Annotated in this window: 69 protein-coding genes, 2 pseudogenes and 2 riboswitches (1 of these 73 cut by a window edge); of the genes and pseudogenes, 62 read left to right on the plus strand and 9 right to left on the minus strand. The window is 42.5% G+C overall.

What is annotated here, in order from left to right; translation table 11 throughout:
* The 49 genes and pseudogenes from V6D41_RS13870 to V6D41_RS14110 form a co-directional block, all read left to right on the plus strand.
* Positions 1-123, plus strand: partial view of a hypothetical protein gene (locus V6D41_RS13870; protein WP_041339356.1) — the 3' portion only. 69 nt of this gene lie to the left of the window's left edge; only the last 123 of its 192 coding nucleotides appear in the window; its start codon lies beyond the left edge, outside the window; it ends in the stop codon at positions 121-123.
* Complete coding sequence (locus V6D41_RS13875; protein WP_333518577.1) at positions 120-1,037, plus strand: hypothetical protein; 918 nt, start codon at positions 120-122, stop codon at positions 1,035-1,037. Before V6D41_RS13870 ends, V6D41_RS13875 begins: the two co-directional genes overlap by 4 nt.
* Entirely contained in the window at positions 997-1,794 is a 798-nt protein-coding gene (locus V6D41_RS13880; protein ID WP_333518578.1) for a PD-(D/E)XK nuclease-like domain-containing protein, read from the plus strand. The genes V6D41_RS13875 and V6D41_RS13880 overlap by 41 nt, the downstream gene beginning before the upstream one ends.
* 197 nt (positions 1,795-1,991) lie before the next feature.
* Positions 1,992-2,696, plus strand: coding sequence for a DnaD domain protein (locus V6D41_RS13885; protein ID WP_333518579.1), 705 nt, complete (start codon positions 1,992-1,994; stop codon positions 2,694-2,696).
* The gene (locus V6D41_RS13890) at positions 2,581-3,408 is read left to right on the plus strand and encodes an ATP-binding protein (protein WP_333518580.1); all 828 of its coding nucleotides are present in this window, start codon (positions 2,581-2,583) and stop codon (positions 3,406-3,408) included. Before V6D41_RS13885 ends, V6D41_RS13890 begins: the two co-directional genes overlap by 116 nt.
* Entirely contained in the window at positions 3,401-3,544 is a 144-nt protein-coding gene (locus V6D41_RS13895; RefSeq protein ID WP_038428453.1) for a hypothetical protein, read from the plus strand. The genes V6D41_RS13890 and V6D41_RS13895 overlap by 8 nt, the downstream gene beginning before the upstream one ends.
* A gap of 93 nt (positions 3,545-3,637) precedes the next feature.
* Complete coding sequence (locus V6D41_RS13900; protein WP_333518581.1) at positions 3,638-4,054, plus strand: YopX family protein; 417 nt, start codon at positions 3,638-3,640, stop codon at positions 4,052-4,054.
* Positions 4,051-4,404: a hypothetical protein gene (locus V6D41_RS13905; protein ID WP_333518582.1), complete on the plus strand. Its 354-nt coding sequence runs from the start codon at positions 4,051-4,053 to the stop codon at positions 4,402-4,404. The genes V6D41_RS13900 and V6D41_RS13905 overlap by 4 nt, the downstream gene beginning before the upstream one ends.
* Positions 4,314-4,772, plus strand: coding sequence for a DUF1064 domain-containing protein (locus tag V6D41_RS13910; protein ID WP_333518583.1), 459 nt, complete (start codon positions 4,314-4,316; stop codon positions 4,770-4,772). The genes V6D41_RS13905 and V6D41_RS13910 overlap by 91 nt, the downstream gene beginning before the upstream one ends.
* A 119-nt stretch (positions 4,773-4,891) precedes the next feature.
* A complete protein-coding gene (locus tag V6D41_RS13915) occupies positions 4,892-5,059 on the plus strand; it encodes a hypothetical protein (RefSeq protein ID WP_333518584.1) in 168 nt (55 codons plus the stop codon).
* An 80-nt stretch (positions 5,060-5,139) separates the two neighbouring features.
* Positions 5,140-5,343: an XtrA/YqaO family protein gene (locus V6D41_RS13920; RefSeq protein ID WP_333518585.1), complete on the plus strand. Its 204-nt coding sequence runs from the start codon at positions 5,140-5,142 to the stop codon at positions 5,341-5,343.
* A 36-nt stretch (positions 5,344-5,379) separates the two neighbouring features.
* The gene (locus V6D41_RS13925; protein WP_333518586.1) at positions 5,380-5,664 is read left to right on the plus strand and encodes a hypothetical protein; all 285 of its coding nucleotides are present in this window, start codon (positions 5,380-5,382) and stop codon (positions 5,662-5,664) included.
* Positions 5,661-5,918, plus strand: a complete 258-nt coding sequence (locus V6D41_RS13930) for a hypothetical protein (RefSeq protein WP_333518587.1) — start codon at positions 5,661-5,663, stop codon at positions 5,916-5,918. Before V6D41_RS13925 ends, V6D41_RS13930 begins: the two co-directional genes overlap by 4 nt.
* 117 nt (positions 5,919-6,035) lie before the next feature.
* On the plus strand, positions 6,036-6,254 hold the full coding sequence (locus V6D41_RS13935; RefSeq protein WP_251233327.1) for a hypothetical protein: 219 nt from the start codon (positions 6,036-6,038) through the stop codon (positions 6,252-6,254).
* Positions 6,251-6,634: a YopX family protein gene (locus V6D41_RS13940; protein WP_333518588.1), complete on the plus strand. Its 384-nt coding sequence runs from the start codon at positions 6,251-6,253 to the stop codon at positions 6,632-6,634. The genes V6D41_RS13935 and V6D41_RS13940 overlap by 4 nt, the downstream gene beginning before the upstream one ends.
* A 207-nt stretch (positions 6,635-6,841) precedes the next feature.
* Positions 6,842-7,027 (plus strand): hypothetical protein, encoded by a 186-nt coding sequence (locus tag V6D41_RS13945; protein ID WP_333518589.1) that lies wholly within the window; start codon positions 6,842-6,844, stop codon positions 7,025-7,027.
* Entirely contained in the window at positions 7,027-7,335 is a 309-nt protein-coding gene (locus V6D41_RS13950; RefSeq protein WP_333518590.1) for a hypothetical protein, read from the plus strand. The genes V6D41_RS13945 and V6D41_RS13950 overlap by 1 nt, the downstream gene beginning before the upstream one ends.
* Before the next feature lie 13 nt (positions 7,336-7,348).
* Entirely contained in the window at positions 7,349-7,528 is a 180-nt protein-coding gene (locus tag V6D41_RS13955) for a hypothetical protein (RefSeq protein WP_333518591.1), read from the plus strand.
* A gap of 144 nt (positions 7,529-7,672) precedes the next feature.
* A complete protein-coding gene (locus V6D41_RS13960) occupies positions 7,673-7,828 on the plus strand; it encodes a hypothetical protein (protein WP_333518592.1) in 156 nt (51 codons plus the stop codon).
* Between the two features lie 99 nt (positions 7,829-7,927).
* Positions 7,928-8,056, plus strand: coding sequence for a hypothetical protein (locus V6D41_RS13965; RefSeq protein WP_333518593.1), 129 nt, complete (start codon positions 7,928-7,930; stop codon positions 8,054-8,056).
* A 16-nt stretch (positions 8,057-8,072) separates the two neighbouring features.
* The gene (locus tag V6D41_RS13970; RefSeq protein ID WP_328195120.1) at positions 8,073-8,534 is read left to right on the plus strand and encodes a hypothetical protein; all 462 of its coding nucleotides are present in this window, start codon (positions 8,073-8,075) and stop codon (positions 8,532-8,534) included.
* A 123-nt stretch (positions 8,535-8,657) separates the two neighbouring features.
* Positions 8,658-8,972 carry a hypothetical protein gene (locus tag V6D41_RS13975; protein WP_333518594.1) on the plus strand — a complete coding sequence of 105 codons (315 nt, stop codon included), beginning with the start codon at positions 8,658-8,660 and terminating at the stop codon, positions 8,970-8,972.
* Between the two features lie 138 nt (positions 8,973-9,110).
* Positions 9,111-9,341: a hypothetical protein gene (locus tag V6D41_RS13980; RefSeq protein ID WP_333518595.1), complete on the plus strand. Its 231-nt coding sequence runs from the start codon at positions 9,111-9,113 to the stop codon at positions 9,339-9,341.
* A 45-nt stretch (positions 9,342-9,386) separates the two neighbouring features.
* On the plus strand, positions 9,387-10,106 hold the full coding sequence (gene terS / locus V6D41_RS13985; RefSeq protein ID WP_333518596.1) for a phage terminase small subunit: 720 nt from the start codon (positions 9,387-9,389) through the stop codon (positions 10,104-10,106).
* The gene (locus tag V6D41_RS13990; protein WP_333518597.1) at positions 10,106-11,380 is read left to right on the plus strand and encodes a PBSX family phage terminase large subunit; all 1,275 of its coding nucleotides are present in this window, start codon (positions 10,106-10,108) and stop codon (positions 11,378-11,380) included. The genes terS and V6D41_RS13990 overlap by 1 nt, the downstream gene beginning before the upstream one ends.
* A complete protein-coding gene (locus V6D41_RS13995; protein WP_333518598.1) occupies positions 11,377-12,780 on the plus strand; it encodes a phage portal protein in 1,404 nt (467 codons plus the stop codon). Before V6D41_RS13990 ends, V6D41_RS13995 begins: the two co-directional genes overlap by 4 nt.
* On the plus strand, positions 12,767-13,690 hold the full coding sequence (locus tag V6D41_RS14000) for a phage minor head protein (protein WP_116315372.1): 924 nt from the start codon (positions 12,767-12,769) through the stop codon (positions 13,688-13,690). Before V6D41_RS13995 ends, V6D41_RS14000 begins: the two co-directional genes overlap by 14 nt.
* Before the next feature lie 96 nt (positions 13,691-13,786).
* A complete protein-coding gene (locus tag V6D41_RS14005) occupies positions 13,787-14,368 on the plus strand; it encodes a DUF4355 domain-containing protein (protein ID WP_333518599.1) in 582 nt (193 codons plus the stop codon).
* A 13-nt stretch (positions 14,369-14,381) separates the two neighbouring features.
* A complete protein-coding gene (locus V6D41_RS14010; protein ID WP_333518600.1) occupies positions 14,382-15,299 on the plus strand; it encodes a phage major capsid protein in 918 nt (305 codons plus the stop codon).
* Positions 15,300-15,303: 4 nt separating this feature from the next.
* Positions 15,304-15,639 (plus strand): hypothetical protein, encoded by a 336-nt coding sequence (locus tag V6D41_RS14015; RefSeq protein ID WP_333518601.1) that lies wholly within the window; start codon positions 15,304-15,306, stop codon positions 15,637-15,639.
* Position 15,640: 1 nt separating this feature from the next.
* Positions 15,641-15,892: a hypothetical protein gene (locus V6D41_RS14020; RefSeq protein WP_333518602.1), complete on the plus strand. Its 252-nt coding sequence runs from the start codon at positions 15,641-15,643 to the stop codon at positions 15,890-15,892.
* Between the two features lie 8 nt (positions 15,893-15,900).
* Positions 15,901-16,200, plus strand: a complete 300-nt coding sequence (locus V6D41_RS14025; protein WP_333518603.1) for a phage head-tail connector protein — start codon at positions 15,901-15,903, stop codon at positions 16,198-16,200.
* The gene (locus V6D41_RS14030; protein ID WP_333518604.1) at positions 16,197-16,541 is read left to right on the plus strand and encodes a phage head closure protein; all 345 of its coding nucleotides are present in this window, start codon (positions 16,197-16,199) and stop codon (positions 16,539-16,541) included. Before V6D41_RS14025 ends, V6D41_RS14030 begins: the two co-directional genes overlap by 4 nt.
* Positions 16,528-16,944, plus strand: a complete 417-nt coding sequence (locus tag V6D41_RS14035; RefSeq protein ID WP_100276281.1) for an HK97 gp10 family phage protein — start codon at positions 16,528-16,530, stop codon at positions 16,942-16,944. The genes V6D41_RS14030 and V6D41_RS14035 overlap by 14 nt, the downstream gene beginning before the upstream one ends.
* Before the next feature lie 18 nt (positions 16,945-16,962).
* Positions 16,963-17,361, plus strand: a complete 399-nt coding sequence (locus V6D41_RS14040) for a DUF3168 domain-containing protein (RefSeq protein ID WP_333518605.1) — start codon at positions 16,963-16,965, stop codon at positions 17,359-17,361.
* A gap of 13 nt (positions 17,362-17,374) precedes the next feature.
* Positions 17,375-17,887, plus strand: a complete 513-nt coding sequence (locus tag V6D41_RS14045) for a phage major tail protein, TP901-1 family (RefSeq protein WP_333518606.1) — start codon at positions 17,375-17,377, stop codon at positions 17,885-17,887.
* Positions 17,811-18,143, plus strand: coding sequence for a fibronectin type III domain-containing protein (locus V6D41_RS14050; protein WP_333518607.1), 333 nt, complete (start codon positions 17,811-17,813; stop codon positions 18,141-18,143). Before V6D41_RS14045 ends, V6D41_RS14050 begins: the two co-directional genes overlap by 77 nt.
* Complete coding sequence (locus V6D41_RS14055) at positions 18,133-18,402, plus strand: fibronectin type III domain-containing protein (RefSeq protein WP_442893066.1); 270 nt, start codon at positions 18,133-18,135, stop codon at positions 18,400-18,402. Before V6D41_RS14050 ends, V6D41_RS14055 begins: the two co-directional genes overlap by 11 nt.
* A gap of 54 nt (positions 18,403-18,456) precedes the next feature.
* Positions 18,457-18,969 carry a tail assembly chaperone gene (locus V6D41_RS14060; protein ID WP_333518608.1) on the plus strand — a complete coding sequence of 171 codons (513 nt, stop codon included), beginning with the start codon at positions 18,457-18,459 and terminating at the stop codon, positions 18,967-18,969.
* 20 nt (positions 18,970-18,989) lie between these two features.
* Complete coding sequence (locus V6D41_RS14065) at positions 18,990-19,325, plus strand: hypothetical protein (RefSeq protein WP_333518609.1); 336 nt, start codon at positions 18,990-18,992, stop codon at positions 19,323-19,325.
* A 4-nt stretch (positions 19,326-19,329) separates the two neighbouring features.
* A pseudogene (locus V6D41_RS14070) lies at positions 19,330-22,635 on the plus strand (tail tape measure protein); the annotation flags it as partial.
* A 338-nt stretch (positions 22,636-22,973) separates the two neighbouring features.
* Positions 22,974-23,738: a distal tail protein Dit gene (locus V6D41_RS14075; protein ID WP_333518611.1), complete on the plus strand. Its 765-nt coding sequence runs from the start codon at positions 22,974-22,976 to the stop codon at positions 23,736-23,738.
* 12 nt (positions 23,739-23,750) lie between these two features.
* Entirely contained in the window at positions 23,751-26,936 is a 3,186-nt protein-coding gene (locus tag V6D41_RS14080; protein WP_333518612.1) for a phage tail spike protein, read from the plus strand.
* 172 nt (positions 26,937-27,108) lie between these two features.
* Positions 27,109-27,513, plus strand: a complete 405-nt coding sequence (locus tag V6D41_RS14085; RefSeq protein ID WP_333518613.1) for a hypothetical protein — start codon at positions 27,109-27,111, stop codon at positions 27,511-27,513.
* Positions 27,514-27,531: 18 nt separating this feature from the next.
* Positions 27,532-27,657, plus strand: a complete 126-nt coding sequence (locus tag V6D41_RS14090; RefSeq protein ID WP_270581993.1) for a hypothetical protein — start codon at positions 27,532-27,534, stop codon at positions 27,655-27,657.
* Positions 27,658-27,673: 16 nt separating this feature from the next.
* Complete coding sequence (locus tag V6D41_RS14095; protein ID WP_333518614.1) at positions 27,674-27,844, plus strand: XkdX family protein; 171 nt, start codon at positions 27,674-27,676, stop codon at positions 27,842-27,844.
* An 11-nt stretch (positions 27,845-27,855) separates the two neighbouring features.
* Positions 27,856-28,113: a hypothetical protein gene (locus tag V6D41_RS14100; RefSeq protein WP_333518615.1), complete on the plus strand. Its 258-nt coding sequence runs from the start codon at positions 27,856-27,858 to the stop codon at positions 28,111-28,113.
* 52 nt (positions 28,114-28,165) lie between these two features.
* Positions 28,166-28,588 (plus strand): phage holin family protein, encoded by a 423-nt coding sequence (locus tag V6D41_RS14105; protein WP_103803604.1) that lies wholly within the window; start codon positions 28,166-28,168, stop codon positions 28,586-28,588.
* A 45-nt stretch (positions 28,589-28,633) separates the two neighbouring features.
* Positions 28,634-29,611: an N-acetylmuramoyl-L-alanine amidase gene (locus tag V6D41_RS14110; protein ID WP_333518616.1), complete on the plus strand. Its 978-nt coding sequence runs from the start codon at positions 28,634-28,636 to the stop codon at positions 29,609-29,611.
* A 52-nt stretch (positions 29,612-29,663) separates the two neighbouring features.
* Here V6D41_RS14110 and V6D41_RS14115 read toward each other — a convergent pair whose 3' ends face one another.
* Entirely contained in the window at positions 29,664-30,179 is a 516-nt protein-coding gene (locus V6D41_RS14115; protein ID WP_161621505.1) for a hypothetical protein, read from the minus strand.
* 128 nt (positions 30,180-30,307) lie between these two features.
* A complete protein-coding gene (locus tag V6D41_RS14120; RefSeq protein ID WP_333518617.1) occupies positions 30,308-30,508 on the minus strand; it encodes a hypothetical protein in 201 nt (66 codons plus the stop codon).
* A gap of 541 nt (positions 30,509-31,049) precedes the next feature.
* Between V6D41_RS14120 and V6D41_RS14125 the strand changes: the two genes are divergently transcribed.
* From V6D41_RS14125 to V6D41_RS14140, 4 genes are all read left to right on the plus strand, one after another.
* The gene (locus V6D41_RS14125; protein WP_333518618.1) at positions 31,050-31,295 is read left to right on the plus strand and encodes a helix-turn-helix domain-containing protein; all 246 of its coding nucleotides are present in this window, start codon (positions 31,050-31,052) and stop codon (positions 31,293-31,295) included.
* A 329-nt stretch (positions 31,296-31,624) separates the two neighbouring features.
* Positions 31,625-32,206 (plus strand): hypothetical protein, encoded by a 582-nt coding sequence (locus V6D41_RS14130; protein ID WP_333518619.1) that lies wholly within the window; start codon positions 31,625-31,627, stop codon positions 32,204-32,206.
* Positions 32,193-32,513 carry a hypothetical protein gene (locus V6D41_RS14135; protein WP_333518620.1) on the plus strand — a complete coding sequence of 107 codons (321 nt, stop codon included), beginning with the start codon at positions 32,193-32,195 and terminating at the stop codon, positions 32,511-32,513. The genes V6D41_RS14130 and V6D41_RS14135 overlap by 14 nt, the downstream gene beginning before the upstream one ends.
* A gap of 113 nt (positions 32,514-32,626) precedes the next feature.
* Complete coding sequence (locus V6D41_RS14140) at positions 32,627-33,322, plus strand: hypothetical protein (RefSeq protein WP_333518621.1); 696 nt, start codon at positions 32,627-32,629, stop codon at positions 33,320-33,322.
* 33 nt (positions 33,323-33,355) lie between these two features.
* Here V6D41_RS14140 and V6D41_RS14145 read toward each other — a convergent pair whose 3' ends face one another.
* Positions 33,356-33,547, minus strand: coding sequence for a hypothetical protein (locus V6D41_RS14145; protein ID WP_333518622.1), 192 nt, complete (start codon positions 33,545-33,547; stop codon positions 33,356-33,358).
* A 665-nt stretch (positions 33,548-34,212) separates the two neighbouring features.
* Between V6D41_RS14145 and V6D41_RS14150 the strand changes: the two are divergent.
* The 3 genes and pseudogenes from V6D41_RS14150 to V6D41_RS14160 all read left to right on the plus strand — a co-directional run.
* Positions 34,213-34,442 (plus strand): annotated as a pseudogene (locus V6D41_RS14150) (MFS transporter); the annotation flags it as partial.
* A gap of 284 nt (positions 34,443-34,726) precedes the next feature.
* Positions 34,727-35,575: a glucosaminidase domain-containing protein gene (locus tag V6D41_RS14155; RefSeq protein ID WP_333518623.1), complete on the plus strand. Its 849-nt coding sequence runs from the start codon at positions 34,727-34,729 to the stop codon at positions 35,573-35,575.
* 107 nt (positions 35,576-35,682) lie between these two features.
* The gene (locus V6D41_RS14160; protein WP_087993356.1) at positions 35,683-35,946 is read left to right on the plus strand and encodes a YiaA/YiaB family inner membrane protein; all 264 of its coding nucleotides are present in this window, start codon (positions 35,683-35,685) and stop codon (positions 35,944-35,946) included.
* A gap of 36 nt (positions 35,947-35,982) precedes the next feature.
* On the opposite strand, the gene ktrB is transcribed toward V6D41_RS14160, so the two are convergent.
* From ktrB to cudC, 4 genes are all read right to left on the minus strand, one after another.
* The gene (gene ktrB, locus V6D41_RS14165) at positions 35,983-37,320 is read right to left on the minus strand and encodes a Ktr system potassium transporter KtrB (RefSeq protein WP_333518624.1); all 1,338 of its coding nucleotides are present in this window, start codon (positions 37,318-37,320) and stop codon (positions 35,983-35,985) included.
* A 6-nt stretch (positions 37,321-37,326) separates the two neighbouring features.
* Entirely contained in the window at positions 37,327-37,995 is a 669-nt protein-coding gene (ktrA, locus tag V6D41_RS14170) for a potassium uptake protein KtrA (protein ID WP_087993354.1), read from the minus strand.
* A gap of 73 nt (positions 37,996-38,068) precedes the next feature.
* A riboswitch (cyclic di-AMP (ydaO/yuaA leader) is annotated at positions 38,069-38,217 on the minus strand.
* Between the two features lie 146 nt (positions 38,218-38,363).
* Complete coding sequence (gene bslA, locus V6D41_RS14175) at positions 38,364-38,909, minus strand: biofilm surface layer hydrophobin BslA (RefSeq protein WP_148963914.1); 546 nt, start codon at positions 38,907-38,909, stop codon at positions 38,364-38,366.
* 206 nt (positions 38,910-39,115) lie between these two features.
* Complete coding sequence (cudC, locus tag V6D41_RS14180; protein WP_087993352.1) at positions 39,116-39,658, minus strand: choline uptake/conversion transcriptional regulator CudC; 543 nt, start codon at positions 39,656-39,658, stop codon at positions 39,116-39,118.
* A 198-nt stretch (positions 39,659-39,856) separates the two neighbouring features.
* Between cudC and betB the strand changes: the two genes are divergently transcribed.
* The 3 genes from betB to V6D41_RS14195 all read left to right on the plus strand — a co-directional run bounded on the left by betB (position 39,857) and on the right by V6D41_RS14195 (position 43,220).
* Positions 39,857-41,329 (plus strand): betaine-aldehyde dehydrogenase, encoded by a 1,473-nt coding sequence (gene betB / locus V6D41_RS14185; protein ID WP_333518625.1) that lies wholly within the window; start codon positions 39,857-39,859, stop codon positions 41,327-41,329.
* A 15-nt stretch (positions 41,330-41,344) separates the two neighbouring features.
* Positions 41,345-42,553 carry a choline dehydrogenase gene (gbsB, locus tag V6D41_RS14190; RefSeq protein ID WP_148963911.1) on the plus strand — a complete coding sequence of 403 codons (1,209 nt, stop codon included), beginning with the start codon at positions 41,345-41,347 and terminating at the stop codon, positions 42,551-42,553.
* Between the two features lie 88 nt (positions 42,554-42,641).
* Positions 42,642-43,220, plus strand: a complete 579-nt coding sequence (locus tag V6D41_RS14195) for an MOSC domain-containing protein (protein ID WP_333518635.1) — start codon at positions 42,642-42,644, stop codon at positions 43,218-43,220.
* Positions 43,221-43,224: 4 nt separating this feature from the next.
* Here the strand turns inward: V6D41_RS14195 and V6D41_RS14200 are convergent, their stop codons facing one another.
* Positions 43,225-43,713 (minus strand): DinB family protein, encoded by a 489-nt coding sequence (locus tag V6D41_RS14200; RefSeq protein WP_148963910.1) that lies wholly within the window; start codon positions 43,711-43,713, stop codon positions 43,225-43,227.
* Positions 43,714-43,882: 169 nt separating this feature from the next.
* Here V6D41_RS14200 and V6D41_RS14205 point away from each other — a divergent pair, with 169 nt between their 5' ends.
* Genes V6D41_RS14205 through V6D41_RS14215 form a run of 3 tightly spaced genes read left to right on the plus strand, consistent with a single transcriptional unit; the run spans position 43,883 to position 46,501 of the window.
* Positions 43,883-44,407 carry an NfeD family protein gene (locus V6D41_RS14205; protein ID WP_333518626.1) on the plus strand — a complete coding sequence of 175 codons (525 nt, stop codon included), beginning with the start codon at positions 43,883-43,885 and terminating at the stop codon, positions 44,405-44,407.
* Between the two features lie 18 nt (positions 44,408-44,425).
* Complete coding sequence (gene floT / locus V6D41_RS14210) at positions 44,426-45,958, plus strand: flotillin lipid rafts scaffold protein FloT (protein ID WP_289347951.1); 1,533 nt, start codon at positions 44,426-44,428, stop codon at positions 45,956-45,958.
* A gap of 21 nt (positions 45,959-45,979) precedes the next feature.
* Positions 45,980-46,501: a GNAT family N-acetyltransferase gene (locus V6D41_RS14215; protein WP_333518627.1), complete on the plus strand. Its 522-nt coding sequence runs from the start codon at positions 45,980-45,982 to the stop codon at positions 46,499-46,501.
* A gap of 39 nt (positions 46,502-46,540) precedes the next feature.
* Here the strand turns inward: V6D41_RS14215 and thiT are convergent, their stop codons facing one another.
* A complete protein-coding gene (gene thiT / locus V6D41_RS14220) occupies positions 46,541-47,119 on the minus strand; it encodes an energy-coupled thiamine transporter ThiT (RefSeq protein WP_148963906.1) in 579 nt (192 codons plus the stop codon).
* 100 nt (positions 47,120-47,219) lie between these two features.
* Positions 47,220-47,321: riboswitch (TPP riboswitch) on the minus strand.
* Between the last annotated feature and the right edge of the window lie 497 nt (positions 47,322-47,818).

Genomic DNA, 47,818 nt, shown 5'->3' on the forward strand with positions numbered 1-47,818 from the left:
GGTTCAATTGTATTCGCCAAAAACGGTAAAGCGCAGTTTAGTTTCCCTTCAATGGATCACTACCGGGAATGGCAGCGTCTTGGAACCGAAGCATACAAAAGAAAGGTGGCAGAAGCACAATGAATGGATTATCACAGGTAGATTACTCAGATTACATGCCGGCCCCTCAGCAGGCATCCAGTGTGACTACAGAAGCAATGGTAAGCCGGCAGGCGCAAGAAGTACAGGCGGCTATGGTTATTGCAAAAAAATTTCCGCGTGACGTTTATGCGGCGTTCGAACGCATCAGAAAAGCTTGTGAAAGACGATTGTTAGCTGAAAATGCTGTCTATGAATACCCACGCGGCGGAAGTAAAGTGTCAGGACCTTCAATTAGGTTGGCCGAAGCGTTGGCGCAGAATTGGGGCAACATTGATTACGGAATCATGGAGCTTGAGCAGAAGGCCGGGGAATCCTCTGTCATGGCCTACGCTTGGGACCTTGAAACCAACACACGACAAACCAAAATTTTCACTGTGAAACACGAAAGAAAGGCAAAGGGAAAGATCACAAAACTAGATGATCCCCGCGATATTTACGAAATGGTTGCCAACCAAGGAGCTCGACGTGTCCGGGCTTGTATTCTCGGTGTCATACCCGGTGACATTGTCGATGCTGCGGTTGATATGTGTCAAAAAACTTTGATTAGTGGATATAAAGAGCCTTTGGAAGATCGTCTCAGAAGCGCGCTGTCTCTCTTTAAAAAAGAGTTTGGTGTTACTAAGGAAATGATTCAGGAGTACATCGGTAGCAATTTAGATGCATTCACAGAGCAAGACTTTCTCAAAATAGGCCGCATTTATACAGCGCTTCGTGACGGTATGGCAAAGAAGGAAGATTACTTCAATGCCAAGGCTACAGGTGCAACAAAATCAAAGGCTGAGGAAGAGTTCAAAAAGCAAAAAGAGCAAGCCGACAAGCCTGCTGATAGCAAAGAAAAGGCGGGTGATCCTGCTAATGCGGATACCGGCGCTAAACAAGGAGAACTATTATTCTAACGAGATTGATAGATACTACATGTCGAACTCTCAATATAAAAGCTTTCTTCTATGTGAGGCAGCAACGATGGCAAAGATTAACGGAGAATGGACGCCCCCAACATCGGAGGCCCTTCTCTTCGGTCAATACGTTCATGCCTGGCTTGAAGGTGAACAGGCTTTTGATGAATTTAAGAAGAACACACCTGCACTATTTACTCAGAAAGGCCAACTGTACAAGCAGTATCAGTTAGCTGATTTGATGATTGAGGCGATTCAACATGATGATCTCTGTATGTTTGTTCTTCAAGGAGAAAAGGAAGTCATCGTAACTGCTGAATTGTTCGGTGTTCCGTGGAAAGGAAAGCTGGACGTATATAACCCAGCTGGCGGTCGTTTCTCCGATCTGAAAACAGCAAGGTCATTGCGGGAGAAAGTCTGGGACCCGGAAATAGGATATTGCTCATTTGTTGAGGCGAATGGCTATATTGCTCAAATGGCACTGTATGCAGAGCTTGAAAAAAGAATGACTGGACGGAGCGAATGGCTTGAGCCCCTAATTGTAGGGGTTTCAAAAGAAGATCCACCCGATAAAGCTGTCATCAATATTGATGAAGGTCGGATGGAAGTAGAGCTTGAGGATATTGAAAAACGGATGGAACGCATTATCCAAGTTAAATATGGCGGAGAGAAGCCTGAACGGTGCGAAAAATGCAAGTATTGCCGTGCCACTAATCAACTGAACAGCATCATACATTTTTCGGAGTTGGTTAGCTGATGGAAAGGGAAGTGATCAAGGTTCCTATCCCCCATTGTTATGTCTGGCTTGTGAAGACTGTCCGACGAGATATGCGAAAAGACTTGTACACCAGGTATGTCACTGACTTTCTCAAGACAAACGAGCCGTCTCTCAGATTGGTAGAAATAGATTTTAAGGCACTGACAGCCCTGTGTGAAAGGAAGTAGGTGAGCGGCATGGATATGGAAGGTTGGGGTTATGTTATTGTCCCTTCTCGCCAATTTACAAACAGGCGCGAAAAAATGATTTATATGTGTTTACTCGAAGAGGCTGCTTTCGCACCATTTGGATCTCTAAAGATTGGAGAAGCGATGATCAACGTTGCTGAATTGGCGAGAGAAGCTTCCATTGACGTAAAGAAGGTGCGTTATTCGCTCAGTAAGTTAGAAGAATCAGGCTTTATTAAAACGAGGCGCTTGAAGCAGAACAAAGGGATTATTGTCACCATTGTTGATTATGTAAAGCTTCAAAACACCAAGAATTACGGGAAGAAATCGGAGCCGGCACAGGACGAAACGTCAGCACAAGAAGAGCAGCAGGAGGATGAGAAGAAAATGAAGAGTAACGCATTTGCATTTTTCGAGGATGAGGGATTCGGCCTTCTATCATCGTTCATGGCTGAGAAGCTTAATAGCTTAATAGACGATTATGGAGAAGATAAGGTGCTGGAGGCAATGAAAGAGGCAGTAACGCGGAACGCTCGCAATCTGGCCTATGTACAGCGCATTCTCCAGTCAAACAAGAACAAAAGTAAGGAGTGGCAACATGGAAACACAAAAAACGCAAAGTACGGACGCGGCAATGGCAGCAATACTGAAAAAGCTCCAAGAAAGGTCAGCCCAATTTTCGGCGGGGTCGGTCGGGTTAGAAGAAAAGGGTGAATATGAATGTCCGAAATGCAAAGATCAACTTGGCTACATCGAGACCAAGGACGGTTATGAGGTTTGGGTCCGGTGCAAATGCATAGAAAGCCGGCGCACCCGGAAACTGATGAACTCTAGTGACATAACTGCTGAATTTGAGAAGTTGAAGTTCAAGAATTTTATAACTGAAGGAAAGCCAGCTGTCGTGAAAGACACTTACGATACTGCAGTGGAATACTACAAGGACTTTGACAGCATTCGGGGCATCCGAAGCAACAGCATTGCTTTACTGGGGCAACCAGGTTCAGGGAAAACGCACCTGTTAACAGCTATTTCAAACAAGTTGATCAAATCAAAAAATGTCGCGGTTCAGTATTTCCCATACGTGGAAGGCTTCAACGATTTGAAAGACGACTTTGACAAACTGGAAGAAAAACTTAATCGCATGAAAGAGGTTGAAGTGCTGTTCATAGATGATCTGTTCAAGCCAGTTGACGGGAAGCCAAGGGCAACCGAATGGCAGGTGGAGCAGACATACTCTGTCATCAATTATCGATATCTGAATCATAAACCGGTTCTTATCTCAAGTGAATTGGACATCGAGAAGCTGGTCGATATAGACGAGGCACTTGGCACCCGGATTTATGAAATGTGCGCGGATTATTGCGTGATTATCAAGGGTGACAGAATGCAATTAAATCATAGATTGGCAGGGTTGCGGAATGGATGAAAAAACGAACGTTATAGGATCCAAAGGAATGTATTTGTTCGGGCCTGCTGAACAAAAGGGCGGCAAGGACCTCACACCGGCTATCCGGGTGCTTGAGGAAAAGATCAGACAAATGGAGCTGATGCGCAGTGCTTAAAGCGGTGATTCTGCTGCCGGCTATCATACTGACGGCGCCAGCAAAGGAAAAGCAAATTCAGCAATGGGAAGAAAATGACGGGAGGTAAGGAGAATGAGGGAAATCAAGTTTCGCGCTTGGTATGGAGAAAATATTGGTATGTTAACACCGCAATTTGCTGGTGATATAAATGAAATTTTTGCGCAAAAGAACGGCATTTATATGCAATACACCGGATTGAAGGATAAGAACGGTCTTGAGATTTACGAGGGGGATATTCTTCGTGTATGGGAAGAGGATGAACATGTTCCAAATCACGATAGTGGTGGCGGCATTATTGACTTTGACATAATCGAAGGATTTTCACAATTAGGCGTAGTCGACTTCAAGGGTGCTTGGTTTACTTACGAAACTAAAAAACATCAAAAAGGACGAGAAGTAAATATTTTTTCTCCATTAGATTTCACAAACAACTTTGAAGTCATCGGTAACATTTACGAGAATCCTGAGCTTTTGGAGGCGGCAGAATGAATTTGCACATCGGTAAATACAGAATTACATCTGATCCAATGAACGTTATTCTCAGCGTTTCATACGAAAAGCAAGACAAGGAGGGAAACCCGACAGGCCAGATTGATTATAGGCCTATTGGTTATTTCAGAGATTTGGAGGCAGCCTGCATCCGGATCCTTAACACGGAGATTTTAACAGGGCATGCGAACACCTTCAAGGAATTGAAGGCGCTAATTGAACAAACAAATGATTACAGCGGCTATCCGGGAGGCATCACATGCCAGCAAATAAGTACGGCGCCAGAAAAACACAGGTGGACGGTATCACGTTCGATAGCCGGGCCGAAGCCAAATACTATGAGCAGGTGAAATGGCTCAAGGTGAGCAAGCAGATCAAAGATTTTAAGCTGCAGCCACGGTTCCTGCTGCAAGAGTCATTCAAAAAGAACGGCAAAACTTTTCGGAAGATTGAATATATTGCAGACTTTGAGGTTCATAATTTGGACGGCAGCATCGAGATCATTGACATCAAAGGCGTGGAAACAAAGGAATTTGCCATCAAACGCAAGTTGTATGAGCGGCTTTACGATACACCACTCAAGGTGCTGGCTCTGGACAAGTCACTCGGCTTCATCGAGCTGGACGAGCTGAAAAAACTCAAAAGAAAGGCGGGAAAGTCCACTGTTAAACGTGGTAATCGCAGACGATCGGCCGTTGTGGGTGCAGGAAGAAGATAAGCTCATGGCCTGTATGACACGTTGCTCTCAGTTTAAGGCTTGCGCCAGCCGAATGGGTTCTGATTGCAAGAAGCTTGGCGGCACGGAAATACCCAAAATCAATTCAGGAGGCAGATACCATGGAACAGCAAAGCATCAATCCTTACAAGCCAGGACCGGTTGAGGAATGGAAGATGACGCCGGAACAGCTGGCGGAATACGTGAAAAAGCACCCGATCGTTTACCGGGAGGAATTGAAACCATCGCCAACATTCACGATGGCCAGATGGAAACCGGATCACTATTAAACACAAAAAAGCACCGAAGCGTATGCCCCGATGCATTGATATGAACTGGTACTTCTATCATAGCACAGGGGGCGCTAAGAATGTACAACCCAAGAGAAATTAATTTAAGCGAAGATACAACAATTGAACAGGCAATTGAGCCGGGCAAAATACAGATTCTTATTTTAGATGGGAACGAGGGCACTGCACATGTCCTTGAAGCCCCAGAACACGGTGAAACAATCATTCAAACAATTAAGGGCAGTCTGTCTCGTTTAGATTATAGGATCGGCCACAAATTCTAATAGCAGGGGCATTCCCCCTGCGGGGGAGGAACGGGCATGAAAGAAAGAATTGAACGTCTGAAAAAACTGACATACATTCTGCAGAATGAAATTGCTTGGCTTATTGAGCAAGCTGAACTGTCTGTTAAGCAGCAGGAAATCATCGAGGAAAACAAGCGCCAGCAGGAAGTAACGGTTCATCAGTTCCGGCAGGCTCAAAAGGACATTCAGCATCTAAGTGGGGAAAGCAGACGATACAAAAAGGCATTAGAGAAGATCATTACCAATCTCAATTTCGCGATAACAGTTGCCCAAAATGAATTGGAGGGTGCTGCGGAATGATTCCTTTACAAGTTGAGCTTCAGCGGGCAGTCAAAGCCACGAAGGACGAAGCGATGACAGTTGAGCAGGCTGCGGAACTTCTAAAAGTGCATCCAGATTACATACCAGTGCTTGTGGCAAAGTCGGATGATCTGAAAATGATCGGTGATGAAACAATCATTGCAAAGCGTGATAAGACAAACAGTTGGCTCATTGGGGCGATGGTTTTGGTTTTATTCTTTGCAATCGCGGTTCTGCCGGGGATAGGGGGATGACAGCACGATCGAATACAGCTGCCCTGAATGTGGTCACAACGAATTAGATATAAAAATCCGTCCAGATGTACGCTGCCCGAAATGCGGCTGCAGCATGGGCGTTGAGGAGGAAATAGCGTGAAAATAGAGAGCGTCTTATCATCAGAAAAAAAGCCGTGTGCAGTATGCAATAGAGAAACGGACTCTTATAAAACCTATGAACAATCCAACATAACCATAGAAATACCAGCGTGTGATACAGAAAGCAGAAATTGTTTGCAGAAAGTAGACGTGAAAGATATGGCTTCATTCGCTATAAAAGTGATCAAAAAAGATATTCAGGAGGATGCGCAATGAACACAGCATACAGAGTTTGGGACGGCGAGAACATGCATTATTGGGATGATGAAGGGTTGAGCCTTACCATCAAAAATAACGGTGATTGGACTTTGAAACGTTTATACACAGATGTTTTGGTTCCCGTTGTAGACAGCACGAATAGAAACGCGGCTCTCATGTGGGGAACAGGGTTGAAGGATAAGAACGGCAAAGATATTTATGAAAAAGATATTGATATGACGGCCAACGACCCGATGATCGTTATTTACAAAGATGGTCAATACGGACTTAAATTCCCTAGTGAAATAGGTTATATGGATACCTGTGTATATTGGGAAGAATGCGACATTGGCGGCGACGTTTATCAGAATCCTGAGTTATTGGAGGGCGCGGAGTGATGGCATTTCATAAAGAAGTGGTTGAGACTATATACAAAACGGTTGTTATTTGCGATAAGTGCGGTAAAGAGAAGGTTTTAAACATAGGGGAGCCGTTATCATGGGAGGGGCATATGAATGGTGCTTTGCACCGCGATTACACATTCACGCAGAAGGGGAACGGTTTTGAAACTCTATGCCCTGACTGTCAGAAGGAGGGCGCGGAGAATGAATAAGAAACCCGTGAAATCAGTCAGAGCCGCAAGTGTAGAAGAAGTGTGCGAAAGAATACAAGAGGCATATAATCTGGGATTCATGATAGAGGTGACTCAATTAGCAGAAGTCGGCGTATTCCTCAACCCTAACTTGTTTAGAGTTGATATGTATTTGCCTGTGAAGGAGGGCGCTGAGTGATGGAAATACAGCACAAAGGCAATTCCTTAATGTTCAAACCTTTGCCGAAAGAATCATTGTACAACTTTGATGAAATGAAAAAAGAAGCCGAGCAGATACTTCTTGATCACCTGAACGGCACAGATAAAGAGTTTAAAATCTGGTTAAGGGATAGCGTCGTATTTGCTTTTGATAAAGTCGACATAGAATCTATCGAGGAACAGCCTTCTGGGGTGGTGCGGCTAACTTTGAAAAATGGCGATTGGTTTGAAGGCGAGTCGTCAGTGGACGAGTTGAAAGAATTATTTAAGTGGAAGTGCGCGGAGTAATGGAGAGTAACCTATGATTCTCAGGATATTGTTTCTGCTGATGGGATGCGGATTCTGGATATATTTCCAACACGATTACAGGCCGGACATGAAAGCGAACCTTGCTTTGATCGGGGCAATCATTTCATTCACGGCTGCGGCGTTTTTTAAAGATATTGATAAGTATATAGAGAAGAGGGATGAAGATGTCTGAAGATAACAAGGAAAAATTGAAATTTTTACTAGAATACTTATTCGAACTTAGAAACATTGAATCCTCACTTGAAACAGAGAACAGGATTTACAGAGTATGTAATGAAATTGATTCAATCTTAACTTTGTAAATAGGAGGAGCACTATGATTATAGCGATGAAAATCGTCCTCCTGCTTGTTATTATTATCTCCTTAATCGGAGTCATCGGAGAGGATCAGGATTCACAACTGCGGAATCACTTAACAGCAATATGTATCACATCAATTATCGGCAACATCGTTACATACGTGCTGCTTTAACTGAATAAGTCCAAGACGGAAAGCCTGCGGACACTGATCAATGTACAGAGAAATCTGTGCTTTGGTTGGTGTCCGTTTTTTGTTATCAGGAGGGATGACATGAAGAAGGAAAAGAAAAAGCCCAATAAAAATGCACAGGAGCGCACAGAACGCTTTTGGCGGCAAATGATGGGCACTGACAGGCAAACACTGAAACGAGGCAAGGGCGGCGCATTTAAACGAAAATAAAGGGAGGATTTTATATATGACAGATCAAATGATAGCTTGGCAGGTTGAAGAATGGATTAGAGATTATGATTTTATGTTGCGAGAAATCAGTCGATTAAGTCGCATCCTCAACAAAGTGGAGTTCGCTGGGCAGAAGCTCGTGGCTACTTACGGCGACGAAGCAGGAATGCCAAGGGGATCGGCTGGAATAAGTCAGGTGGAATTGCGCCAGATGGACCGTAGAGAAAAGCGGCTCCACAAATATGAATCTATTGTTCATTATCTGGACAACGTCATGGAGAATCTGGAGGAAGAAAAGCACAGGATCGTTTATGACTGCATGATGGAAGGTATGAGCTACACAGCTATTGCAAACCATCTTGATTGCTCTCGGGATACTGTCAGAAAGATCAAGACGTCAATAATCGGCAACATCGTCAATAAAGTCAAAGAAGTCAACTTTCTGCAATATTTGAACTCGTTTAAATCGGCGGTGTAAAATGGAAGGCAGGACGGGGAGGCAAAATATTCCGCGTCACCACCAATTTCATATAGTGATCTTTAAACTCAGTAGCTTTATTTAGTTGCTGAGTTTTTATTTTCGGAAAAAGGAGTGAGTGAAATGGATTCCAAAACATTCGTGAATGAATGGGCTAAAACAGCACTGGAAGGCTTTGAAAAAGGGATAGAAGAAGAGTCGACAGTAGCCAACACAGAATTTGCTCCAGAAGGAAATGTAGGGGATGCGAAAATACACAAAGTAAACTTAAATCAACTTGTTTCCAAGGGTGAGGAAATGAAATTCGGTGATAAAACCGGGAAATGCGAATGTTGCGACGTGGAGGAAGTGCCGTTGCAGTACAGCCGGTATTTTATAGGGTATCTTTGCGCGGAATGTTGGGATCGGATAGCCGAAAGTGTTATAAGTGGCGAATAAAAAGCGACCTTGTGATATCCACAGTGTCGTTTTTTATGTTCTCTGTAAACTGATTCCGGTAAATCTCAGGATAGACTATTGGCGGCTAACGGCTTGAGTGCGGGGTCAGTTTAGAGTGAATATGAAGGAGATGATTCGATGAGCAATGTGAAAAGAGTCTTTCCTGGTCCAACAAACGGACTCATTAACTGGATGGAAGAAAACTTTCATGAGATAGGTGGCTTTGTCGCTACCTTCAACATGAAAGACGGTACAACAATGACGGTGTATGATGCACAGAATTACATTCAGGCTGTTGGTCTTGCGGACATTGGTAAGGACACTATTCATCAGCTTGCACACGATGACGAGTTCATCCCGTCAAAATAATCTACAAAACAAACACGAATTAGAAGGGGGCGGCGGTGAATGTAGATGGCTGAAAAGCACATTCAGGCGTATAAGGATTACGTCAAAGGCATGAAATACAAGGACCTTGCCGAAAAATACGGAGTGTCAGTGAACACCATTAAATCGTGGAAGCAGCGGCATGGTTGGGAGAGAAAAAAGGGTGCACCCTCTGAAAAAAGGGTGCACACAAAAAAGGGCGGACAGCCTGGTAACAAAAATGCGTTAGGAAACAAAGGCGGTGCGGCTCCGGCGAGCAATCAAAACGCTGTGACTCACGGCTTTTTCTCTAAATTCCTGCCAGAAGAAACGCTTGAGATCATGGAAGAGATTCAAGAGCGTTCGCCTGCTGATATGATATGGGATCAAATACAGATTCAGTATGCAGCTATTATCCGGGCGCAAAAGATTATGTTCGTTTCTGATAAGGAAGAAATGATTAAAGAATTGAAAAAGAAAAGGTCCCTCATATCTGAGGTCAGCGAAATTGAAGAGGAAGAGTATGAATTTCAATTCGCTTGGGATCGTCATGCAACCTTCCTGAATGCCCAATCTCGGGCAATGGGAGAGCTAAGGGGCTTAATCAAGCAGTTTGACCAGCTGGCACATGAAGAAGACGAGCGACGCCTTAAATTGGAGCAGATGCGTTTGAATATCGACAAGACAAAGGCAGAAGTAGAACGCCTGACAAATAAAGAAGATGATTCGTCATTCGAAATTATCATCAAGGATAAGGGGGGACGCTGATGGAAAAAGAGGTGAATCCCCGTTTTAGAAACTTTCTTTTTGACTGGTCACAAAAGTTTTATTTCCTTGTTGGTGGTTATGGATCATCCAAAAGCTATCATGTTGCTTTGAAGATTGTTCTGCAATTGCTCAAAGAAAAGCGAACAGCCTTGGTGGTCCGGGAGGTTTACGACACCCACAGAGATTCGACTTTTTCCCTACTCGAAGAGATCATTACCGACATAGGGTTGGATCATAAAATCCGATGCATTACCTCACCGATGCAGATACGCTTTCCAAATGGCAGCAAGATCATCTTTAAAGGGATGGACAAGCCGGCGAAACTGAAATCGATCAATAATATTTCGATTGTATGGATTGAAGAGTGTTCAGAAGTAAAATACGACGGCTTTAAAGAGCTGTTAGGGCGTTTACGGCACCCGACTTTGCAACTCCATATGATTCTATCTACAAACCCTGTCAGCAAAGGGAATTGGTCGTATAAACACTTTTTTAAAGATGACACTAATCAGTTTTTTGTCTTGGATGATGAAGAACTTTACAAAGAGAAAACGATCATAAGAAACAAAACCTATTATCATCACTCGACTGCTGATGATAATTTATTTTTGCCTGAAAGCTATATCGAGCAGCTAGAAGACTTAAAAACACATGACCCAGACCTTTACCGTATTGCCCGGAAAGGTCGTTTTGGCGTTAATGGAAAACTTGTTCTGCCACAGTTTGAAGAGCGGCCACATGAAGAAGTGATGAATGCTATAAGAGCAATTGACAGGCCGGTTCTGAAGAATGGTATGGACTTCGGTTTTGTTGATTCTTATAACGCTTTGGTTCGTATGGCTATCGATCATAAGGAAAAGATCCTGTACATCTACTGGCAGTATTACAAAAACGATACGACCGATGACAAAACAGCTGAGGACTTAAAAGAACTTAAGCGCGTTTTGATCAAGGCCGACAGTGCCGAGCCTAAAACAATTCGATTCTTTAGGCAGCAGGGATTCCTCATGAAACCTGCAAAGAAGTTTCAAGGTTCGCGCCTGCAATACACCAAGAAAGTAAAACGATTCAAAAAAATTATCTGTTCCGACCAATGTCCCGATGTCGTTAGGGAACTGAAGGACCTCACGTTCAAAGTGGACAAAGACGGAAACATCATCGAAGACGAATTCAACATTGATCCGCATACATTCTCAGCCATTTGGTACGGCTTAGATGATTATGAGGTATCTAGCCTTAAAGGGCATGGAGTAACAAGGAGGTTTAGAGGTTGATAAAGTTCTTAGACCAGATCAGAGCTTCAGGCATTACACCTGAATTGATTGCAGAAATCATCGAAGCACATAAAAACGATCATGACAGAATGAAAAAACTATATGATCGTTACCAGGCTGAGGTCCAAGGCGTGCCGATCTTAACCAGAGAAGCCATTGAATATGAGGATTTCGAGACCGGCCATGTTAAGCGGATAGATCATAAGGTCAATAACAAACTCAATAACTCGTTTGATTCAGACATAGTTGATACAAAAGTGGGCTATCTCTTCGGGCATCCGATCACTTATGAGTTTGACGATAAGCGAGAGACTGGCACTACTTCAACCAGAAAGCAAATGATTGATGATTTCAACACCTTGAATAATATTGCTGACGAAGATAGTGAATGGGGGAAGATGGCTACCATTTGCGGCTACGGAGCGCGGCTTGCATATATCGACCGGAACGGTAACGAAAGAGTCAAAAATATTGAACCATGGGAAGCTGTTTTCCTCAGCGATGGGAATATTCATGAACCGGATTTCGGATTAAGGTATTTTACGGTTTATGGCGGACAAATAAAAGCTGAATTCTATGATGATAAATATGTGTACTATTTCAGCACGAAAGACAGCTCTGCATTTACGCTGGATAAAAAAGAATTGCATTTGTTTGATGGCTGCCCTTTATACGGGCTGGCAAACAATAAAGAGCTCAAAGGCGATGCCGAGAAGGTATTGTCTCTTATTGATGCTTATGATCGGACATTGTCAGACGCCTCAAATGAAATTGAGCAGTACAGACTGGCGTACCTGATCCTAAAGGGACTGGGAGCCGATGAGGATACACTCCAACAGCTTAAAAAGACTGGGATTCTTGAACTTTACGATGAAAAAGACGATGTCAGCTATCTGACAAAGGATATAAACGACGCGATCATTGAAAATCATTTAAACCGGCTCGAAGAAAATATTCTCCGTTTCGCAAAGTCGGTCAATTTCTCTGATGAATCATTTGGCGGGAACGTCACAGGCGTTGCAATGAAATTTAAATTGATGGCGCTTGAGAATAAATGTATCACGATGGAACGGAAAATGACTGCTGCCCTCCGTTATCAGTACAAGTTGATCTTTTCAGCTTGGGCAACGAAAAATAAAGCCAAAGCAGAAGACTACTTGAAAGTCTGGTTCGGATTCAAACGCAACTTGCCAGCCAACGTTCTTGAAGAGGCACAGACAACATCGCAGCTCAAAGGCTTAATCAGCGAAGAAACACGCCTTTCTCTCTTGTCCTTTGTCGATGATGTTCAGTATGAGCTTCATAAGATGAAAGAGGAGGAAGAGGAGTACAGGAACAGCATGCCACCGTTGACTGATATCGAAACAGATACGGGCGGTGATGAAGATGAACCAGAATGATATTGATAAGTACCTGGATGACATGATCACCGAGGACGCGAAAAAGATTGATGTCGTTTTTGCTCAACGGCTAAAAGAGATCAATCAACAAATCGCGGCCCTTTACGCGAAATACAGCAGAGATGGTCAGTTATCTATGGCTGATATGAATAAATACAACAGATTTAAAAAAGAAATGGAGCGCATGACTGAGGAATCCAGTAAGGCATTCAAAACCATCCTCACAATCGTTGAGGCATTGGCTGCTAAGCAATTCCTTGAGAGTTACATGCGCTCTGCCTATTTGTACGAGATGGAAGCTGCGGTTGACTTAGGCTTCAGCATTCCTACTGTCGAAGTAATCAAGCAGGCCATATTAAACCCGATAGCTGAATTGACTCTCTCAGCTTTATATAAGCGCCACAGGGATGACTATGTTCGGCAGATACAGATTTCAATTGCTCAAGGCATTCAAGCTGGTGAAGATTACTCAAAGATTGCCCGGCGTATTGAGCAAACGACCGAATTTGCCCGCAGAAAGGCTCGTGACGTGGCGAGAACAGAGACTCATAGGGTACAAGTCTCGGCGAGGATGAAAAGCGCTGAGCAGGCTTCTAAAAAGAGCAAACTCGAAAAGATGTGGAATGCAACACTTGATCTGAAGACTCGTTCCGGTCACAGAAAGCTGGACGGCAAGACTGTTGAACGAAACGGGCTATTCAAATCAATATATGGCGGCGTTGGACCGGCTCCGGGGCACATGAATAATGCCAAGGATGATATTAACTGCCGTTGTACGATTGCTTTCAAAGTAAACGGCGTGCTACCGGATACAAGAAGGGCCCGTAAGCGCGGCAATGGTGCTGGCGAGACTATCCCATACCAAACCTATGAAGAGTGGTACAAATCCATTGAGGAAAAGGGGAAATAACTTCATATCACCGTCCTGAGCATGACGTTAAAAGGCTTATTTTTCATGCACTCATAACAGGCGCGCACTGTAGAGGGCGAAGGAGGAAGAACTGTAATGCCAACATTAGAAGATGTGAAAAAATTTCTGGAAGAAAATAAAGAGAACGAAGAAGTAAAGTCGTATCTGAATGAACTTTCTGCCGTGTCTGCTGACAAGGTGAATGGGTTTTTAGATACAGAAGAAGGAAAACGCCTCATCCAACCGAGGTTGGATTCCCATTTTACGAAAGGTCTTGATACATGGAAGGCGAACAACCTCGATGCTCTGGTTGATGCAAAGGTAAAAGAGCTTTATCCGGAAGAAACAGAGGAACAAAAGCGCATCAGGAAGCTGGAAAAGGAGCTGAAGGATCAAAAGACAGCAGCACAACGTGAAAAGCTTTTAAATAAAGCTGTCTCTTATGCTTCTGAAAAGCAACTGCCGGCAGATGTAGTGGAATTCTTTATCGGTGAGGATGAAGAATCAACGATGAAGAACCTCGGAGCATTCGAAGAAAAGTACAATGCTGCACTTCAAAAGGCGATTGAATCCAAGTTTCAAGAGAACGGCCGTGATGTTCAGTCCGGCAGCAATGAAACGACAAATCAAAGTTTAGATATTAGCTCGCTTGCGGCTGAAGCAAGTATTAGAAAATAAGGAGGGCTACTTTATGCCAACATTTAATCCAGATAATGCACTAATGCAAGACGCAGTAAACGGGAAGGTCCCGTCCGAACAAGGAACCCTAGTTTTAAAAGAGTTTATGACTCAATCTGCTGTCACGAAACTCGCAAAATATGAAGAAATGACTAAACCGGAGAAAGAATTCACGTACTTGGCTTCTGGACCAGGGGCTTACTGGGTTGGAGAAGGCGAGAGAATCCAAACTTCTAAAGCACAGTGGTTAACAGCAAAAATGATTTCAAAGAAATTGGGTGTTATCATCCCTGTTTCTAAAGAATTCTTGCGTTATACCATCGCTGATTTCTTCACACAAATGCGCCCGGCTATCGCTGAAGCCTTTGCTATTAAATTCGATCAGGCTGCGTTATTCGGTGTCGATTCACCATTTGGACAAGGTGTTTCCGTATTTGAAAAAATTAAGGAATCTGGTAACACTATTGCGTTAAACTCACTTGGCAACCTATATGACGAGCTTAATGGAGTAATGGCGCTAGTCGAGGATGCTGATAAGGATGTAAACGGCTTTACAACAACACGCCGATTCCGTCAAAAACTTCGCGGCACTAAGGACGGTAACGGGCTTCCGATCTTCAACGATGCAACAGGTGGAGCAACTCAACAGGCTCTTGGTCTTCCTATCGGCTATGTTGATTCTAAGTCATGGGATTACGAAAAAGCGGCATTACTTGCGGCTGACTGGAATTACACACGGTACGGCATCCCTCAAGGTATGGAATACAAAATCTCTGAGGATGCAACATTGACAACAATTGTTGATGCTGATGGCAACCCAATCAACTTGTATGAGCGTGATATGGTTGCTCTTCGTGTGACTCAGCAAGTCGGTTTCATGACATTGACTGATGATGCGTTTGCAGCTATTACTCCAGCAACGGGGGCGTAAGCTTATGGGATACACATCTAAAAACTATAAGACAAATAACGGCGACAAATTGGTGATCGGCGGCGAATTAGAAATCAAATCAGGCGCAAAAGTGACCGGCTTGCCCGGTTCTACGCCTGCTACTAAAAGCATTACTTCTGAGATGATCGGCGATGGAGAAGTGAAAAACATCAATATTGGTGATGGTTCTGTTCAAAGTCGAAACATCGGATCCGGCAGTGTGCAAAACGCAAATATCGCTGCAAAGGCTGTTACTTTAGCCAAGCTTGGTGATGATGTAACTGCCAAACTCACTGATATTGAAAACCGTCTGAAAGCACTGGAAGGAGGAAGCGCGTGATATGAAAGCATCTAACGGTTCCAAAACAATTGAATGCACTGAAAAGGCTTTTGAGGTGGTTTACTCTCATATTGGGTTTAAGAGAGTGGATGAAGTCAAGAAGCCAGCTGCCGATCTTCTTGATATGACTGAGGCCCAACTGCAGAAAGTAAACAAAGATGAGATTATTGCTTTCTTGAAAGAAAATGAATACGAGTATGATCCAAAAGCGCCTAAAGACGAACTGATCAAGATTGTCTTGGGTGAAGAGTAGGTGATTCAGTGGACATCGGACAAGTAAAACGAATGACAGGGATTAAGACAGATAGGCATGACGAATATTTGTCTGAAATAGTCCCTATTTTGATTGAGTCTGCCAGTGATTTTTGTAGTAACACTTTCGATCCGGATGCTTTGCCAGCTGGCGTGAAGCTTTTTGTGGCAAAGGCAGCAGAATACAACATGACTCCTTCTGGACTCTCGGGGAGGAGCATGGGGGATGTATCGTATTCGTACAATACAGAATTTCCTCGGTACATCACCAAACACCTTACGCCATATCGAAGGCTGAGAGTTAAATGATTGCTGAAGAGTTCCCCCACGAAATCACGTTCCAGCGGATGGGCAAGGTGCTAGATGGCGGCGGTGGTTATGAAGAAGGTTACGTTGACTACACCACAACTGAAGCTTTAGTCAGTGGCGTCAGTTCCCGGGAATATTATCAGGCTCAGCAGCTGCAAAACCCGGTTGAATGCAACGTGTATTTCCCTTATCGGACTGATATCGAGAAAACAATGAGGATCATTTACGAAAACAAGATCCTCATTCTCAAATCAGAGCCGATTGACCAAGGCGGTATGCATGAGGTCTTGAATTTGAAATGCCAAGTGACGGGGGTGCTGGAGTCTGATGGCAAGAGTTAGCGGCAGATGGGTCAGGCAAATGCGTCGAGCGACTGAAGAGTTCAGGAACAATGTGATTGAAGAAGCCAAACGGATTGTAACTGACACGGCCGAGCTGATTTACAGTAATGCAGTTTTAAATGCTCCAACAGCCATGATCGACGGCGGGAACCTGAAAAATTCAATAGAGGTTGACTATCGTGACGGCGGCTTAACGGCCGTCATTTCTGTTGGTGCTGATTATGCAATATATGTCGAATACGGTACAGGAATTTATGCGGAGGACGGGGGCGGCCGACAGACTCCTTGGGTCTATTATGATACCAAGCTTAACCAATGGGTTATGACACGAGGCATGCGGGCACAGCCGTTCTGGAATCCGTCTATTGAGGAAGGTATGCGGTACTTCGCCAGTCAAATGTGATAGAAAGGGGCTGTCATTATGCGGTCAGCCATGTGGCCATTGCAAATGGCTATATTTCAAAGGCTATCAACTGATGCAGAGCTGAATGCACGCGTCACTGGTGTGCTTGATGCAGTCTCAAAAGATCAGAAAAAGCCATATGTGACAACAGGAGATGATGACATTTCGCCATTTGAAACAAAAACGTCTAAAGGCGAAATCATCAATGTTGTTCTCCATTGCTGGAGCGATTACAACGGCAAAAAAGAAGCGATGCAGATCCTTGATTCGATGCTGCAAGCAATAACGAGAGAGCCCCTAGAAATAGAGGGCTTTTCTTTATGCCGGTCTGAAATGCGTGGCATGCAGGTGATCACCGACATCGACGGATACACCAGACACGGCATTCTCAGGATGCGATACACAATAAATAATTGAGAGGATGAACAAAATGGCAGAATTATTGAATGGTAAAGATGAGATTTACTTCGTTCAGCCAATGGATGCACAAGGGACAGACGGACTGTTCATTGCCTTTCAAACAGAAGGGTCACACACAAAAGAACAGGACACGCTGGATGAATCCACAAAATCAGGCCGTATTGTTGGTTACGGAACAAAAAATGAAAACTTCGAGCTCACTTATTATGCTGCTGTTTCAGACCCTGGACAGGAAGCAATTGAGACGGCTTACGACAACGAACAGGCTATCAAAGTATGGAAGGCCAATAAAAATAAGAATGCAAACGGGAAGCACAATGCAGTTTATGGTCATGTCATTATTGAGAGTTTAGAGGTTAGTCAACCACAGGATGGATTCGTTGAGACATCAGTGACATTACCGGTGCTGGGCAAAACTTTTAAAGGTGAGCTTGATCCACTACCTGATGAAGTTCTTGCGGCAATTGAGTCTTCAGCTGGTGCAACGAAATTTGAGCAGTTTGGCGGAACGACTACACCCTAAGGCGCCCCAAAATCTATCGTTCACGGCTACTGCTGACAGCGTGACCGTGAATTGGGAAGCGGTAGATGGGGCAACGTCATACAAAGTGTATAGAGGAGCGGAAAAGAAGCTTGATGCTACTGTAACAGGCACATCCCACACATTGACAGGCATTGCGGCAGATACCCAGCTGACGGTCAATGTCTCTGCGGTTAACGATGCTGGGGAATCACCGATGACCGAGATTATTACGAGAACTCAAGCGACTGCGCCCTGATACACCCCGTAACATAACCATGACAAGCGTCACTTCAAATCAAGTGGGATTTAAATGGGACGCGGTGAAAGGGGCGACCTCGTACAACATTTACAGATATTATGCAAAGATAGCAACTGTTGCGACAAACTCATATCTCTCCAATCCGACTCTTAAACCCGATAGTTCATACATTTTCAATGTTTCCGCGGTAAATGCCGCCGGGGAATCGGCTTGGTCAGAGAAATTTACGATTCGCACAAATAAAGAAGAAGCATAGGAGCCCGGCTGTTGCCAGGGCTCTTTTTAATACAAAAATTTGGAGGTTTTATATATGGCTCACTTAACAATTGACGGAAAAGATTATGCTGCACGTTGTGATTTTGCATTCGATCGAACAGCAAACGAGAAATATGCGAAAGAAGATAAAAACGGTGACAAATCAGGCGGTACATTAACGATTTACAACAGCTTACTGAATGATGATGCTGTTTTCCTTTCTGCATTCTGGGATTGCGCACTTGCTCACTTGAAAAAAGGCAAACCTTCTGTCGAGCAGATTGAGGATGCTATCGCCAAGATCATTGAAGAAGATGAAACTGGCAACGCCGTTGATGAAATGGTGAAAGAGGCTTTTAACACACTGGATTCAGCGGGTTTTTTCAAAGGAAAGATCCGTCAGCAATGGAAGATGATGAGCAAGCTGGCGAAACCGAAGAAGGTCAGCCCGAACGAGACTCCGGAAATGGAAGCGAAGCGTCTGGAGGAAGACGAAATGAACAAGGACATGCTGGAGACGATGGAAGAAGCGTACAAAGAGAAGACGGGATCGACTATCTCCAAGTAATTGAAAATGCAGCTCGTTGGATGGGTGTCTATGACAACGATGTCATTATGTCGTGGACTCCAAACGAGTATAAACGAAAGCTAAAAGCTGCCAAACTGCGTGAAATTGACGAGATGGAAAAGTTGGCGAGAAATGCTATGTTTCATCGCTATGCACTAAACGAAAAGAGACCAAAAGAGTCAAAGATGTTTGACGCTAGAAAAGCCCGTAGGGAGCTTGAGCGTTCTCTGACAAGCGAGGAAAACAAATGGCGTGAATCAGACATAAACAAGCTTGGTCCGAGAGCCCAAAGCGTGCAGATGTTAAATGACGCTGTACGGTCTTATTTCGGAAAGCAATCAAAAGAAAAGGGGTGAGTGCATGATCGAGAGGCTTACTGCTGTTGTAGAAGCTCAGACGCAGAGGTTCAACAGAAGTATGGATCGAGTCAACGACATGATGCGGCGAATGGCTGATACCCATACAGTCGAAGTTGAAGCAGAAACCGCAAGCTTCCAAGCGCGAGTCAGACAAGCAGAGCAGCAGATCGACAACTTTATTCATCGGCATCAGAGAACTCGAGTCGATTTAGACGCAGACTCTGACGACGTACAACGGGCAGTATCGGCGGCGCGAACAGAACTTGCATCATTACCCAACCGGGTTACAACCAACATTAACGGGGATACTTCGGATTTAACTCGCGCAGTCGCTACTGCACAAACTGAGACGAGATCCTTACCAAACAGAGTTTGGATCTTCATAGAAGCTCGTACTGATCGATTTGAAAACTCTATGAATCGTCTGGCGAAAATCACTAACTCCGTTTCTACTGTAATAGGCCATTCACTTGCAGGGGCTTTCACATCTGCGTTGCCTGCGATTTCTCCGGTTCTTGCCAGCATTACTGGCGCTATAGGTTCACTGGGTCCGATGCTTGGTGTGGCAGCTGGTGGAGTTATGGGGCTCGGGAGTGCTTTTGCAGTAGCAGGAACAGGGGCGGCTTCATTCGGGGCGCTGGCGGTTTCTTCATTAAGCGGTGTATTTAAAGCATCTGAGGACTTGAAAAAGCTTCAAGAAAAATTGGATGAAACCACTGACGCCAAAGAACGCGCAAAAATCATGGAGAAGATCAAGGTCATCCAGCAATCTCTTGGAAAAGAAGAGAAGAAGGCCCTTGATACTTTAGAAGATTTTAAAGCGAATTGGCAGAGCATTGCTCAATCTGTACAGAAACCGATTTTAAAAACGTTCACGAGCTCGCTGACGACGTTTAAGGGCGTTCTGAATAGTTTAAGACCTATGTTCAAAAGCGTGGCGAATGGCGGCGTTACATTAGCGAAAAGCATGAATGCGGCGTTTAAAGACACCGACATGCGGCGCTTTATAGATTACATGAACAAAAATGCTGGTCAGGCTTTCGTAACGTTTGGAAAAATAGCCGGCAATGTCCTCAGAACAGTTATGAATCTGATTGTTGCTTTTGGACCTCTTGGGAACGACATGTCGGCCAGTTTGGAAAAGGCCACAGCTTCATGGGTGAAGTGGTCAGCCAATTTAGGTTCTTCGAAGAAGTTCCAAACGTTCATTGAATATGTCAAAAAAAACGGTCCTAAGTTGCTGCAGATCATCGGGAACTTATCGGGCGGTCTGACTAAATTATTTACCGGTTTTGCCCCTATGTCTCAGGACATGATGACATCCCTTGTTAACATGACTCAGAGGTTTAATGAATGGGCCGGCAGCGTCACGAAAACGAAGGAATTTCAGTCGTTTATTGACTACATCAAAACGAATGGTCCGACTGTTTGGAGTACGATTGGTGAAATTGCAAAAACGATAATCAATCTGCTTGTTGGTATGGCTCCGTTAGGGAAATCCATTTTAGAAACAGTAAACGGATTTTTGAAATTCACAAATGCAGCAATGCAAGCTAACCCTGCTATCGGGCAATTTGTAGCTGTAGCCATTTCTATTGGTGGAGCTTTAAGAGTCATTATTCCAGTTATCACTGCATTTCAAGCAGTATTTGGCGGTTTTACAACTATCTCAAGCGCCATAACTTATTTGCGCAACTTCCAAACAACTGCTGCAGGAATTAGATTAGCGGGAATGATTTCGTCTTTGAAGAGTGCAATTATTCAAATGGCTTCTTTTACAAGGCAGATGGCAGTGACAGCAGCACAATCTGCTGCTAATGGTGTGAAAATGGCAGCGTCATGGACAGCGATGAAAATATCTGCTCTTGTATCTTCCTTAAAGAGCGGCATAATTCAAATGGGTTTGTGGATCAAGAATATGACTGTTATGGCGGCGCAGTCAATTGCACAGGCAACACGAACAGCAACAGCATGGACAATCATGAAAATAAGCTCTTTTGTGACTACTCTTAAAACTGGAATAGTTCAGATGGGCCTTTGGATCAAACAGATAGTTGTCATGGCTGCTCAATCTGTTGCGCAGGCAGCGAGAATGGCCGCAGCGTGGACAGCGGCTCAAATAAGCTCATTTGCATCTATGTTGGCTGCTGGAATCACTCAAATGATTGCCTTTGGGGAACGTCTTGTTATTCTTGCGGCTCAGGCGGCTGCAAACGCGGCGAGAATGGCGGCATCTTGGGTCGTTGCTATGGGGCCTATTGGATGGATCACAGCGGCTGTAGTGGCTTTGGTTGTCCTCATCATTGCGAACTGGGATAAGATCAAGGCTTATACCATCAAAATTTGGGGTGTTGTTTCAAAGTGGCTTTCATCTGCATGGACAGGCATTAAGAATGCAGCCTCGAAAGTATGGTCTGCTCTTGTCACGCTTATAAAGGCAAATTTCGAGTTGCAAAAAAAGATCATCATGACTGTTTGGAATGCGATTAAGTCTGCTGCATCTAGAATATGGAACGGCATAAAGTCGGCGTTATCTTCCATCTGGAAGGGGATTACAAGCGCTGGAAAAACCATCTGGAACGGTTTGAAAACTTTCTTTACGACTTGGCTAAATTTCCAAAAAAAGATATGGTCTACAATCTGGAATGCTGTGAAATCAACTGTATCCACGGTTTGGAAAGGTTTAGTTTCCGCCGGAAAGTCAATCTGGAATGGATTGAAGTCATTCTTTACTTCATGGCTAAATGCTCAAAAGAACATGTGGAAGACGATCTGGAATGCGATTAAATCAGCTGTGACGGCCGTTTGGAAGGCTTTGACGTCAACGGCTAAGAATAGCTTTAACGCAATGAAAAATGCTATTTCCAACATCATGAACAGCGTCAAATCTCGTATTAAAAGCATTTGGAACAGTGTTGTGAGCTTTTTCAAAGGAATCAACCTGAAATCCATCGGCCGTAACATTATCCAAGGTCTAATAAATGGTATCGGCGGTATGGCAGGGGCATTAGCCAGCAAAGTGAAAGCTATGGCAAATGCAATCCCTAACGGCATGAAAAAACTTCTTGGAATTCATTCTCCATCAAGGGTTATGCGCGATCAGGTCGGTTATCACGTCGGCACCGGTATGGCGGCTGGTATTGATAAATCACAAACTAAAGTAAAATCGGCTGCGGCCAGTGCGGCCAAGGTTGCACAGAGAGCGGCTGCGGTGGAAGTAAATAACAAAGTAAGCAGTACAATGATTAGTTTTGAAGCCCAAAACACTGCTGTAGATACTTACAGTAAGATGCTTCAGACAATTGAAAAGAAGACAACCCTTCAAAGCTTCGATATAGGCAATACAGTTTCCACTAATATAGCAGCGGGGATTCAGTATGGGATCAATGCTGTTCAGAATGCAATAAGTACAATCGGTGATGCGATGTATATCGAGCAGAAAGATATGAATTTTGCTTATGATACATCCATATCTAGAAGCGACCTCGGCACTGTCAGAAAAGAACTGAGTGCAGATGTTAAAAACCTTGAACTTCCTGAAAGAACTATCGTCATTGAAATGGACAGCAAGAAAGTCGGGCAGGGCGTAGAGAAGCCTGTGACAGACGCACAAAGAAGATCAAATGCAAGGAGGGTGAGAATTAATTGATCAACTATCAGGAGATTTTGCCCAACCAGTGGAAAATCACATTCAATGGGATCGATATTTCACCCTTCTTTTATGTGAAATCAACCACTGGGCGGGGAGTAATGAGCCGAGAGGTAAATGCAGCCACAATCGGGAACCGTCCCGGCGGTTTCTTCCGTGGCACAAGGCTACCAATAAGAACGATAACCATAGATGTTCTTTTTGCTTTCACTAGTGAAGAGGAATTGAAGAAGAAGCAAGAAGAACTGACTTATATTTTGCATGCGGAGGAGCCGAAACCACTCATTTTCCATGATGAGCCTGACAGAATCTATTATGCAATTTTTGAGAGCGTATCTGAGGGCGAAGAGAAGGACGGCTTTCAACAGGCTACGCTTACTTTTATCTGCCCTGATCCTAAAAAGTATGGAGCGGCTGCGGAATCAGAACTAAATACGGGGATACAGGTTTTCACAAACCCGGGGTATGCGGAGATTGAACCTAAAATCGAATGCGCTTTTAAAGAGGCGGCCACTTCATATGAGGTGGCTATTTTAAATGGTGATGGATCTGTTTCTAAGACAATAAAAGTCGTGTACAACTTCATAGCCGGCGACACTCTCATTATCGATTCATCAAAGAGAAAAGTGACATGCAGCGGCAAATTAATCATGACTGCGCTACAAATACAATCTGAGTGGTTCACGCTGCCACCAAAAGTACCAACTAAATTGAAGTTAAGCCACGCAAGCAGCATCAAATTCGATGAGGCTTATTTGTAAGGAGGTCCGTTAATGGCTGACATGTATATTCTTTCACCAGATGATCAAGTGCTGACAGTGCTGTCCAGCGACGGACAAGAAGCGTGCAGATTTTGGGATGCCAAATACAAAGAAGAGCTGAATAAAGGCTCTTCTTTTTCTTTTGTAGCAGATGCTTCCCATCCTGATGCGCGCTATTTGTTTGAGGAGAATCAAGTCATTTTTAGAGATAAAGACGGCATTCTCCGATTGTTTGTAATCAAAGAGCTCGATGATACAGATGAAAACTCAGAGGTTAATACACTGGTTACATGTGAAGCTGCCATGATGGAGCTGGCAGAAACCTTCGTGAAAGACTTCCGGCCAACTGATAAAACAGCTCAATTTGTTTTAGACAACGTGCTTGCTCGTTCCCGGTGGGTGGCTGAGGTAAGCGCTGAACTCGGTACAAATTCCACCACGTTTTATAAGAAAACAGCTTTGGAATGTATTGCTGAAGTGATAAACATCTGGGGCGGCGAGCTTCAAGATTCTATTGAATTTGATGGAAATAAGATCACAAAGAGAATTATCAAGATATTGCCACGACGAGGAAAAGACAGCGGGAAACGCTTTGAGATAGATAAAGATACAGAGAATATCAAAAGAACTGTCATCAGCTACCCATTGACAGCGCTGTGGGGATATGGCGCCTCTATTGCCTCAACAGACGAAGACGGTGAGGAGACGGGCGGTTATTCGCGGTTTATTGACTTCTCAGAAGTAGAGTGGAAGAAATCAAAAGGCGATCCTGTGGATAAACCACTGGGGCAGGAATGGGTTGGCGATCCGGGTCTATTAAAAAGGCTGGGGCGCCTGAAAAACGGTGAATTGATCCACAGAGAAGGGCAATACAACAATGAAGATATAACTGATCCAGCGGAGCTTTTAAAAGCCACATACAACCATCTCATTACAACAGCATCAAAAACTGAGGTGAATTATGAGCTGTCAGTTCAATTGCTTCAGAATGTACCAGGTTATGAGCATGAGCACGTTGAGCTGGGCGATACGACAATTGCCATAGACCGAAACTTTGCTATTCCGATAGAAACGTCGCAGCGCATCATATCAATGGAATATGACATCACAGATCCAGACAATACCTGCGTTGTGGAGATTGGTCAGTTTTTATCAGTGCTTCAAGGTGATAAGCGGATTAATCAGATAGAAACTATACTCGACAAGAATCGAGGTACTTGGGAAAGAAAGCCGTCTGTCGGTGAAGTCACTGATGGCAGTTTCCCTGACATTGTACCCTCAGTCCCTGCTAACGTAGCTGTTAAGGGGCTTTTTTCAGGTACTAGCATCACTTGGGACTATGATCCTTCTTCTTATATTGCTGCGTATGAGGTTTATGGCTCACAAACGACAGGATTCACTCCGTCTATTGAAAACCGACTATGGCGTGGTAAGCAAAGCGGCTTTCTGCATGAAAATGCTGGTGTTGATAATGTTTGGTACTATCGCATTCGATCTGTTAACTATCACGGCAAAGCAAGCGAATTTACAGCTGAATTTTCGGCAAAAACCCAGCGAATTATGACCGATGACATTCTTTTCGGTGCAGTCACAGCAGACAAGCTGGCGAATTTAGCCGTCACAGCGGACACTATTTCCCGAAATTTTGAAGAGGCTAATATACTACCTGGTTCATTGTTGAGATTGAGCGACATTCTAAGGGTTGATTCTATAGTAAGTGTCAACGAGGTAAATGGCTTCAATGAGTTAAGCGTGACAAAAAACACAACAGAATACACGTCGTTCGGGTTCACCACAGGTGGTAGAAACTCACTTAAATTAACGAAAGGCGAAACTTACACCCTATCATTTGAGTTGAAACGAGAAACATTGAACGACTTTTCATATATACAGGTCAGGTCGAATAGTGGCACGCAGTACAATTTAACGAACAACTTCACCGATTTGTCGAGTTATCCAACTGATGAATTTGTAAGGTTTGATCTTCCTTTTGTTTCCCCAGCAACTCTAACTGATGGTCGCGTTTGTCTAGGAGGGAGAACACAAAATCTCACAGATAGCGCTAACTTCACAATAAGAAAAGTGCAGATTAGAAGAGGGAACGTAAGAATGTCTTTCGGATTCAGCCCATACGACACACAACTCACTGACGGTGCTGTTACATCTGCCATTATTGCGGATGCGGCTATCACAAGCGCCAAGGTAGCAGAGGCGGCCATAGGAACAGCAGCCATACAAAATGCTGCTATTGCACGAGCGCATTTGCAAGAAGCCATTATTGATACCGTCCATATCGCAGACGCAGCCATCACAAGCGCTAAGATCAAAGAGCTGTCCGCCGATTTGATTACGTCAGGAACGATTAATGCAATCAATATCACGGGTTCATTGATCAGAGGCGGTAAATTCCAAGCGTTGAACACAAATAACAACTTCGATTCTTATTTTGATGGAGAGAAGCTTTATCAATATAAGAGATCAACAGCTAGTGGAACATATGCAGAATACACCGCGACGGAAATAAATTCCTCCCTTTTTTATCAAGAATCCGGTGTAGATTATCAAGACGGGAGCGGGAAAGACGTATATCGAAGTGTTTCAATTAGCGATGGCAAAGTTTCTGTTAAGGGTGCAGGAGAATATAACAACGTGAATGATTTGGCGGTTGTTGAAATGTACGGAGATTTCACGAAATATGGTTATGGAGCGGGTAAAATTGTCATAACGAATACTACGACAGTAAACGTTCCAAAAGACATTTTTACGTTAGAGGGGTACCGAAAAGGTATAGATGTCAATGATCAATACAACGCTAATTTTACGAACAGAGCCGTTATCTCAGGAAGTTCTACACTATTGAGCTTGCAACCACTAAACTTTGAAACGGTTGTTGGTGGTGGCATACGCATGAAAGCATCAAAACGAACTGTATTCGAAGGAGCGCCCGTTGAATTACCTAAAAAATCAACAATAATGCCGGGCGATGACCAATTTACAACGCAAGAAAAAATAGTTGGTGGAAACGTAACATCACTAGTCACAGACATTCACGGCGCGTTGCAAAATAATCTGCTTGTTTGTATCACTCAAATAGATGTAACTTTGGGCGCTTCAGGCGGAGCGTACGCATACGCCTATAGTTGGTACAATATGGTAGATGGTAACTATCAAGGAGCGGAAAAAATATTTTCGCTGTAATGGCGACACCTTATGGCAAAAATGCGAATAACGTCACCGTTGGTATAATGAGCCAGAGTTCTGAAAAATTCGCTGTTCATGTAAGGGGAACGGGAGCGAAAGACGTGGCGGCAACAACAGTCACCATTAGATTGGCTATATTTTACGAAAAAGCATAAGGAGAGTTATGAATATGATAGAAACCGAAACTAGAAGAGAAAGCCCATTCGCATATATTGAGGGGTTAAAAATAAGCGAAACAGAAACAGGATTCACGCTTACTGGATGCACTTTAAAGCACCCAGAATATAAAGAACAGATTTTTCAAATGGAGCCTGATGAGTTTGATGTAGTGGTACACGACAGCAGGAATGTGTTTTACAGCTTAAATATCGTCTACGTTAAAGAAACAAAGACGGTGGAATATAAGCTATTCCGATTTATTGCTGATTCCGACGGATACCACCCTACCTACATCGACAGCACAGAGTATATGCTTATGTATAGCGTGTTCGATTGCACTATTACACCGTCTGGAGAAATAACAGGCACATTTCACGTCTATCCAAAAGGGGAGTATCCGACACAGTCAGAATGAGGTAAAGGAGAAATGGACATGAAAATAGAACCGATTGAGATTCCTAGCACAGAGCCAGAACCACAAGAAACAGAAGAAACATTGCATGAACAGATTTTAAATCTACAAAGAATGTGTAATGTTTTAATGGTGAATCAGTCTTAATATCGGAGGGAGCACAATGGAAGGACGGAGCGCATTTTACAACTTTTTTGAAGATTGCTGGAAAAATGGAACTGTTTTAACCATTGAGCTAAAAACACACGTTCAAACAGGACGAATTACACAAGTGGAATTTGACGAAATAACATCACTTGAGCGCGGAAATGCTTATCCTGACCAAACAGAATAGGAGAGTTTAATGTGGAGGAAAATAACAAAAGAGAATTAGACTTAGAAACGAAAGCGGAGCTATTCGAAAGAAAAGCGGCAGGTTATCGCCAAAACTGGATGAATGCTGAAGATATAATCATGACATACCAGTACATGATTGAAAAAGACAAACAGACTTTAGCGGAAAAAGATCAAGAAATCCAGCATCTGAAGGAGCACATCGAGAAGCTAGAAAAGAATCTCAACAACTTGAAAGGCCCAGTAAAACTAAATCAAAAGAAAAATTAAGCGGCGGAGAAGCGGCTTTTTTATTTTGCCTCTAAGGAGGTGATCAAACGAAATGGAGGAAACGACTGTGTTTATCAATTTTGAAACATTGGATTTAGCGAGGATCTACCTGTTCGGAGGTGTGAAATATCTCGATTTATTACTGGTCCTCAGCATAATTGACGTCATAACAGGTGTAATCAAGGCATGGAAATTTAAGAAGCTGCGGAGCCGGAGTGCTTGGTTCGGTTACGTTCGGAAGATGCTCAGCTTTTTGGTGGTTATTGTGGCAAACATTATTGATACCATTCTCAACCTGAACGGTGTTCTCACATTTGGAACCGTTCTTTTTTATATCGCCAATGAAGGGCTTTCCATTACGGAGAACCTGGCACAAATCGGCGTAAAGATTCCGGCTGCAATTACGGACCGACTTCATGTAATTGAAGAAGAAAACGAACAAACAACAAAAAAAGATGAACAAGCTGCTGGGTAATCCAGCGGCTCTTTTTATTTCAAAAACAGAATAGGAGAGATTTTCATGACAATTGCAGTGAAAAAGAACCTTGTATCAGAAGCAAAATACGCTTTGAAATGCCCGAATTACTTGGATGCTGAATACATCACCATTCACAACACGTACAATGATGCGTCAGCTGCTAACGAGGTCAGCTACATGACAGGAAACACCAGTTCAACGAGTTTTCACTTTGCTGTTGATGACAAAGAGGTTATTCAAGGACTGCCGTTAAATCGCAATGCATGGCACACTGGAGACGGGACAAATGGCCCCGGGAACCGTAAGTCTATCGGCGTTGAAATCTGTTACAGCAAGTCAGGAGGGGCTAAATATTACGCGGCAGAAAAGCTGGCTATTAAATTTGTGGCGCAGCTGCTTAAAGAACGCGGTTGGGGTATTGATCGTGTACGAAAGCACCAAGATTGGAGCGGAAAGTATTGCCCGCACCGTATTTTGTCAGAGGGAAGATGGGACGAGGTTAAATCTGCCATTGAAGCAGAATTGAAGGCGCTGGGAGGAAAGACAATTTCTAAACCGTCATCATCTGCGCCTAAAGCTTCTGGGGGCACTTACACAGTCAAAAAAGGCGATACTCTTTCCGCAATTGCAAAAGAGCACGGGGTGAGTGTGGCAACCCTGCAAAGCTTGAACGGTATCAAAAACCCGAACTTGATCAAGGTCGGCCAAGTATTAAAGCTCACAGGCTCAAGCACTTCGAGCCCTAAACCAAGCAGCAAAAAAACGTCATATGCGCTGCCTTCCGGAGTTATTAAATTGACAAGTCCGATGACGAAAGGTACGAAGGTTAGACAGGTTCAAAATGCTCTGGCTGCTCTTTACTTCTATCCAGATAAAGGGGCGAAGAATAACGGCATTGATGGCGTTTATGGTCCGAAAACAGCAAATGCAGTCAAACGGTTTCAGTCAGTAAGTGGCCTGACTGCTGACGGCATTTATGGACCGAAAACAAAAGCGAAACTTGAAGCGAAATTAAAATAAAATAAAATAAAATAAACCCCTTCTGCTGTAGAAGGGGTTTTAAAATTCATTATCAATTTTCTTGTGGAGCAATCTTTGCCACTGGAGCACCACAGAGCAGGAAGAATGCAAATACTGCTGGTGGGGAAACTGCTAAACCTATAGTTCCTAGAAATCCTACAACAGTCAACCAATCGCCATTTTGAATGGCTTTTTGAACTTGGTTCAAAGCACCTTTACTTAAGTTAAGTGCATCTTCTAAACATCCTTGAACACTACTGATTTTCACATCCGTATAATTATATTCCTTATTCATATAATTAGCGAAAGCGATCATGCCCTCTTTTTGACCTGGAGGATAAGGAGCTTTTTCAAGCTCATCCTCATTGACTGTATACCCCTTCTCTTTGTCAAAAACTAAAATTTTAGTAAAGATGTACTCAACTTCTGCTACAGACTTTTCAATTTGTTCTTCAGTTAAGCCATCTAAACCGTCCTCCGGATTCAATTCTGTTGCTGAAGCTGCTGGTGCTATTGTGGCAATAGCAAGAAAGAAAACTGACGCCAGAAAAAACAATCTTTTCAACATGTGAGAACTCCCCCTTTTTTGAAATGGTAAAGCAATTTAATAGTAACATACATTTTTTCAAGAAAAAGGGAATTTAATTTAGAATTAAGCAAATTAGACAAAATAAGCCAAATATCGACAGAAGATTATTACCATAAATGCAAAGCAAGAAACGAAAGTGCCCATGCAAATATGCCGAACAATACAAAGAACCTCAGAAAAGTTTCATATTTTGTAAGTTTTCGTTCTTTTTTTGTTTTACCTAATCTCCAATAAAGGGCGTAGCCGGAGAACAATAAAATTATTTGTCCCAGTTGAGACACGGACTCTAAAAACTCTATACCATTCATTGATTTCACCTCTTATTTAATTATCGCAGACGGAAAAACCGTTTCCAACAGTTATATAAAAATTGAGCAATCCGTAATGTGTCTAATGGTATAAAAAATGATGTTTCCCTTATCCAGTTATTATTTTAACGGAGCAGAACTTTTTTTTATTAAACCTATATACAATTGTTTATAGATAGTGTATAATAAGAGTATAAGGAGGTGAGGAAATGCTAGACAATATGTTAAAAGTCCTTCAAATTATCTTCTATGTTGCATCAATCGCATGGATTGCCCAACAATCACACGATGCAAAGAAGAATAATAAGAAGGACTAAGTGTAAAGGGAAGCGAGTTGGTCGCTCGCTTCTCAATATAATTATAAACAGTCTAGCATACAATATGAAGAGAAAACAAACATTCATTTTTTCCATGATACTGCTTAGTGTTGCATCCATTGGTCTGCGCTCATTTTGGACAAACCCTTTTACAACAGGCGTTATGATCTTTGTCTTAACGTTAACCATTTACACGATCATTAAGGATTTAAGGAGAAGATAACATGGAATACCATTTGAAAAGCCGTCAGGAGGTCGAGGACTTCATTAGACGTGAAGTCCTCACCACTAACGAGGCAGCAGAGTTACTCGGGGTTAATCGGGCACGCATGAGCCAGCTTATAAGCAGCGGAAAGCTTAATCCAATTAAAAAATTGAGAGGGATAAGCTTGTTTCTTCGAACTGACCTAGAAGAAAAGAAAAAAGAATTAGAAGCCGGCCGGAAGAAGTACCGGCCGTATGATGAGTGAAGCCCTTCTCAAGTTGAGGAGGGTTTTTATTCGTCATACGTTTGCCACTTAACTAAAAACTTTGCTTCAATAAGGGAACTGAAATATATTCATGGAATAATTTAAGAAAATTCCGACTAAAATGGTTTTAAACAATTTAAAAAAATTTCGTGTGCTCAATGCATGATTCATAAGGATTCCGTAAGGGTATGTACAAAATAGAACAAACTTTTCTCTTGTAAACTGAGAGTTGCTGTAGTATATTAAGGCAAGATAAACAAAAATTTTCCACTTGTTTTCTTGTGCAATATTGGATATAATATATGGTTATTTGTCGGGAGGTGCTTATTATGAATATAAGAGAATGGTTCGAATTGGAGCCAATGTACGCAGAAACCAAAGTTAATGAGTCTGTTGACAGAATGTTAATTTTGTGCCGTGATGCTCTAAGCGAATATTTTTCTATTAGCGATTCTAAAGATATCAATGAACTTATTCAAAAAGCATATGAAAGTAGGGATAAGTCCTTGGATGAACCATTTTTAGAATGGTTATTAGAAAAAGGCCTGCCTCGACTTCATAATATTGACTTCAGCAATTTACCTGATAATGAAAAACTAATTGCGATGATTGAAATTGATGAGTTTGTATTAGAAAACGAGATGGATTTTTCAGATCCAGAAGAAGTTAGAGCGTGTATTATTTCGTTCGTAAACAGTTTGCCGGAATATATATCTTCTTGTAATGAGATTGCAGCTTCTATAGAAGATGAAATAGAAACTACACATTCAATTGAGATTGCAATTGAAGAAAATGCTTACGAAATAATTGATGATTATATAATTGGCGAACTTGTATCAGGAACGTTAGACTGGGGATCTGCTGAGCAGGTCCCTTTTTATATGGAGGAATTTACATATGGAAACTTTTGAATACTACAAGTTAATAAAAACAGCGGTTCAATTAAGAGAAGTGAAATTACATTCAATAAATTGTTCGCTTTTAGATGCTAGTTCTAAAAATAGAAATCTTTCTCTTGAACTGAACAGGCACGTTGAAGTCATATCAGATAGGGAAGCACATATAAAATTACATGCGAAAGTACATTTTAAAGAAGATGGTCCTTTTTTAATCGATGTAGTCTATTTAGGAAAGACTGAATTGTTAGACGAAAGTATAGATAAACAGGGTTTTGAAGAATATAATTTGCACTCTGTTGTCCCTTTATTACTCCCATAAGCCAGAGAATGTGTATCAAGTCTATTATCAAGAATGGGTTTCCCCGTTTACACAATTCCTACAATGGACATACTTGAATCCTTAAACGAAAACATGGAAAAGTCGGAGTAACTATGAGTATTACCTTTGTTAGAAAAGATAAAATTGATAGTTTTGTGTCAACCGCCATAGAAATTGCAAATCATTTTTCTGTAAAAAGAGAATCATGTTTATCTTTAATCAAAGTTATTCGAACTAAATGGAGTATAGATAACATCCCCAAACTATTAATGTTGTTTAAAACTAAGTTTTCTTTGTTTGAAGATGGACAAACACTTATTGATATATTAGAAAAGGCGGTTTCAGAGTGTAACGACGACTACGATTTAAATAAACTTAGAGGCACATTAACAGAAGGTTTATTGCTAGGGAGATACAGCCAATCAATAGTGAATGCAGAATCTTTTGGCTGGGGGGCACAAGTCGTTATTATGGATAAGGATGGTTATCCTAACGAATTAAAATATCATTGTCCTAGTCATAATGATGAAAATAATCCTGAGTGTTTTAGTAGAACAACGGTAGACCTCGGTTTTTGGAATGGAGAATATGGGGAATTTTTTGAGTGTAAAGTAAGACCAGATAGAATTAAATGTCCAGAGATGAGTTTTATGAAATATTTAAATCGAGAGTTGACTCAAAGTAATATAAAACATAATTTGTATTTCGTCACTACTGATACTTTAGATAGCATGAGAATGAAAGTGAAAAAAGATCATCCTAATGAAAATTTTTTTAAAATTATTAGTTTACAAGAAACAAGTGCGTAGAGCCCACCAACTGGTGAGCTTTTTTTAATTATTTTAATTTATTATCCACTTTTTTTGTTGCTTATCCCACTTCAATTCACCTTTCATCAAAAGGTTCTTCACAGCTGCACGAATATCCTCTTCACTTTTTCCTGTTTTCCTTTTCAAATCGTTCAAAGTTGGATTCTTACCATATAACTGCATGTTCACTATGATCTGATATACTTTCCGTTCAAAATCAGTCATTTGATCATCTCCTACAAGGATGATATTCGAACGTAAGTTCCTTTGTCAATAATTTGGATTTGGGGACAGATGGGGACGAATTGGGGACCAACTTCCTCATTTTTAATCAAAAAAGAATATTTTCAATCAGAAACTTATGTAAGAAAACCCTATAAAATAGGGTTTGAGTATAAAACGTCTGTTCGTATCAGAAACCCATCTCCACACTGGCAGCGTAGAGGTCAGGGGTTCGAGCCCCCTTGGCTCCATACCTTTAAACCCTTATTCTATAAGGGTTTTTTTGTTTGTTTTTGAGGGAAAGGTTCGTTTGCTGTTTTTTTGAACATGTCACGACAGGATTTTCCGGTGAACTTTAAAATGGTCGCCTGAGGGAGTAAGCAGGGACTCATAAGTGAAGTTTTAGCCCGCTTTGGCTCAAAATTACGATATCGGGCAAAAGCTGTTCAGGCTTTTGTTTTATACTTGAAATTTCTGTCATTAGAAAAACCTAATCGATTAGGAACAATACTTGAACATATGATCACTTTTTCACATATTTAAATTAATATCATTTCCCATGATAGGTAGAGTATTAGAATGAAAGCTAATGGCATGCAAAATCTATTAGCTTCTTTTGTTTTTTAAAATGATGTGTTTCGTATGCATTTATAGGAAGGAATGACAACATGAAGACAAAACACTGTTGGATGATTTCTTTGCTCGCTGTTTTAGCTGTCGGGCCGAGATTAATGTTTAACACGGCATTGTCGTCAGTTCAAGGCCTTGTTCAGAAGACGGTCGGAGGGACTTCATATCAGTGAATCAAATATTATTCGGCAATATGGCCTTTGCATTATTTTTGCCGGCAGGTCCGCTGCTGAGGAAAAAATTCGGCGCCCGTCCGATCTATCTAGCTCTGCAAGATTCTATGATGCCTCCTTATCATGATTTCTTTTATCCTGAGTGTCCTGCTCAAACGCCGCTGTTACCGCATCCTGCGGAAGTCGGCTCCAATGTCGTCCTTCCTAGACTTCAAGGATTTTGTCAACAATCTGAACCATTTCTAGTGAAAAGGTTTTTTGTTTGCAATCTTTTCCCAACTTTCTGCCTAAAGAATTGAAAAATATTAGAAGTCAAAGTAAAATTCTAAAAGGTAGATTCTTTTACATTCGTAATCTTTTAACTCGAAGGAAGGTATTCATGGCCCGTAAAAAACTGAAAAAACGCAGACTCTTGATTACACTATTTTTCATTGTATCGATTCCGTTAGCCTTTTTTGTTTTAGCCACAACTTTATCAAAACCGATTGAAACAGCCAAAGAACCTGAAGAAATTGATGAACAGCAAGTATTTATTGACAGCCTGTCCGGGCATGCGCAAATTTTGTATGAGAAATATCATGTCCTCCCCAGCATCACGATCGCTCAGGCCATTCTCGAATCTGACTGGGGGAACAGCGAGCTTGCTACTCAGGCCAATAACCTTTTTGGTGTAAAAGGAAATTATAAAGGCCATCACGTCACGATGGAAACGGATGAATTTGAAAAAGGGGAAAGAAAAACCATTCGCGCAAAGTTTCGCAAATACAGCACGTTTTTTGAATCTATGGATGACCATGCCCAATTGTTTGTCCGCGGCACATCATGGAATAAAAAGAAGTATAAACCGGTGCTTGATGCTGGGGATTATAAGGAAGCGGCAACCGCCTTGCAAACAGCAGGATATGCTACAGATCCTGATTACGCTGACAAACTCAGCGCTATTGTGGAAAAATATGATTTAGATGCGTACGATGAGGTCAATCCATCCTTGAAATCTGTGGATTTCATCGGCTCCATTAAAGACAGTGCCGTTCAAGACGTATGGTCCAAGCCTTCTACTGATGATAGGTCCATAAGACTTACCTCTGCCCAATCTTACATCGGAAAGGACATAAAGGTAGTATCTAAAAAGCAGAAGGGCCAGTCCGTATGGTACCAATTTCAAATCAATGATAAGCTCATCGGTTGGATTGACGATTCAGCTGTTGAAATAAAGGAAGCAACCTAAGCTGTTTTTACTGGTATTTTTATTTCTATGTTCCATTCAGGGGAATTTGAGGTATAATATTCCACGGAAGTTATCACTTATTGACTATGTTTTCAGGAGGAACAAAGATGCAGAAATATAGACGGAGAAACACGGTTGCTTTTACAGTATTAGCTTATTTCACTTTTTTTGCGGGAGTATTTTTGTTTAGTGTCGGACTCTATAATGCTGATAATCTGGAACTCAATGAAAAAGGCTATTATATTGCCGTTATGATACTTGTAGCGGTCGGTGCGATTCTTACACAAAAAGTGACCCGTGATAACGCAGAAGATAACGAAATCATCGCGGAGCAGGAAAAAAGACACAATCAATCTCATATCGAATCATAAAAAAAATCCGGCGCCTGCACGCCGGATTTTTTACTATCACCCCGTAAACACCTCACCATCAGGATAACGAATATTTGATTTCTCTGTTTTCGCGAATGAAAACACGAACGTCAGAGGACCAATTCTTCCGATGAACATGATGACAATAATGATACATTTTCCCGCTTCTGTGAGTTCGGGAGTCAATCCCATTGATAGACCGACAGTTCCGAATGCTGAAAAGGTTTCAAACACAATTTGGATAAACGGTGCTTGTTCTGTGATCGTCAGGGCGAAAATTCCTAAAAACACAATGAACAAGCTGGTGACGCTGACAGCTAGAGCTTTTATGATAATCGGGTATTTGATGGAGCGGCGGAAAATAACCGTTTCTTTTTTTCCTCGCAGATAAGCGATAACAGACATTAAAATCACGATGAACGTGGTCAGTTTAATACCGCTCGCTGTTGAAGCGCTGCCTGCTCCGATAAACATCAATAATAACGTAAATACAATCGTTCCTTCTCTCATACTCCCAATATCGAGGGAATTGAAGCCTGCGGTTCTCGGCGTTACAGCCTGAAAATAGGAAGCCCACAGTTTATCTCCTATATGCAGGTGGCCGAGCGTGCCGGGGTTGCTATACTCTAAAGTGAAAATCACCAGCATAGCAACTGCATTCAGAATCAATGTACCTGTAAGCATGAGCTTCGTATGTAAGGAAAAGGCTTTGAATCGCCGGTTTTTCATGATGTCAAACAGAACTGTAAATCCGATCCCTCCTGTAATAAATAAAAAAGTAATCACGATGTTAATTGTAGGATCTCCAACGAAGCTCATCAAGTTATCCGGCCACAACGAAAATCCGGCATTGTTAAAAGCAGATATTGCATGAAACAGACTGGCAAACAAGCCGAATGCCCAGCCATACTGGGGCACAAACCGGATGGATAAGATAAGAGCTGCTATCAGCTCAATACTGATCGAAAACAGGAACAGAACCTTGACAAGACCTACGACACCGCCGATTGTCGGCTGGTTTAAGGCTTCCTGAACCAGCATTCGTTCTTTTAATCCGATTTTCTTTCCTAATATCATGACGATCAAAACAGCAAAAGTCATAAACCCAAGACCGCCGATCTGAATCAGCCCCATGATGACAGTTTGCCCGAAAATTGTAAAATCTGTACCGGTATCAACAACTGCAAGCCCTGTTACAGTTGTAGCGGAAGCTGCAGTAAAAAGGGCATCGATCCATGATAATGGCTTCGCTGCAGAAATCGGGAGCATTAACAGCACACTCCCGATGATAATGGTTAGAAAAAAACCAATTGCAAGCACTTGAGGCGGTGTGAAACGAACCCATTTGATCACTTTATCCTTTTGAAGTGTCACCTTTGTCTACATCCCTTCGTTTTCAAAACGTCTAATATCCTTTTTGTGCCCCATGATCACCAGGCAATCTTGTTCGTGAATGATGTCTCCGGGTGCTGGAGAAAGTCGGATATCTCCATGGTGTTTAATGGCAAGGATTGTACAGCCGTACTTTGCTCTTACATTCAGATCAGTAATTGATTTTGAATTAAGCTTGCGTGTTGCCAGCAGCTCGACAATACTGTACTCATCAGATAAATCAATGTAATTTAAAACGTTCTCATCAGAAAGGCTTTGTGCGATCTTGACGCCCATGTCCTTTTCAGGGTGAATGATACGGTCAGCGCCTATTTTTTCAAGCACTTTATGGTGATAATGGTTTTGAGCTTTGACCCAAATATTCGGGATGTCAAATTCCTTTAATAATAAGGTGGTCAGGGTACTTGCTTGAATATTCGCTCCGATCGCAACAACCACGTATTCAAAATTGCGTATTCCTAACGATAGCAATTCGTTTTCTTCGGTGGCGTTGGCAATCACCGCATGAGTTGCGTAAGAAGCGTATGCATTTACCTTTTCTTCGTTGATATCAATTGCAAGGACCTCATGCCCCATTCTGTGCAGCTCTTTGCAAATGCTTCCGCCAAACCGGCCCAGCCCAATCACGGCAAATTGCTTATTTTTTATTTTTCCCAATGTTCATAACTCCCTTAGTAAAATTAACGTTTTTGAAGCAAAAAAGACCATCTCGAAGAATGGCCGCTAATAGACCTCCTCTCTGGATACGCCTACGAGGTTAGCTGTCGGATTAGGGATTCAGAGTACCCCCTCTTACTAAGTAAGATTCACCCCTAGGCTGTGAATAAAACAGCCAATCGTTGGTTCCCCCGTTCGTGTTTGATTAAGCGGTAAAAGAGCCTCTTATGAAATTGAACACTCAAGAATTTACTCCTGTTTCTAGAGTTTGTCAATTTAAATTTTAAACCAGAAAAAAGATAATTGGAAATAGAGGGAAAAGGGGAGGTTAAAACACAAAAAAGACCGGCGTTAACCGGTCTTCATGTTTAGTTGCAGCCGCATGGCTGAGTCGGAGGAGTACTGCGCTTAGCCACGTCAATGCTGGCTTCGGCGTAAAATTTATTTCCGATGCTCAATGATTTATTCTCCGCACGGAAAGTATATGTACCAGCGGCAGGAAGTGTTTTGTTATTTAGTTTTAATTTGAATTCGCCAGCTCCTAACAAATCAAGTGCCAGAGGAACCCTTACTGTTTTCCCGTTATTAAGGATCTGTGTTTCACGCAACGCACGCCCGTTCATTGTGTCTTTTGTATTTGCAGTAAATCCGCTTGGCAATGTAAATTCCATAACACCAAGGCTGAGAAGCGTATTTGGACGGTACGTCAATTCGATATCGGAGAAAGACCATTCTGTTTTGCTGGTCCCTGTGATTGTTGCAAACAATGAAGCTGTTGACTGTGTTCTCATAGTAGACTCAGTATGAGCGGAAGTTGATTTAGATTCAGCCGCGAAAGAAGCTGTAGGTGCAGAAACGAGTAAACCGAGACTTAATGCACCAATTGCCAAAGAAGATAATAATTTACGTTTCATAATAAAATTCCCCCTTAAAAGTTAAAAAATTTACAGGCCTGCCCGCTTTTCACCTCCACTGAATGGCCAAATACAAATTTTACCTACATAAAATTAACATCAAACATTTTGGAAGTAAATGGGGTGTTTTTCCCGTATTTTTCAAATTTGTAGTAATTACATACAAACGAACAGAAAAACGCCCGGTTTCCCAGACGTTTTCTTCTTTACTTTCTTTCGATTGGTATAAACTTAAAAATTTCCCCGCTCTGCACCGATTCAGCAAGCCGTTTCAGCCAATCATAGTAGGCTCTAGAGCTTTCCAGCTGCTCGTAAAGCTGCAGCGCTTCATTTTTGAGGTCTTCATTGAGGCCTTCCTTGTTTAAAACCTCTTGTAAATCAGCCTGGGCTTCCTCAATCGCTGCTACATTTACTTGAACTTCCCGCTCCCATTTAGGCGGAAAGAAATTCGTGAAAAATTTGAAAAAATCTTTTTCAGCTACAAATGTATGCTTGCGGATGCCCCGGTGAAAAGTTTTTTTCACCACATTTAAGTCCTGAAGTTTTTTGACACCTGTGCTCATGCTTGGCTTGCTCATTTGCAATTCCTCACGCATTTCGTCAAGCGTCATCTCATCCCGCATATACATCGTCCCATATAAAATCCCGACACTGCGGGTAATTCCGTAAAGATCCATCGTTTCAGCAATGGAGTCGATAACAAGATCCCGAGCCTGTTCTATAACTGCAAATTCTGGATTTTCATCCATACTGACCCTCTTTTCCTTTAGAGAATTAAATTCGTTAAGTTATTTCTTTATGTTCTTTATCTTAACGAAACATAAAGAAAAGTCAAAAAGAAAAATCAAAATGGGGCTTTGACAGTTTAAAAACCATATGTTAGATTAAGGTTGTTAAAAACATTAAATTTTTATTTAACAAACTTTATTTACGTCAAGGAGGCTTATATGAGTCAAACATTATACATTGACGGTGAATGGATCAGCGCCGAAAAAGAGCAGATCCGCAACATTATCAACCCATTTAATCAAGAAGAAATTGCAACCGTAAGCGAGGGAGGGCGAGAGGACGCCATCAAGGCGATCGAAGCCGCGCGAAGAGCCTTTGACAAAGGAGAATGGTCATCTCTATCCGGGCTTGAACGCGGGAAAATTGTTCTGAAAATTGCGGAATTAATTAGACGTGATCTTGATGAGCTGGCTGAACTTGAATCTCTTGATACGGGAAAAACACTCGAAGAAAGTAAGGCCGATATGGACGATATCGCCAATGTATTTCAATATTACGCCGGATTGGCAGACAAAGATGGTGGAGAGATCATTTCTTCTCCGATCCCTGATTCAGAAAGCAAAATCATCAGAGAGCCAATCGGGGTTTGCGGCCAGATTACGCCATGGAATTATCCGCTCCTGCAAGCGAGCTGGAAAATCGCGCCTGCACTGGCTGCAGGAAATACGATCGTCATGAAGCCGAGTGAGATCACGCCGCTAACGACAATCAAAGTGTTCAAGCTGATGGAAGAAGCGGGTGTTCCAAAAGGTGTCGCAAATCTCGTCCTTGGACCGGGAGCAACAGTGGGCGACGAGCTTGCCGCAAACGAAGACGTCGATTTGGTTTCATTTACAGGGGGAATCGAAACAGGCAAAAAAATCATGCGGGCGGCAAGCGGAAACGTTAAAAAAATCGCGCTTGAATTGGGCGGGAAAAATCCAAATATCGTTTTCAAGGACGCAGATTTAGAAGTTGCGGTCGATCAGGCATTAAACGCTGTATTTTTCCACGCCGGCCAAGTATGCTCCGCCGGTTCCCGCTTGCTTGTTGAAGATGCTATTTACGATCAATTTTTAGCAGAGCTTGTCAAACGGGCAAAACGCATAAAACTCGGAAATGGTTTTGACGCAGAGACAGAAAGCGGTCCGCTTATTTCTGCAGAGCACAGGGCAAAGGTAGAAAAATATGTAGAGATCGGAATAGAAGAAGGCGCGAAGCTCGAGACAGGCGGCAAACGTCCGGAAGACCCTGCGCTACAAAACGGCTTTTTCTATGAACCTACTATTTTCTCAAACTGTAAATCGAATATGAGAATTGTTCAGGAAGAGGTATTCGGTCCTGTATTGACAGTCGAAACCTTCAGCTCGGAAGATGAGGTAATCGCGCTTGCGAATGATACCATCTATGGCTTGGCCGGAGCGGTATGGTCTAAAGATATTGAAAAGTGTGAACGCGTAGCAGCCCGCTTGAGAATGGGAACGGTTTGGATTAACGATTTCCATCCGTATTTTGCGCAGGCGCCATGGGGCGGCTATAAGCAGTCCGGATTCGGACGCGAGCTTGGAAAAATAGGCCTTGAAGAATATACAGAAGTCAAACATGTGTATCGCAATACAAAACCGGCAGCGGTTAATTGGTTCAATTCATAAGAGGGAGAGATTATAATGACATTAAATATGAAAGTAGAAAGCATGCACAAATTCCACACATTTGAAATTCCGACTGTGATTAAGCACGGAATCGGAGCCGTCAAGCATACGGGAGAAGAAATAGCTGCGCTGGGCGTTTCGAAAGCACTCCTTGTCACAGACCCTGGGATTTATAAAGCCGGCGTCGTTGACCCTGTAATCGAATCACTAAAAGGAGCGGGCATTGAAGTTGTGCTCTTTAATAAAGTAGAGCCAAACCCGCCTGTCCGTCTTGTGAATGAAGGGTCTGAGCTATACAAAAAAGAGAACTGTAATGGTTTAGTGGCAGTCGGAGGCGGAAGCTCCATGGACACAGCGAAAGCAATTGGAGTAGAAGCAACACACGAAGGAAGCGTACTTGATTATGAAGCGGCAGATGGAAAAAAACCGCTGGAAAACCGGATCCCTCCGCTGACAACAATTCCGACAACAGCCGGAACAGGTTCAGAAGTAACCCAATGGGCTGTTATCACGGATGAAGAAAGAGAATTCAAGTTCAACACGGGCGGTCCGCTGATCGCAGCGCACCTGACCATCATTGATCCTGAGCTTCATATTTCAATGCCTCCGCATGTAACAGCCATGACGGGAATTGATGCGCTTGCTCATGCCATTGAGTGCTATACAATGAAATTTGCTCAGCCAATCACGGATGCAGTTGCCTTAATGGCGATTGAATATGCCGCTCATTACATTAAAAGAGCATTTGCTGACGGAGAGGATCTGGAAGCAAGATACGGAATGGCGCAGGCTGCGATGCTTGCAGGTCTTTCTTACGGCAGTGAATCAGCGGGCGCGGCTCATGCGATGAGCCAAACGCTTGGCGGCATTATTCCAGTCGCTCACGGTCAATGTGTGGCTGCGATGATGGGTCCTGTCATGGAATACAACTGGAAGGGCTATCCTGAGAAATTTGCACGTATTGCAAAAGCGTTCGGTATTGATACTAGCAATATGACAACAGAAGAAGCTGCGAAAGCATCTGTTAATTGGATGTATGACCTAGTCGGAGACTTAGAAGTACCGACTTTAGAAGAGCAGGGAGTATCGCCTGATATGATCGAACGCTTGTCAAAAGAAGCGATGAAAGATCCGCAAACCTTCGGAAACCCTAGAGACTTAAATGAAAAAGCATACAATTGGATCTACAAGCGCTGTTTTAACCTTACACCTAAAACTGTATAATCAGATGTCCCGCTCCTTTACAGAGCGGGATTTTTTTGGATAATGAAACATAAATGGATATGTTAAAGAAGAAGGAAGGTGCCGAATGATGTGGAAGCGTATGACTGCAAAAACAGAAGGCTTGTATATCGCAGATACAGAAAGTTTCGTAACAAAGCGAATGGACAAGCTCGATATTGATTATGGCGGCATCCCCGGTGACTTGCATTTTGGACTGACCAAAAAAGCGGGAGCCAGAGAACCAATGTTTTCAAGGGGGACCGAAATTTTCAACCGCAGACAAATTTCAATTGTTTCAATAGAGGAATGTGATGAGTTGGCTTTAAAAATGGGAGTGTCGAGTATTTTGCCGGAATGGCTCGGGGCAAATATCGCAGTCAGCGGAATACACGATTTCACTTCATTAAAAGAGGGGAGCCGGCTCATTTTTCCAAGCGGTGCCGCTTTGCTATGTGAGGGAGAAAATGATCCTTGTATCCAGCCGGGTGAAGTCATTCAGTCTTATTATCCGGAAAAGCCGAAGCTGGCGCCGGCTTTCGTCCGCCACGCATTGGGCATAAGAGGGATTGTCTGTATTGTGGAGAGACCGGGCGCTGTTTACGCAGGCGATGAAATCGAAGTTAATTCCTATTATAGAAAAGTCAAACGAAAAGCAGAAAGGGTCTGAATAATCAGGCCCTTCCCACCTTTTCTTTAATTTCTTTAATCTGGCTGAGATGCCGTTTTTCGTGGTGACCGATAAAATCGATCCACTGTCTGACAGTCAGCTCCTGAAACACAGGATGCGGAAGCACTCTCTCAAAATCTTCTTCTTTTAGCGAGGCAATTGCCGCTGTCAGCTGTTCTCTCACCACGTCAAGCTCGCGTTTCATTTGGCTGCCTGAAATAAATTCATGCTCAGGCTCTAGGTGACTCGGAGCTTTCCGCTTATTGTTTCTGTCCTGTGCAACCTCAAGCGTTTTTTCTTCAACTTCTTTAACAGGAGCTTCCTTTACACGCTCCTTCAGCATTTGTTGTGCGGCCATATCGATTTTTTTCAAATGATCAAGAACTTCCCTTATACTCCATTCTTCAGCAGAAGGCTTTTGATTCAGCTTTTCGTCAGAAAGTCCTTTTACTTCGTTCCACGTCTCTAATCTTGCTTCATTAAAGATACTCATCATATCTCCTCCTAAAATGACATTACCATATATATAAGCAATTATCATTTATAAAGCACTTCGAAAAGGGTGTTTTATCTAAAAATTTCGAAACCTTTTTTCGTTATGTCTCGTATAAATGGTAACGGCAGCCGTTCACCAATGCATTGATGAAGAAAGGATGAGGAATTTGGAGTTGTTTGGCGTACCTATACAAACGATTTATCTTTATACGCTTATTATTGCGGGCAGTCTTACGCTATTATTTTTATTTTTCGGAGATGTATTTGCAGGACTGTCAGAAGGCATTCCGTTTCTTAATCCAACATTGGTGCTCGCGTTTTTCACATGTTTTTCAGCAGGCGGGTATATAGGCGAGCTCATATTGCCCCTGTCCAGCCTGTTGACCGCTCTTTTCTCTTGCATCCTTTCGCTCATCCTGGTGATATTGCTTCACATTTTTATTTTGGTACCATTATCATCCGCAGAGGAATCATTGGCTTATAAAGAAGATGATCTAAGAGGGAGAATCGGTAAAGTGATTACAGCTGTTCCTGTTGACGGGTTTGGTGAAGTGGTCATTGAAGGGATAGGCGGCACCATCTCGAAGTCAGCGGTCAGCTTTGAGAATCAGCAGATCAGTTACGGAACAACGGTTTTGGTCGTAGATATCAACAACGGAGTTCTTTCGGTTACTCCGCATGAATCTATTTAAAACAAGGAGGAATGTGAAATGACTATGCCGATCATTATTGTCATCGGAGTTGTATTCTTTTTATTAATTGCACTGTTAGCCGTTTTTATCACAAAGTATCGTACGGCAGGGCCTGACGAAGCGTTAATCGTAACGGGGAGCTATCTTGGTAATAAAAATGTTCATGTCGATGAAGGGGGCAACCGTCTTAAAATCGTCCGCGGCGGAGGAACCTTTGTCCTTCCCGTCTTTCAGCAGGCAGAGCCGCTAAGCCTATTATCAAGCAAACTTGATGTTTCTACACCTGAAGTCTATACAGAACAAGGAGTACCTGTAATGGCTGATGGAACTGCTATTATTAAAATAGGCGGTTCTATAGGGGAAATCGCTACAGCGGCCGAACAATTTTTAGGGAAATCAAAAGATGACCGGGAGCAGGAAGCGCGTGAGGTTTTAGAAGGCCATCTTCGTTCCATTCTCGGCTCAATGACAGTCGAAGAAATTTATAAAAACAGAGAAAAATTCTCTCAAGAGGTGCAGCGTGTCGCCTCACAGGATCTCGCAAAAATGGGGCTTGTGATTGTCTCCTTTACCATTAAAGATGTCCGTGATAAAAACGGTTACCTTGAATCATTAGGGAAACCGAGAATTGCTCAAGTAAAACGTGATGCTGATATCGCAACAGCAGAGGCTGATAAAGAAACCCGGATTAAGCGGGCAGAAGCAGATAAAGATGCGAAAAAATCAGAACTTGAACGGGCGACGGAAATCGCTGAAGCTGAAAAAACCAATCAGCTCAAAATGGCTGAATACCGCAGAGAACAAGATACGGCAAAAGCGAATGCCGATCAGGCATATGATTTAGAGACTGCCAGAGCGCGCAAGCAAGTCACAGAGCAAGAAATGCAGGTTAAAATTATCGAACGCCAAAAACAAATAGAACTAGAAGAAAAAGAAATTCTTCGCCGTGAACGCCAATACGACTCAGAGGTAAAGAAAAAAGCCGATGCAGACCGTTATTCTGTCGAGCAGTCCGCAGCAGCTGAGAAAGCCAAGCAGCTCGCGGAAGCCGATGCCAAAAAGTATAGTATAGAAGCAATGGCGAAGGCAGAGGCGGAAAAAGTCAGAATTGACGGACTTGCAAAAGCAGAAGCTGAAAAAGCGAAAGGGGAAACAGAAGCTGAGGTTATCCGTCTAAAAGGTCTTGCGGAAGCGGAAGCAAAAGAGAAAATTGCCGCTGCTTTTGAACAGTACGGACAGGCTGCGATTTTCGATATGATTGTAAAAATGCTTCCGGAATACGCGAAACAAGCAGCAGCACCTCTTTCAAATATTGATAAAATCACTGTTGTTGATACAGGGGGAAGCGGTGAATCAAGCGGCGCCAACAAAGTAACCAGCTATGCGACAAACTTAATGTCAAGCCTTCAAGAAAGCTTAAAAGCATCATCGGGAATTGACGTGAAAGAAATGATTGAGAACTTTTCAGGAAAAGGAAACGTAAAACAAAGCATAAACGAATTAACAAATGAAATAAAAGAAGCAAAAGAAGTCCAAACACGAGAAGAATGACTAAGGAAAGGATAGAACCAGATGGTAACTGTACGAGAAGCAAAGTTAGAAGATATAAAGGACATTGCAAAAGTGCATGTCGACAGTTGGAGGACAACATATCGCGGAATTGTCCCGGCTGAATACTTAAACAGTCTGAACTACAAGGAATTTGAAGACAAATGGAAAAGCCGTTCGTTAAAGGGGTTATTTGTGGCTCAGGATGAAAAAGATTCAATATTCGGCTTTGCTTCATTTGGTCCTATTCGCTCTGAACAAGAAGGCTATGACAGCGAGCTATATGCTATTTACCTTTTAGAAAAGCATCAGCGGCAAGGTGCAGGCAGGGCACTCTTAGCAAAAGGAGCAGAGTTTTTGCTTCATCAGGGCTTTTCGAGCATGTTTGTTTGGGTAATTGAGCAAAACCCCTCGATTACATTTTATCAATCCTATTCGCCTGAAAGAGAAGCGGAGGACAGCTTTGAAATTGTCGGAGAAAGACTGAAAGAAATTGGTTTTGGCTGGCCGGATCTTTCTGCTTTGATAACGATTCTTAACAGGTAAAAAAACAACCCCCAGCAGATTCCGCTGGGGGTTGTCACGTTAAGCTTTGTCAGTTTTGAGCAAACGCGGTGCTGTCATAAATAACAAACAAAGGACAATTGCACAGATGAAGAATGAAGGAACCATATAAGTTGCATTATAAGTTAAAGAATAAATCCATACCGGCGTTCCTTTTGGAGCATAGCTGCCGAAAAACACAGCCCCTGAAACGACATGCGCGGCATAGCGCAGAAAACTGCCGATAAAAACTGCGCTGACAACTGAAACAATCAATTTCCCTTTTGTTTTTGCTGCAGCTGCTTTGCGGACAGTATAAGCGAAACAGCCGCTTATTCCAATTGCTGTGAACGCGATAATATAATCTAGGAAAAGCTGTATAGGATGTTGTGCGAATAAGTTTCCGATCGCTATCTGAACTAGTCCTGTCAGCAGACCGGTAGTAAGGCCTGCTTTAACACCCCACCGAAACGAAATCAAAAAGATCGGAATCATCATGATGGAGACCGAGCCACCTTGAGGCATTCTAAGAAACATTCCTGAGACGATGTCTAAAATAACAGCAGCCGCAGTCATAATTGCAATTTCAATAAGGCGAACCAGTTGCTTAGATTGATTCATAAAAATCCCCTTCCATCGATAGACAACCCAAAAGGACAACAAAAAAGCAGCACGCGGAAGGATGAGAAAAGTTCCACGCACTGCTTTACGATCTGCAATTCATTTGACTTTGCCACATCCCTACGCCAGCGTTAACTAACAGGTTCAAAGGGTCAGAACGAAACCGCTCACTCTCAGCTTTAATGCTCCCCTTGTGGTCATCAATATTTAATTCGTTTCTACTATACAAGAAAAAGAAAAAAACAACAAGATCATTCTACTGATGTAGATGTTCTTTTAAAATAGTTATTTGATAAATACACGATAGATGACATGACGAGGATTATAGTTTATTTATTTTATAGAATTTTTTCCGTGAAAACTATTGCAATAAATAAATACAGATGTTATATTATTAAACGTCGCTGATGAACAGCGGACAAAACAAGAAGCTTCAAAACAATTTGAAAAAGTTGTTGACAACAAAGAAGCTGAATGTTATATTAGTAAAGCTGCTTCATTGAGAGGCAACGAATGATCTTTGAAAACTAAACAAGACAAAACGTACCTGTTAATTCATTTTTATAAATCGCACAGCGATGTGCGTAGTCAGGGGCCTGCGCGATGCAGGTCATGCAGATGTTGTCATAGGAAGTGACGAACTTAATCTGCGCTCCATTACTTCATGGAGAGTTTGATCCTGGCTCAGGACGAACGCTG

The sequence above is a fragment of the Bacillus sp. 0102A genome (genome assembly GCF_036765155.1).
Taxonomy (GTDB): Bacteria; Bacillota; Bacilli; order Bacillales; family Bacillaceae; genus Bacillus; species Bacillus subtilis_G.

Bases quoted from the DNA above. Each gene is read 5' to 3' on its own strand.
- V6D41_RS13875 (WP_333518577.1), top strand. From the start codon at position 120: ATGAATGGATTATCACAGGTAGATTACTCAGATTACATGCCGGCCCCT.
- V6D41_RS13880 (WP_333518578.1), top strand. From the start codon at position 997: ATGCGGATACCGGCGCTAAACAAGGAGAACTATTATTCTAACGAGATT.
- V6D41_RS13885 (WP_333518579.1), top strand. From the start codon at position 1,992: ATGGATATGGAAGGTTGGGGTTATGTTATTGTCCCTTCTCGCCAATTT.
- V6D41_RS13890 (WP_333518580.1), top strand. From the start codon at position 2,581: ATGGAAACACAAAAAACGCAAAGTACGGACGCGGCAATGGCAGCAATA.
- V6D41_RS13895 (WP_038428453.1), top strand. From the start codon at position 3,401: ATGGATGAAAAAACGAACGTTATAGGATCCAAAGGAATGTATTTGTTC.
- V6D41_RS13900 (WP_333518581.1), top strand. From the start codon at position 3,638: ATGAGGGAAATCAAGTTTCGCGCTTGGTATGGAGAAAATATTGGTATG.
- V6D41_RS13905 (WP_333518582.1), top strand. From the start codon at position 4,051: ATGAATTTGCACATCGGTAAATACAGAATTACATCTGATCCAATGAAC.
- V6D41_RS13910 (WP_333518583.1), top strand. From the start codon at position 4,314: ATGCCAGCAAATAAGTACGGCGCCAGAAAAACACAGGTGGACGGTATC.
- V6D41_RS13915 (WP_333518584.1), top strand. From the start codon at position 4,892: ATGGAACAGCAAAGCATCAATCCTTACAAGCCAGGACCGGTTGAGGAA.
- V6D41_RS13920 (WP_333518585.1), top strand. From the start codon at position 5,140: ATGTACAACCCAAGAGAAATTAATTTAAGCGAAGATACAACAATTGAA.
- V6D41_RS13925 (WP_333518586.1), top strand. From the start codon at position 5,380: ATGAAAGAAAGAATTGAACGTCTGAAAAAACTGACATACATTCTGCAG.
- V6D41_RS13930 (WP_333518587.1), top strand. From the start codon at position 5,661: ATGATTCCTTTACAAGTTGAGCTTCAGCGGGCAGTCAAAGCCACGAAG.
- V6D41_RS13940 (WP_333518588.1), top strand. From the start codon at position 6,251: ATGAACACAGCATACAGAGTTTGGGACGGCGAGAACATGCATTATTGG.
- V6D41_RS13945 (WP_333518589.1), top strand. From the start codon at position 6,842: ATGAATAAGAAACCCGTGAAATCAGTCAGAGCCGCAAGTGTAGAAGAA.
- V6D41_RS13950 (WP_333518590.1), top strand. From the start codon at position 7,027: ATGGAAATACAGCACAAAGGCAATTCCTTAATGTTCAAACCTTTGCCG.
- V6D41_RS13955 (WP_333518591.1), top strand. From the start codon at position 7,349: ATGATTCTCAGGATATTGTTTCTGCTGATGGGATGCGGATTCTGGATA.
- V6D41_RS13960 (WP_333518592.1), top strand. From the start codon at position 7,673: ATGATTATAGCGATGAAAATCGTCCTCCTGCTTGTTATTATTATCTCC.
- V6D41_RS13965 (WP_333518593.1), top strand. From the start codon at position 7,928: ATGAAGAAGGAAAAGAAAAAGCCCAATAAAAATGCACAGGAGCGCACA.
- V6D41_RS13970 (WP_328195120.1), top strand. From the start codon at position 8,073: ATGACAGATCAAATGATAGCTTGGCAGGTTGAAGAATGGATTAGAGAT.
- V6D41_RS13975 (WP_333518594.1), top strand. From the start codon at position 8,658: ATGGATTCCAAAACATTCGTGAATGAATGGGCTAAAACAGCACTGGAA.
- V6D41_RS13980 (WP_333518595.1), top strand. From the start codon at position 9,111: ATGAGCAATGTGAAAAGAGTCTTTCCTGGTCCAACAAACGGACTCATT.
- terS (WP_333518596.1), top strand. From the start codon at position 9,387: ATGGCTGAAAAGCACATTCAGGCGTATAAGGATTACGTCAAAGGCATG.
- V6D41_RS13990 (WP_333518597.1), top strand. From the start codon at position 10,106: ATGGAAAAAGAGGTGAATCCCCGTTTTAGAAACTTTCTTTTTGACTGG.
- V6D41_RS14000 (WP_116315372.1), top strand. From the start codon at position 12,767: ATGAACCAGAATGATATTGATAAGTACCTGGATGACATGATCACCGAG.
- V6D41_RS14005 (WP_333518599.1), top strand. From the start codon at position 13,787: ATGCCAACATTAGAAGATGTGAAAAAATTTCTGGAAGAAAATAAAGAG.
- V6D41_RS14010 (WP_333518600.1), top strand. From the start codon at position 14,382: ATGCCAACATTTAATCCAGATAATGCACTAATGCAAGACGCAGTAAAC.
- V6D41_RS14015 (WP_333518601.1), top strand. From the start codon at position 15,304: ATGGGATACACATCTAAAAACTATAAGACAAATAACGGCGACAAATTG.
- V6D41_RS14020 (WP_333518602.1), top strand. From the start codon at position 15,641: ATGAAAGCATCTAACGGTTCCAAAACAATTGAATGCACTGAAAAGGCT.
- V6D41_RS14030 (WP_333518604.1), top strand. From the start codon at position 16,197: ATGATTGCTGAAGAGTTCCCCCACGAAATCACGTTCCAGCGGATGGGC.
- V6D41_RS14035 (WP_100276281.1), top strand. From the start codon at position 16,528: ATGGCAAGAGTTAGCGGCAGATGGGTCAGGCAAATGCGTCGAGCGACT.
- V6D41_RS14040 (WP_333518605.1), top strand. From the start codon at position 16,963: ATGCGGTCAGCCATGTGGCCATTGCAAATGGCTATATTTCAAAGGCTA.
- V6D41_RS14045 (WP_333518606.1), top strand. From the start codon at position 17,375: ATGGCAGAATTATTGAATGGTAAAGATGAGATTTACTTCGTTCAGCCA.
- V6D41_RS14050 (WP_333518607.1), top strand. From the start codon at position 17,811: ATGAAGTTCTTGCGGCAATTGAGTCTTCAGCTGGTGCAACGAAATTTG.
- V6D41_RS14060 (WP_333518608.1), top strand. From the start codon at position 18,457: ATGGCTCACTTAACAATTGACGGAAAAGATTATGCTGCACGTTGTGAT.
- V6D41_RS14065 (WP_333518609.1), top strand. From the start codon at position 18,990: ATGGGTGTCTATGACAACGATGTCATTATGTCGTGGACTCCAAACGAG.
- V6D41_RS14080 (WP_333518612.1), top strand. From the start codon at position 23,751: ATGGCTGACATGTATATTCTTTCACCAGATGATCAAGTGCTGACAGTG.
- V6D41_RS14085 (WP_333518613.1), top strand. From the start codon at position 27,109: ATGATAGAAACCGAAACTAGAAGAGAAAGCCCATTCGCATATATTGAG.
- V6D41_RS14090 (WP_270581993.1), top strand. From the start codon at position 27,532: ATGAAAATAGAACCGATTGAGATTCCTAGCACAGAGCCAGAACCACAA.
- V6D41_RS14095 (WP_333518614.1), top strand. From the start codon at position 27,674: ATGGAAGGACGGAGCGCATTTTACAACTTTTTTGAAGATTGCTGGAAA.
- V6D41_RS14105 (WP_103803604.1), top strand. From the start codon at position 28,166: ATGGAGGAAACGACTGTGTTTATCAATTTTGAAACATTGGATTTAGCG.
- V6D41_RS14110 (WP_333518616.1), top strand. From the start codon at position 28,634: ATGACAATTGCAGTGAAAAAGAACCTTGTATCAGAAGCAAAATACGCT.
- V6D41_RS14115 (WP_161621505.1), bottom strand. From the start codon at position 30,179: ATGTTGAAAAGATTGTTTTTTCTGGCGTCAGTTTTCTTTCTTGCTATT.
- V6D41_RS14120 (WP_333518617.1), bottom strand. From the start codon at position 30,508: ATGAATGGTATAGAGTTTTTAGAGTCCGTGTCTCAACTGGGACAAATA.
- V6D41_RS14125 (WP_333518618.1), top strand. From the start codon at position 31,050: ATGGAATACCATTTGAAAAGCCGTCAGGAGGTCGAGGACTTCATTAGA.
- V6D41_RS14130 (WP_333518619.1), top strand. From the start codon at position 31,625: ATGAATATAAGAGAATGGTTCGAATTGGAGCCAATGTACGCAGAAACC.
- V6D41_RS14135 (WP_333518620.1), top strand. From the start codon at position 32,193: ATGGAAACTTTTGAATACTACAAGTTAATAAAAACAGCGGTTCAATTA.
- V6D41_RS14140 (WP_333518621.1), top strand. From the start codon at position 32,627: ATGAGTATTACCTTTGTTAGAAAAGATAAAATTGATAGTTTTGTGTCA.
- V6D41_RS14145 (WP_333518622.1), bottom strand. From the start codon at position 33,547: ATGACTGATTTTGAACGGAAAGTATATCAGATCATAGTGAACATGCAG.
- V6D41_RS14155 (WP_333518623.1), top strand. From the start codon at position 34,727: ATGGCCCGTAAAAAACTGAAAAAACGCAGACTCTTGATTACACTATTT.
- V6D41_RS14160 (WP_087993356.1), top strand. From the start codon at position 35,683: ATGCAGAAATATAGACGGAGAAACACGGTTGCTTTTACAGTATTAGCT.
- bslA (WP_148963914.1), bottom strand. From the start codon at position 38,909: ATGAAACGTAAATTATTATCTTCTTTGGCAATTGGTGCATTAAGTCTC.
- cudC (WP_087993352.1), bottom strand. From the start codon at position 39,658: ATGGATGAAAATCCAGAATTTGCAGTTATAGAACAGGCTCGGGATCTT.
- betB (WP_333518625.1), top strand. From the start codon at position 39,857: ATGAGTCAAACATTATACATTGACGGTGAATGGATCAGCGCCGAAAAA.
- gbsB (WP_148963911.1), top strand. From the start codon at position 41,345: ATGACATTAAATATGAAAGTAGAAAGCATGCACAAATTCCACACATTT.
- V6D41_RS14195 (WP_333518635.1), top strand. From the start codon at position 42,642: ATGTGGAAGCGTATGACTGCAAAAACAGAAGGCTTGTATATCGCAGAT.
- V6D41_RS14200 (WP_148963910.1), bottom strand. From the start codon at position 43,713: ATGAGTATCTTTAATGAAGCAAGATTAGAGACGTGGAACGAAGTAAAA.
- floT (WP_289347951.1), top strand. From the start codon at position 44,426: ATGACTATGCCGATCATTATTGTCATCGGAGTTGTATTCTTTTTATTA.
- V6D41_RS14215 (WP_333518627.1), top strand. From the start codon at position 45,980: ATGGTAACTGTACGAGAAGCAAAGTTAGAAGATATAAAGGACATTGCA.
- thiT (WP_148963906.1), bottom strand. From the start codon at position 47,119: ATGAATCAATCTAAGCAACTGGTTCGCCTTATTGAAATTGCAATTATG.